At 71.6% G+C, this 56,705-nt stretch carries 56 protein-coding genes (2 of these 56 cut by a window edge); 43 read left to right on the top strand and 13 right to left on the bottom strand.

The features are described 5' to 3' along the window. Together ABIA38_RS33720 and ABIA38_RS33715 are read left to right on the top strand one after the other, a co-directional pair. A protein-coding gene (locus ABIA38_RS33720) for a sensor histidine kinase (protein WP_424642717.1) crosses the window boundary here: on the top strand, positions 1-108 show its 3' portion. Its footprint begins 1,116 nt before the window's first position; only the last 108 of its 1,224 coding nucleotides appear in the window; its start codon lies beyond the left edge, outside the window; the stop codon is at positions 106-108. Next, positions 105-803, top strand: a complete 699-nt coding sequence (locus ABIA38_RS33715; protein WP_424642716.1) for a response regulator — start codon at positions 105-107, stop codon at positions 801-803. Before ABIA38_RS33720 ends, ABIA38_RS33715 begins: the two co-directional genes overlap by 4 nt. A gap of 47 nt (positions 804-850) precedes the next feature. On the opposite strand, the gene ABIA38_RS33710 is transcribed toward ABIA38_RS33715, so the two are convergent. After that, the gene (locus tag ABIA38_RS33710; protein WP_424642715.1) at positions 851-1,660 is read right to left on the bottom strand and encodes an SDR family NAD(P)-dependent oxidoreductase; all 810 of its coding nucleotides are present in this window, start codon (positions 1,658-1,660) and stop codon (positions 851-853) included. Between the two features lie 145 nt (positions 1,661-1,805). Here ABIA38_RS33710 and ABIA38_RS33705 point away from each other — a divergent pair, with 145 nt between their 5' ends. The 12 genes from ABIA38_RS33705 (at position 1,806) to ABIA38_RS33650 (ending at position 13,403) form a co-directional block, all read left to right on the top strand. Continuing rightward, positions 1,806-2,264, top strand: a complete 459-nt coding sequence (locus ABIA38_RS33705) for a 2,4'-dihydroxyacetophenone dioxygenase family protein (protein ID WP_424642714.1) — start codon at positions 1,806-1,808, stop codon at positions 2,262-2,264. A gap of 33 nt (positions 2,265-2,297) precedes the next feature. Then, positions 2,298-3,479 carry a cytochrome P450 gene (locus ABIA38_RS33700; RefSeq protein ID WP_424642713.1) on the top strand — a complete coding sequence of 394 codons (1,182 nt, stop codon included), beginning with the start codon at positions 2,298-2,300 and terminating at the stop codon, positions 3,477-3,479. 284 nt (positions 3,480-3,763) lie between these two features. Further along, positions 3,764-4,201, top strand: a complete 438-nt coding sequence (locus ABIA38_RS33695) for a hypothetical protein (RefSeq protein ID WP_424642712.1) — start codon at positions 3,764-3,766, stop codon at positions 4,199-4,201. Between the two features lie 64 nt (positions 4,202-4,265). Continuing rightward, positions 4,266-5,204 carry a Rossmann-like and DUF2520 domain-containing protein gene (locus ABIA38_RS33690; protein WP_424642711.1) on the top strand — a complete coding sequence of 313 codons (939 nt, stop codon included), beginning with the start codon at positions 4,266-4,268 and terminating at the stop codon, positions 5,202-5,204. Then, complete coding sequence (gene panC, locus ABIA38_RS33685; RefSeq protein ID WP_424642710.1) at positions 5,201-6,061, top strand: pantoate--beta-alanine ligase; 861 nt, start codon at positions 5,201-5,203, stop codon at positions 6,059-6,061. Before ABIA38_RS33690 ends, panC begins: the two co-directional genes overlap by 4 nt. Then, positions 6,058-6,504, top strand: a complete 447-nt coding sequence (panD, locus tag ABIA38_RS33680) for an aspartate 1-decarboxylase (protein WP_424642709.1) — start codon at positions 6,058-6,060, stop codon at positions 6,502-6,504. The genes panC and panD overlap by 4 nt, the downstream gene beginning before the upstream one ends. Then, complete coding sequence (locus tag ABIA38_RS33675) at positions 6,501-8,150, top strand: L-aspartate oxidase (protein WP_424642708.1); 1,650 nt, start codon at positions 6,501-6,503, stop codon at positions 8,148-8,150. Before panD ends, ABIA38_RS33675 begins: the two co-directional genes overlap by 4 nt. After that, positions 8,147-9,037, top strand: a complete 891-nt coding sequence (nadC, locus tag ABIA38_RS33670; RefSeq protein WP_424642707.1) for a carboxylating nicotinate-nucleotide diphosphorylase — start codon at positions 8,147-8,149, stop codon at positions 9,035-9,037. The genes ABIA38_RS33675 and nadC overlap by 4 nt, the downstream gene beginning before the upstream one ends. A 103-nt stretch (positions 9,038-9,140) precedes the next feature. After that, positions 9,141-9,929 carry a type III pantothenate kinase gene (locus ABIA38_RS33665; RefSeq protein WP_380033046.1) on the top strand — a complete coding sequence of 263 codons (789 nt, stop codon included), beginning with the start codon at positions 9,141-9,143 and terminating at the stop codon, positions 9,927-9,929. A gap of 76 nt (positions 9,930-10,005) precedes the next feature. Beyond that, positions 10,006-11,025, top strand: a complete 1,020-nt coding sequence (locus ABIA38_RS33660) for a hypothetical protein (protein ID WP_424642706.1) — start codon at positions 10,006-10,008, stop codon at positions 11,023-11,025. A 133-nt stretch (positions 11,026-11,158) separates the two neighbouring features. Beyond that, positions 11,159-12,667, top strand: a complete 1,509-nt coding sequence (gene lysX, locus ABIA38_RS33655) for a bifunctional lysylphosphatidylglycerol synthetase/lysine--tRNA ligase LysX (protein WP_424642705.1) — start codon at positions 11,159-11,161, stop codon at positions 12,665-12,667. A gap of 109 nt (positions 12,668-12,776) precedes the next feature. Then, positions 12,777-13,403 (top strand): GDSL-type esterase/lipase family protein, encoded by a 627-nt coding sequence (locus ABIA38_RS33650; protein ID WP_424642704.1) that lies wholly within the window; start codon positions 12,777-12,779, stop codon positions 13,401-13,403. On the opposite strand, the gene ABIA38_RS33645 is transcribed toward ABIA38_RS33650, so the two are convergent. Continuing rightward, positions 13,393-14,160 carry a M23 family metallopeptidase gene (locus ABIA38_RS33645; RefSeq protein ID WP_424642703.1) on the bottom strand — a complete coding sequence of 256 codons (768 nt, stop codon included), beginning with the start codon at positions 14,158-14,160 and terminating at the stop codon, positions 13,393-13,395. The two genes, ABIA38_RS33650 and ABIA38_RS33645, sit on opposite strands and share 11 nt — an antisense overlap. 286 nt (positions 14,161-14,446) lie before the next feature. On the opposite strand from ABIA38_RS33645, the gene ABIA38_RS33640 reads away from it, so the two are divergent. From ABIA38_RS33640 to ABIA38_RS33630, 3 genes are all read left to right on the top strand, one after another. Next, entirely contained in the window at positions 14,447-14,815 is a 369-nt protein-coding gene (locus ABIA38_RS33640) for a BlaI/MecI/CopY family transcriptional regulator (protein WP_424642702.1), read from the top strand. Positions 14,816-15,629: 814 nt separating this feature from the next. Next, complete coding sequence (locus ABIA38_RS33635; RefSeq protein WP_424642701.1) at positions 15,630-16,139, top strand: amino-acid N-acetyltransferase; 510 nt, start codon at positions 15,630-15,632, stop codon at positions 16,137-16,139. A gap of 231 nt (positions 16,140-16,370) precedes the next feature. Continuing rightward, complete coding sequence (locus ABIA38_RS33630) at positions 16,371-16,712, top strand: histone-like nucleoid-structuring protein Lsr2 (RefSeq protein WP_424642700.1); 342 nt, start codon at positions 16,371-16,373, stop codon at positions 16,710-16,712. Between the two features lie 106 nt (positions 16,713-16,818). Here the strand turns inward: ABIA38_RS33630 and ABIA38_RS33625 are convergent, their stop codons facing one another. After that, positions 16,819-17,532, bottom strand: coding sequence for an SCO3374 family protein (locus ABIA38_RS33625; protein WP_424642699.1), 714 nt, complete (start codon positions 17,530-17,532; stop codon positions 16,819-16,821). 478 nt (positions 17,533-18,010) lie between these two features. Between ABIA38_RS33625 and ABIA38_RS33620 the strand changes: the two genes are divergently transcribed. After that, the gene (locus tag ABIA38_RS33620) at positions 18,011-20,533 is read left to right on the top strand and encodes an ATP-dependent Clp protease ATP-binding subunit (RefSeq protein ID WP_424642698.1); all 2,523 of its coding nucleotides are present in this window, start codon (positions 18,011-18,013) and stop codon (positions 20,531-20,533) included. Positions 20,534-20,650: 117 nt separating this feature from the next. On the opposite strand, the gene ABIA38_RS33615 is transcribed toward ABIA38_RS33620, so the two are convergent. Next, complete coding sequence (locus ABIA38_RS33615) at positions 20,651-22,837, bottom strand: MMPL family transporter (protein ID WP_424642697.1); 2,187 nt, start codon at positions 22,835-22,837, stop codon at positions 20,651-20,653. 144 nt (positions 22,838-22,981) lie between these two features. Here ABIA38_RS33615 and ABIA38_RS33610 point away from each other — a divergent pair, with 144 nt between their 5' ends. The 4 genes from ABIA38_RS33610 to ABIA38_RS33595 all read left to right on the top strand — a co-directional run bounded on the left by ABIA38_RS33610 (position 22,982) and on the right by ABIA38_RS33595 (position 26,149). Next, positions 22,982-23,680 carry a TetR/AcrR family transcriptional regulator gene (locus ABIA38_RS33610; RefSeq protein ID WP_424642696.1) on the top strand — a complete coding sequence of 233 codons (699 nt, stop codon included), beginning with the start codon at positions 22,982-22,984 and terminating at the stop codon, positions 23,678-23,680. A gap of 89 nt (positions 23,681-23,769) precedes the next feature. After that, on the top strand, positions 23,770-24,522 hold the full coding sequence (locus ABIA38_RS33605; RefSeq protein WP_424642695.1) for an SDR family NAD(P)-dependent oxidoreductase: 753 nt from the start codon (positions 23,770-23,772) through the stop codon (positions 24,520-24,522). A 143-nt stretch (positions 24,523-24,665) separates the two neighbouring features. Next, positions 24,666-25,706 carry an NAD(P)-dependent alcohol dehydrogenase gene (locus tag ABIA38_RS33600; protein WP_424642694.1) on the top strand — a complete coding sequence of 347 codons (1,041 nt, stop codon included), beginning with the start codon at positions 24,666-24,668 and terminating at the stop codon, positions 25,704-25,706. Between the two features lie 92 nt (positions 25,707-25,798). Further along, positions 25,799-26,149 (top strand): tetratricopeptide repeat protein, encoded by a 351-nt coding sequence (locus ABIA38_RS33595; RefSeq protein ID WP_424642693.1) that lies wholly within the window; start codon positions 25,799-25,801, stop codon positions 26,147-26,149. A gap of 3 nt (positions 26,150-26,152) precedes the next feature. Here ABIA38_RS33595 and ABIA38_RS33590 read toward each other — a convergent pair whose 3' ends face one another. From ABIA38_RS33590 to ABIA38_RS33580, 3 genes are all read right to left on the bottom strand, one after another. Further along, positions 26,153-26,833 (bottom strand): lysoplasmalogenase, encoded by a 681-nt coding sequence (locus ABIA38_RS33590; protein WP_424642692.1) that lies wholly within the window; start codon positions 26,831-26,833, stop codon positions 26,153-26,155. Continuing rightward, positions 26,830-27,687, bottom strand: coding sequence for a sterol desaturase family protein (locus ABIA38_RS33585; protein WP_424642691.1), 858 nt, complete (start codon positions 27,685-27,687; stop codon positions 26,830-26,832). Before ABIA38_RS33585 ends, ABIA38_RS33590 begins: the two co-directional genes overlap by 4 nt. Positions 27,688-27,842: 155 nt before the next feature. After that, on the bottom strand, positions 27,843-28,946 hold the full coding sequence (locus ABIA38_RS33580; protein WP_424642690.1) for a DUF2382 domain-containing protein: 1,104 nt from the start codon (positions 28,944-28,946) through the stop codon (positions 27,843-27,845). 279 nt (positions 28,947-29,225) lie between these two features. On the opposite strand from ABIA38_RS33580, the gene ABIA38_RS33575 reads away from it, so the two are divergent. Beyond that, the gene (locus ABIA38_RS33575) at positions 29,226-30,020 is read left to right on the top strand and encodes a GNAT family N-acetyltransferase (protein WP_424642689.1); all 795 of its coding nucleotides are present in this window, start codon (positions 29,226-29,228) and stop codon (positions 30,018-30,020) included. Between the two features lie 9 nt (positions 30,021-30,029). Further along, a complete protein-coding gene (locus ABIA38_RS33570) occupies positions 30,030-30,482 on the top strand; it encodes an N-acetyltransferase family protein (protein ID WP_424642688.1) in 453 nt (150 codons plus the stop codon). A 22-nt stretch (positions 30,483-30,504) separates the two neighbouring features. Here ABIA38_RS33570 and ABIA38_RS33565 read toward each other — a convergent pair whose 3' ends face one another. Continuing rightward, the gene (locus ABIA38_RS33565) at positions 30,505-30,741 is read right to left on the bottom strand and encodes a hypothetical protein (RefSeq protein WP_424642687.1); all 237 of its coding nucleotides are present in this window, start codon (positions 30,739-30,741) and stop codon (positions 30,505-30,507) included. Between the two features lie 491 nt (positions 30,742-31,232). On the opposite strand from ABIA38_RS33565, the gene ABIA38_RS33560 reads away from it, so the two are divergent. Beyond that, positions 31,233-32,972: a hypothetical protein gene (locus ABIA38_RS33560; protein WP_424642686.1), complete on the top strand. Its 1,740-nt coding sequence runs from the start codon at positions 31,233-31,235 to the stop codon at positions 32,970-32,972. Here ABIA38_RS33560 and ABIA38_RS33555 read toward each other — a convergent pair. Beyond that, positions 32,896-33,849: an A/G-specific adenine glycosylase gene (locus ABIA38_RS33555; protein ID WP_424642685.1), complete on the bottom strand. Its 954-nt coding sequence runs from the start codon at positions 33,847-33,849 to the stop codon at positions 32,896-32,898. The two genes, ABIA38_RS33560 and ABIA38_RS33555, sit on opposite strands and share 77 nt — an antisense overlap. A 182-nt stretch (positions 33,850-34,031) precedes the next feature. Between ABIA38_RS33555 and ABIA38_RS33550 the strand changes: the two genes are divergently transcribed. Further along, positions 34,032-34,871: a hypothetical protein gene (locus tag ABIA38_RS33550; protein ID WP_424642684.1), complete on the top strand. Its 840-nt coding sequence runs from the start codon at positions 34,032-34,034 to the stop codon at positions 34,869-34,871. 76 nt (positions 34,872-34,947) lie between these two features. Here ABIA38_RS33550 and disA read toward each other — a convergent pair whose 3' ends face one another. Both disA and radA read right to left on the bottom strand, forming a co-directional pair. Then, positions 34,948-36,057, bottom strand: a complete 1,110-nt coding sequence (gene disA / locus ABIA38_RS33545; RefSeq protein WP_424642683.1) for a DNA integrity scanning diadenylate cyclase DisA — start codon at positions 36,055-36,057, stop codon at positions 34,948-34,950. A gap of 349 nt (positions 36,058-36,406) precedes the next feature. After that, positions 36,407-37,798, bottom strand: coding sequence for a DNA repair protein RadA (gene radA / locus ABIA38_RS33540; RefSeq protein ID WP_424642682.1), 1,392 nt, complete (start codon positions 37,796-37,798; stop codon positions 36,407-36,409). A 146-nt stretch (positions 37,799-37,944) separates the two neighbouring features. Between radA and ABIA38_RS33535 the strand changes: the two genes are divergently transcribed. Both ABIA38_RS33535 and ABIA38_RS33530 read left to right on the top strand, forming a co-directional pair. Next, positions 37,945-39,441 carry a BACON domain-containing protein gene (locus tag ABIA38_RS33535; protein ID WP_424642681.1) on the top strand — a complete coding sequence of 499 codons (1,497 nt, stop codon included), beginning with the start codon at positions 37,945-37,947 and terminating at the stop codon, positions 39,439-39,441. A gap of 117 nt (positions 39,442-39,558) precedes the next feature. Continuing rightward, entirely contained in the window at positions 39,559-41,124 is a 1,566-nt protein-coding gene (locus ABIA38_RS33530) for a hypothetical protein (RefSeq protein WP_424642680.1), read from the top strand. A 197-nt stretch (positions 41,125-41,321) separates the two neighbouring features. On the opposite strand, the gene ABIA38_RS33525 is transcribed toward ABIA38_RS33530, so the two are convergent. Continuing rightward, positions 41,322-42,062 (bottom strand): hypothetical protein, encoded by a 741-nt coding sequence (locus ABIA38_RS33525; RefSeq protein ID WP_424642679.1) that lies wholly within the window; start codon positions 42,060-42,062, stop codon positions 41,322-41,324. An 84-nt stretch (positions 42,063-42,146) separates the two neighbouring features. On the opposite strand from ABIA38_RS33525, the gene ABIA38_RS33520 reads away from it, so the two are divergent. From ABIA38_RS33520 to ABIA38_RS33450, 15 genes are all read left to right on the top strand, one after another. Continuing rightward, the gene (locus ABIA38_RS33520) at positions 42,147-43,073 is read left to right on the top strand and encodes a Ppx/GppA family phosphatase (RefSeq protein WP_424642678.1); all 927 of its coding nucleotides are present in this window, start codon (positions 42,147-42,149) and stop codon (positions 43,071-43,073) included. 115 nt (positions 43,074-43,188) lie between these two features. Beyond that, positions 43,189-44,046, top strand: coding sequence for a sugar phosphate isomerase/epimerase family protein (locus ABIA38_RS33515; protein ID WP_424642677.1), 858 nt, complete (start codon positions 43,189-43,191; stop codon positions 44,044-44,046). After that, on the top strand, positions 44,039-44,683 hold the full coding sequence (locus ABIA38_RS33510; protein ID WP_424642676.1) for a TetR family transcriptional regulator: 645 nt from the start codon (positions 44,039-44,041) through the stop codon (positions 44,681-44,683). Before ABIA38_RS33515 ends, ABIA38_RS33510 begins: the two co-directional genes overlap by 8 nt. 86 nt (positions 44,684-44,769) lie before the next feature. Beyond that, positions 44,770-46,623 carry a dihydroxy-acid dehydratase gene (gene ilvD, locus ABIA38_RS33505; RefSeq protein WP_424642675.1) on the top strand — a complete coding sequence of 618 codons (1,854 nt, stop codon included), beginning with the start codon at positions 44,770-44,772 and terminating at the stop codon, positions 46,621-46,623. 130 nt (positions 46,624-46,753) lie between these two features. After that, entirely contained in the window at positions 46,754-47,518 is a 765-nt protein-coding gene (locus ABIA38_RS33500; protein ID WP_424642674.1) for an ABC transporter ATP-binding protein, read from the top strand. Next, complete coding sequence (locus ABIA38_RS33495; RefSeq protein ID WP_424642673.1) at positions 47,515-48,252, top strand: ABC transporter permease; 738 nt, start codon at positions 47,515-47,517, stop codon at positions 48,250-48,252. Before ABIA38_RS33500 ends, ABIA38_RS33495 begins: the two co-directional genes overlap by 4 nt. A gap of 82 nt (positions 48,253-48,334) precedes the next feature. Then, positions 48,335-49,144 (top strand): pyrroline-5-carboxylate reductase, encoded by an 810-nt coding sequence (gene proC / locus ABIA38_RS33490; protein WP_424642672.1) that lies wholly within the window; start codon positions 48,335-48,337, stop codon positions 49,142-49,144. Continuing rightward, positions 49,141-49,803 carry an HAD family hydrolase gene (locus ABIA38_RS33485; protein ID WP_424642671.1) on the top strand — a complete coding sequence of 221 codons (663 nt, stop codon included), beginning with the start codon at positions 49,141-49,143 and terminating at the stop codon, positions 49,801-49,803. Before proC ends, ABIA38_RS33485 begins: the two co-directional genes overlap by 4 nt. A gap of 88 nt (positions 49,804-49,891) precedes the next feature. Beyond that, positions 49,892-51,133, top strand: coding sequence for an MFS transporter (locus tag ABIA38_RS33480; protein ID WP_424642670.1), 1,242 nt, complete (start codon positions 49,892-49,894; stop codon positions 51,131-51,133). Next, a complete protein-coding gene (locus ABIA38_RS33475) occupies positions 51,130-52,332 on the top strand; it encodes an acetoin utilization protein AcuC (protein ID WP_424642669.1) in 1,203 nt (400 codons plus the stop codon). The genes ABIA38_RS33480 and ABIA38_RS33475 overlap by 4 nt, the downstream gene beginning before the upstream one ends. Positions 52,333-52,383: 51 nt before the next feature. Next, entirely contained in the window at positions 52,384-53,202 is an 819-nt protein-coding gene (locus tag ABIA38_RS33470; protein WP_424642668.1) for a phosphatase, read from the top strand. 146 nt (positions 53,203-53,348) lie between these two features. Next, entirely contained in the window at positions 53,349-53,552 is a 204-nt protein-coding gene (locus ABIA38_RS33465; RefSeq protein ID WP_020549639.1) for a helix-turn-helix domain-containing protein, read from the top strand. Positions 53,553-53,671: 119 nt separating this feature from the next. After that, positions 53,672-53,770 (top strand): 30S ribosomal protein bS22, encoded by a 99-nt coding sequence (locus ABIA38_RS33460; protein WP_012854759.1) that lies wholly within the window; start codon positions 53,672-53,674, stop codon positions 53,768-53,770. A 359-nt stretch (positions 53,771-54,129) separates the two neighbouring features. Further along, on the top strand, positions 54,130-55,164 hold the full coding sequence (locus ABIA38_RS33455; RefSeq protein ID WP_424642667.1) for an NAD-dependent epimerase/dehydratase family protein: 1,035 nt from the start codon (positions 54,130-54,132) through the stop codon (positions 55,162-55,164). Further along, positions 55,157-56,356 carry a lysophospholipid acyltransferase family protein gene (locus tag ABIA38_RS33450; protein WP_424642666.1) on the top strand — a complete coding sequence of 400 codons (1,200 nt, stop codon included), beginning with the start codon at positions 55,157-55,159 and terminating at the stop codon, positions 56,354-56,356. Before ABIA38_RS33455 ends, ABIA38_RS33450 begins: the two co-directional genes overlap by 8 nt. 98 nt (positions 56,357-56,454) lie before the next feature. Here ABIA38_RS33450 and ABIA38_RS33445 read toward each other — a convergent pair whose 3' ends face one another. Beyond that, positions 56,455-56,705, bottom strand: partial view of a DUF5667 domain-containing protein gene (locus ABIA38_RS33445; protein WP_424642665.1) — the 3' portion only. It continues 970 nt past the right edge of the window; 251 of the gene's 1,221 nt are visible here — the last part of the coding sequence; its start codon lies off the right edge, out of view; the stop codon is at positions 56,455-56,457.

The following is a 56,705-nucleotide window of genomic DNA, read 5'->3' as shown; positions in this document are numbered from 1 at the left end:
ATCGGCGGCGGTTGGTCGGTCAGCGCGATGTTGCCCTACGCCGGTCGGCCGGATTCCTCGTCCCTCTCCACCGGCACGCCCAGGACCACTCTTCAAGGAGCCCAGTGAGCATCAAGGTGATGCTGGTCGACGACCAGGAATTGCTACGGACCGGTTTCACCATGGTGTTGCAGGCCCAGCCGGACATGAGCGTGGTGGCCGAGGCCGGCGACGGCGTCGAGGCGATCGACAAGCTTCGGCACGTGGACGTGGACGTGGTCCTGATGGACGTACGGATGCCGCGGATGGACGGCGTCGAGGCGTGCCGGCGGATCTGCGCGGACGGCGGCGAGGGCGCGCTCGTACTGCCCGAGGGCCGGGTGCGGCCCAAGGTGCTGATGCTGACCACGTTCGACCTGGACGAGTACGCGTTCGCCGCGCTCAAGGCCGGCGCGAGCGGCTTCCTGCTCAAGGACGTCCCGCCGCCGGAGCTGCTCTCCGGGATCCGCGCGGTGGCCTCGGGTGACGCGGTGGTGGCGCCGAGCACCACCAAGCGGCTCCTGGACCGGTTCGCGCCGATCCTGCCCAGCGACCACGAGCCCCGGCCGGACGTGGTGGACGCGCTCACCGAGCGTGAGCTGGAGGTGATGATGCTGGTCGCCCAGGGCCTGTCCAACGCGGAGATCGCACAGCGGTTGTTCCTGTCCGAGGCCACCATCAAGACCCACGTCGGCCGGATCCTGATGAAGCTCGGGCTGCGGGATCGGGTCCAGGTGGTGGTGCTCGCCTACGAGACGGGCCTGGTCAAGGCTCGGGGCCGGTAGCCGGCACCCGCTTTCGGGGCGCGGGCCGAGGCCCGGCCCGCGCCCGATCAGTCCGTGTAGAAGCCGCCGTCCGGGTGCAACATCTCGCCGGTGAAATAGGACGACTGGTCGCTCGCCAGGAACAGCGCCGCGTTGGCCACCTCGCGGGCGCTGCCGAGTCGGCCGAGCGCCACGCTGCCGAGCAGTTGTTGCTCCAGCTCGGGCATCCCGCGCAGGACCGCGGTCATATTGCTCTCGATGAAGCCGGGGCCGATCGCGTTGACCCGGATCCCGGCCGGGCCCAGGGCCAGCGCGGCCTGCTTGGTCAACATCCACACGCCCGCCTTGGACACCGAATACGCGGGCCCGCCCGCCTCGGGGTGTTTCGCGGCGATCGAGGCGATGGTGATGATCGAGCCGCGCCGGCCGAGCGCGACCATCCAGCGCGCGGCGGCCTGCACCGCGAGCAGCGTGCCGGTCAGATTCACGTCGAGCACCCGCTGCCACTCGGCGAGCGGACTGTCGGTGAACCGGCGGATCGGGTCCCGCTCGATCGGGGCCGGCGGACCGGGCCGACCGCCGGCATGGTCGGCGGTGGCGATGCCCGCGGCGGTGACCAGCACGTCGATCGCGCCGAACGTGTCGATCGCGTGTTGCATCACCGTCCCGGTGTCGGTGGGGCTGCTCGCGTCGGTGCGCATGTAGGTGGCCCGCCGGCCGCGCTTCTCGACCGCCTCGATGGTGTCCATCGCGGCCTCGTCGAACAGATCGGCGACCACGATGTCGGCGCCCTCCTCGGCGAACCGCTCGCAACACGCGCGCCCGATGCCGCCCGCGCCCCCGGTGACCACGGCCACCTTTCCCTCGAGCTGACCCATCTCCCGCTCCCCGTCCACTGTCCTCATGCGTTCGCGCGTGCGATCGATGGTGTTGCCCAGGTCGCGTGGCCCTCGAAACCCGCCGCCGTTCGAGGCATGCTGTTACACCGTTACAGGAGCAGTGCTCGCCTTCGGGAGGAACCGCATGACCACCACCGCAGCCGGACGCCCCGCCGTGCACATCGGCGCCGAGGACCTGCCGTTCGTCGAGATCGGCGGCGGCAACAAGCTCAAGGTGCTGTGCGTCAAGGAGGACGAGGGCCTCTGGATCGTGGAGAACATCTTCCAGCCCGGCTTCGCCGTCGAGACGCACCGGCACACCGGCCCGGTGTACGGCTACACCAGTTCCGGTGCGTGGAAGTACGTCGAGTACGACTACGTCAACCGGGCCGGCTCGTTCCTGTACGAGCCCGCCGGTTCGATACACACCCTCACCTGCGTCGAGCCGGACACCCGGGTGGTCTTCCAGATGTACGGCGCCAATCTCAACCTGGACGCCGACGGCGACGTCACCTCGGTCACCGACGGCGCGGGCACGCTGCGCGCGTACGAAGCCCTGTGCCAGGCCCAGGGCTTCGGCCGCCCGAACGTGCTCGTGGGCTGACCACCGTCCGATCCGAGGCCCCGAGGGAGCACCATGACCACCACGCTCGACCCGACCGAACCCGACCTCTACCGCCCGGAGCGATACCTGGCCGGCCCGCCGCACACGCTGTTCGCCGAGCTGCGCGCGACCCGGCCGGTCTACTGGCAGGACATCCCCGGACAGCCGGGCTACTGGGCCGTGCTCAAGCACGCCGACGTCGAGTACGTCTCGCAACACCCCGAGCTGTTCTCCGCCGAGGCGGGCGGGATCATCGTGGAGGATCTCGACCCGGAGCGGCTCGACGCGCTGCGCGGCACGCTGCTGTCGATGGACCCGCCGCGCCATCGTGCCTATCGCAAGCCGCTGGTGAAGTCGTTCACCGCCAAGGTGGTCGGCGGCATGGAGGAGCGGATCCGGACCATCTGCCGGGAGATCTTCGCGCGGGTGGGCACCGGTGAGGTCGAGTTCGTGCACGACGTCACGTCCAGCCTGCCGACCCAGGTGATCGGCGAGCTGATGGGCCTGCCGGAGCGGGACTGGGACCACATCCACGCGCTCGCCGAGCGGAACACGGCGGGGGAGGGCGGTGTGGCGGCGATCGAGATGGCCCGCTACGCGATCGGCTTCGCGGCCCGGCGGCGGACCGAGGAGCCGCGCGAGGACCTCACGTCGCTGATCCTGGCGTCCGAGTTCGGCGGCCGGATGATGAGCGACGCGGATTTCGGCCGATTCTTCGTACAACTGGTGACGGCGGGCAACGACACCACCAAGACCATGTTGTCCGCCGGGCTGCATGCGCTGCTCACCCACCCGGACCAGTTGGCCGTGGTGCGCGCGGATCGTGCGCTGGTGCCGGGGGCGGTCGAGGAGATCCTGCGCTGGGCCAACCCGCTGCACTACTTCCGGCGCACCGCGACCCGGGACACCGAGCTGCGCGGCGTCCCGATCAGGGCGGGCGACAAGGTGGCGATGTACTACACGTCGGCGAACCGCGACGAGGACGTCTTCGCCGACCCACAGCGCTTCGACATCACCCGCCGACCCAACCCGCACCTGTCCTTCGGCTTCGCCGAGCACTTCTGCCTGGGCGTACACATCGCCCGCCTGGAGGGCCGGGTCTTCTTCGAGGAACTGCTCGCGACCTACCCCGTCATCGAGCCCACCGGCCCCCCGAAACGCCTCCCCTCGAACCTCAACAACGCCCTGACCCACCTACCGATCCGACTCGGCTAGGGCCGCTTCGGGGGCCCGACCCGCCGCCCGCCCCCGGCGCCCCGCGACGTTCGGTCGACCGCCGTGCTCCGGCCCCGGTACCCCCGGCGCGGCGGCGCCCGGTCGGCGGCGGCCCGTCGGCTCTGTTCCGGCCACGCGCGGCCCCACGTGGCTGTTTCCCGGGGTTTTTCGGGGGTGAGGCATGCGAACGGGGGCGAAAGGGGACACATAAGCGATCGACTCGGGGAAGGAGAGGCCGAACCCTCGCACCTGGTCCATCGTCACCGGTCACCGGGAGGCTCCCCGTGGGAAGCCGTCAACTGGTCATCCGCGCGGGTCGACGCTGCGCGCTCGCGGTCGCCGCGGTGGGCATCGTCGCGGCGGCCGGCACCCTGGACGTCGGCCCGGCCCACCCCACGTCACCCGAGCGCAGTAGCGCCGTCGCGACAGTGCAACCGACCGCCGACGGGGGCCGCCCGGCCTCCTCCGCCTACTCGCTCCAGACCCAGGGCGGCCCGCGCAGCGTCCGCGTCGCGCGGGTGGTCACCGGCACCATGCTGCTCACCGGCCTGGTGCTGACCGCGCTCGGCGCGATCGGCATGCGCGGACCCGAGCTGATCCGCCGCAAGGTCGTCCAGCGTGCCTCGTACCTGGCCGGCTCCTCCCGCTATCGGTGGCCGCCGCCGGCCCCGCGTCCGACCGACCCGCCGAGCAACCCGGGGATCGGCCCGCCCGGCGCGTGAGTACCCTGATCGGGCCAGTACTCGTCCGGTACCCGCCGCGGACTGGAACGGAAGGCTCGCTCGCGTGAACAACGACATCACCGCACCCCCGTATCCGCACGGCCGCTCGCCCGACCCCGCCCACCGCCCCGCGCGGCTGCGCGTCGGCGTCGTCGGCACCGGCCGCGTCGGCCCCGCCCTCGCCGCCGCCCTCGCCCTCGCCGGGCACTCGGTGGTGGCCGCCTCCGGCGTCTCCGAGGCGTCCCGGCGCCGCGCCGAGGACCTCCTCCCGGGCGTCCCGCTGGTCACCCCGCAGGAGGTGCTCGCGGTCTCCGACCTGGCCCTGCTGACCGTCCCGGACGACGCGCTCGACGCGCTCGTGCGCGGCCTGGCCGAGACCGGCGCGATCCGGACCGGCCAACTCCTCGTGCACGCGTCCGGCCGCTACGGCGTGGACATCCTGGAGCCCGCCACCCGCGCCGGCGCGCTGCCCCTCGCGCTGCACCCGGTGATGACCTTCACCGGGAGCACGATCGACCTGGAACGACTGGCCGGCTGCTCGTTCGGCGTCACCTCGCCCGAGGTGCTGCGCCCGGTCGCCGAGGCGCTCGTCGTGGAGATGGGCGGCGAGCCCGAATGGATCGAGGAGCACGACCGCGCGCTCTACCACGTGGCCCTGGCCAACGGCGCGAACCACCTGGTCACCCTGGTCGCGCAGTCGATCGAACTGCTCGGCCTGGCCGGCGTGCGGGCCCCCGGCCGGATGCTCGGACCACTCCTCGGCGCCGCCCTGGACAACGCGCTGCGGGCCGGCGACCACGCGCTCACCGGCCCGGTGGCGCGCGGCGACGCGGGCACCGTGGCCGCGCACGTGGCCGAGCTGCGCCGGGTCTCGCCCGAGGCGCTCGCCGCCTACGTCGCGATGGCCCGACTGACCGCCGACCGGGCGCTGAACGCGGGCCTGCTCAAGGCCGAGGCGGCCGAGGCGCTGCTCGACGTACTGGCCGAGGGAGGCCGACCGTGACCGACGTGCGACTTGCGCGGACCGCCGCCGAACTCGTCGAGGACACCCGGCCGTACGGGCTGCGCGCGGTGGTGATGACCATGGGCGCCCTGCACGAGGGCCACGCCGCGCTGATCCGCGCGGCGCGCGAGTTCGTCGGCCCGACCGGCCACGTCGTGGTCACCGTGTTCGTCAACCCGCTCCAGTTCGGCGCGGGCGAGGACCTGGACCGCTACCCGCGCACCCTCGACGCCGACCTGCAACTGAGCGAGCAGGCGGGCGCCGACGTGGTGTTCGCGCCCTCGGTCGAGGAGGTCTACCCGGGCGGCGAGCCGCGCGTACGGATCAGCGCCGGACCCACCGGCGCGGTGCTCGAAGGCGCCTCCCGGCCCGGCCACTTCGACGGCATGCTCACCGTGGTCGCCAAGCTGCTGCACCTGACCGCGCCGAAGGTCGCCTTCTTCGGCGAGAAGGACGCCCAGCAACTCGCGCTGATCCGGCGCATGGTGCGCGACCTGAACTTCCCCGTCGAGATCGTGGGCGTGCCCACCGTCCGCGAACCCGACGGGCTGGCCCGGTCCAGCCGCAACCGCTATCTCTCCGCTGCCGAGCGGGAGATCGCGCTCTCGCTGAGCCGCGCGCTCGACGCGGGCGCTCGGCACGCCGGCCATGGTGCCTACGCGGTTCGGGCCGCCGCCGACGACGTGCTGCGGGCCGTACTGACGCCCGACTACCTGGAGTTGGTCGACCCCGACGACTTCACCGCGGTGGCCGCGGACCACGCCGGCCCGGCGATCCTGGCGATCGCGGCCCGGGTCGGCAGCACCCGGCTCATCGACAACGCCCGCCTGACGATCACGGGAGTCCCCCGGTCATGATGCGCACGATGTTCAAGTCCAAGATCCACCGCGCGACGATCACGCAGGCGGACCTCCACTACGTCGGATCCATCACCATCGACGAGGATCTGCTCGAAGCCGCCGACATCCTGCCCGGCGAACTGGTGCACGTGGTCGACATCGACAACGGCGCGCGCCTGGAGACCTACACGATCGCAGGCCCCCGTGGCACCGGTGTGATCGGGATCAACGGCGCCGCGGCCCGCCTGGTGCACACCGGCGATCTGGTGATCATCATCGCCTACGCGCAGGTCACCGACGCCGAGGCGCGGGCGATGCGGCCGCGTGTGGTGTTCGTCGACGCGACCAACACGATCACCGGGACCGGGCACGACCCGGCCGAGCCGCTGCCCGGCGGCGAGACCGTCCGCGGGGATCGTGTGGCCGGGGATCGTGTGGTCGGCGCCCGGACCGCGTCGTGAACGCACCCGTACAGCCCGCGCGCCTGGCCGCACCCGATCCCGGGTGGACCGTACGCGCGGACGTCATCGTGGTCGGCTCCGGGGTGGCGGGCCTGACCGTCGCGCTGCGCGCGCGCCGTGCGGGCCGGGTGCTCCTGGTGACCAAGGCCCAGTTGGACGAGGGCTCCACGCGCTGGGCGCAGGGCGGGATAGCCGCCGCGCTCGGCGAGGGCGACACCCCCGAACAGCACCTGCGGGACACCCTCGTCGCGGGCGCCGGGTTGTGCGCCGAGGACGCGGTCCGGGTCCTGGTCGGCGAGGGCCCGGACGCGGTACGCCGACTGATCGCCACCGGCGCCGAGTTCGACCGCGGCCCGGACGGCGACGTGCTGCTCACCCGCGAGGGCGGGCACCTGCGCAATCGGATCGCGCACGCGGGCGGGGACGCGACGGGCGCGGAGATATCGCGGGCGCTGGTCGCGGCGGTGCGGGCCACGCCCGACATCGAGGTGATCGAGAACGCGCTCGTGCTCGACCTGCTCAAGGACGCGTCGGGGCGTGCCTGCGGAGTCACGCTGCACGTGATGGGCGAGGGCGCGCGGGACGGGGTCGGCGCCGCGGTGGGGCGCGCCGTCGTGCTCGCCACCGGCGGCATGGGCCAGGTGTTCTCCTCCACCACGAACCCCTCGGTGTCCACGGGCGACGGGGTCGCGCTCGCGCTGCGCGGCGGGGCCGAGGTCACCGACCTGGAGTTCGTCCAGTTCCATCCGACCGTGTTGTGGCTGGGCGCGGGCGCCGAGGGGCAACAACCGCTGGTCTCCGAGGCGGTCCGCGGCGAGGGCGCGCATCTCGTGGACGCGGCGGGGGTCCGGTTCATGACGGACCGTCATCCGCTCGGCGAGCTGGCCCCGCGCGACATCGTGGCCAAGGGCATCGTGCGCCGGATGGCCGAGACCGGCGCCGAGCACATGTACCTGGACGGTCGGCACTTCGGCGCGGAGATGTGGAAGCACCGCTTCCCGACCATCCTGGCCGCGTGCCGCGCGCACGGCATCGACCCGGTGACCGAGCCGATCCCGGTCGCGCCCGCCGCGCACCACGCCAGTGGCGGGGTGCGTACCGACCTGCACGGCCGGACCAGCGTGCCGGGGTTGTACGCGTGCGGGGAGGTGGCCTGCACCGGCGTGCACGGCGCCAACCGGCTCGCGTCCAATTCGCTTCTGGAGGGCCTGGTCTTCGCCGAGCGGATCGCCGCCGATCTGGCCCGGGACATGCCGCCGTTCGCCGAGCCGGTCGCGCCGAAGGGACCTGCCGGGCTGATCGGCGAGGCGGTCCGGCTGCCGCTGCAACGCGCGATGAGCGCGGGCGCCGGCGTACTGCGCCACGCCGGCGGACTGGCCGCCACCGAGGCCGAGTTGACCACGTTGGCCGGTCGTACCAGTACCGATCCGTGCACGCAGACCTGGGAGACCACCAACCTGCACCTGGTCGCGAGCGTGCTCACCCGCGCCGCGCTGCTTCGCGAGGAGACGCGCGGCTGCCACTGGCGCGAGGACCGTCCGGACCTCGACGACGCCCGGTGGCGCGGCAACCTCGTCACGTCCCTGCGCGACGGCGCCGTCCAGGTCGCCTACCAGGCCCACGAACCCAAGGAGTCGACCGCGTGAGCACCGTCCAGCTGTCCGCCGATCTCACCGCGCGCCTGGCCGAGGCCGGGCTCGACCCGCTTGCCGTCGCGGCGCTCGCGAGCGCCGCCGTGGCCGAGGACCTCGACGGGGGTGTGGACGTCACCTCGGTGGCCACCGTCCCCGACCACGCCCGCGGGTACGCCGAGTACACCGCGCGCGCGGCGGGCGTGGTGGCCGGTGTCCCGGTCGCCGAGGCCGTCCTGGAACTGGTCTGCGGCGCCGACCTGGTGGTCACCCGACACGTGCCCGACGGCGCCGCGGTGCCGCCGGGCACGGTGTTGTTCGGCGCCGAGGCGAGCACCCGCGCGCTGCTCACCGCCGAGCGGGTGTCGCTCAATCTGCTGTCCCGGCTCTCCGGCGTGGCCACCTTGACCCGGGCCTGGGTCGACACGATCGAGGGCACCGGCGCCTCGGTGCGCGACACCCGCAAGACCACGCCGGGGCTGCGCGCCCTGGAGAAGTACGCGGTGCGCTGCGGCGGCGGGGTCAACCACCGGATGTCGCTGTCCGACGCGGCGATGGTCAAGGACAACCACGTGGTGGCGGCGGGCGGCGTCGCGGCGGCGTTCAAGGCGGTCCGGGCAGCCTTCCCGGACGTGCCGGTCGAGGTCGAGGTGGACCACCTCGAACAGATCCCGCCGGTCCTGGAGGCGGGCGCCGACCTGATCCTGCTGGACAACATGACTCCCCGTCAGCTGCGCGAGGCGGTCGTCCTGGTGGCCGGTCGGGCCCGGTTGGAGGCCAGCGGTGGCCTCACCCTGGAGAGCGCCCGCGAGGTCGCCGAGACCGGCGTCGACTACCTCGCGGTCGGCGCGCTCACCCACTCCGCGCCGATTCTGGACATCGGCGTGGATCTGCGCGCCTGAGCGACCGGTACCGTTCACCGGATCAGCCCGCCACGTCCCGCCACCCTCCCGAAGCCGCGCTCCGTCCCCCACGGCCCGAGCCAGAACACCAAGGACGCCCACGATGTTGCTCACCATCGACGTCGGTAACTCGCATACCGTGCTCGGCCTGTTCGACGGTGACGAGATCGTCGAGCACTGGCGCATCTCGACCGAGGCCCGGCGGACCGCCGACGAACTCGCGGTCGTCCTCGCGGGGTTGCTCGGCCAACACCCGCTGATCGGTGCCGAGGGCATCGACGGCATCGCGATCTGTTCCACGGTGCCGTCCGTGCTGCACGAGATGCGCGACATGGTGCGGCGCTACTACGGGGACATCCCCACGGTCGTGGTCGAACCCGGGGTCAAGACCGGGGTGCCGGTGCTGATGGACAACCCCAAGGAGGTCGGCACCGACCGGATCATCAACGCGCTCGCGGCGGTCAAGCTCTACGGCGGGCCGTGCGTGGTGGTCGACTTCGGCACCGCGACCACGTTCGACGCGGTCAGCACGAAGGGCGAGTACGTCGGCGGCGCGATCGCCCCCGGCATCGAGATCTCGGTGGACGCGCTCGGCGCGCGCGGCGCGCAGCTGCGCAAGATCGAGCTGATGCGTCCGCGCAGCGTGATCGGCAAGAGCACGGTCGAGGCGATGCAGGCCGGGATCCTGTACGGCTTCGCCGGGCAGGTGGACGGCGTGGTCAAGCGGATGGCGGCCGAACTGTCCCCGGACGACCCGGACGCGGTCACCGTGGTGGCCACCGGCGGACTCGCCACGCTGGTCCTGGGGGAGGCGTCGGTGATCGACGTACACGAGCCGTGGTTGACCCTGATCGGACTGCGGATGGTCTACGAGCGCAACGCGGCGGTCTGATCGCGGCCGGCTCGGGTCGGAAAACACAAGTAACAAATAAGCCGGATTGTCCGGCTCGCGGCATACAGTGCGTGGTATGCCGACGCCACATGGTGACCAGGGGATGGCCTTCAGCGCGCACGAGGTGCGGGTGCTGCGTCGGGCGCTGACCGTCGCGCTGCGCGGCGGCCCCGACTCGGTCGACTTCTGGCTGCTCGGCCGGGCGATCGCCGAGGCACACGACGAGCGGGAGCGGCTGCGCACCTTCATGGCGGCCGAACTACGGCGCTATCGCGCCGCGTTGCCCGGGAGCGCGGCCGGTTTCCTGTCCTGCCTGCGCACCGCGGTGGACGAGGCCGCGCACATCCCCTCGGCCGAGGACCTGGCCGCCCTGCGCACGGCCGTCGACCTCCCCTGCGGCGCCCGGGAGCGAGCAAGCCGCGCCGCACTGCTGCGCCGCTGCACCCGGCTGGCGGAGGCGGCCCTCGAACAACGCCTGACCGCAAGAGCCCACCACCGAGCCACCAGGGCATCCGGACCCGACCCCCTGGACATCCTCATCCCGGGCCGCCCGCGCATCGCCCGCACCCCCCAACCCCGCCCAACCCAGCCCGAGTTCACCCCGAACCCCACCACCCGCACACCCGCGCTCACGCCCGGGTCCACCCGCACGCCGCCCGCGACCAGGCCGGACCCGCAACACACCACCCACCACAAGCACCAGGCCCCCACCCCCCTGGAGCCCGCCAAAGCCCTCACACCCGCCGTCCCCAAGGCTCCCGAGCCCAGGACCCCCGAAGCCCTCGAACCCGAAGTCGCCGAACCCGAGGTCCGCGCGGCCCCCAAGTCGGAGACCCTCAAGCCCAAGACCCTCGCCCCCGAGGCGCCCGAAGCCCCCGAGCCCAAGCCCGCCGATCCCGCAGCGAAAGCCCCCGACCCCGAAGCCCCCCGAATCGATTCCGCACCCCACGAACAAGAACCCACATCCGCCGACGCCACACCCCCCGACGCGAGCCCGTCGCCGGAACCCCTCTCCCCGGTAATCCCCCACCGCCGCCAAGGCCGCGCCCTGGGCCAACTCCCCACCCCGGAAATCCTCCAGACCGGCACCGGCTGACCCCGAGCACGCCCCGATACCTCACGGCGGCGCCGACCGTGCCCGAGCAGGCGTCCGCGCCGCCGGTGTCGAGCCCGGACGCCTCGATGGATTCCGGTTCGAGGCGCGGAGACGGGATGGGTAGCCTTGTGCCGTGACCGAGCAGAGCGCAGCGCAGCCGCAGATCGACGACCTTCCCGAGCAGATGCGGGTTCGCCGCGACAAGCTCGATCGGCTTCGGGCCGAGGGGACCGACCCGTATCCGGTCGGATTCCCTCGCAGTACCACGGTCGGTGCCCTGCGCGCCGAGTTCGACGGTCTCGACGCCGATGTGGAGACCGGGCGGCGGGTCGGCATCACCGGCCGGGTCGTGCTCTACCGCACCGGCGGCAAGTTGTGCTTCGCCACGCTGCGCGACGGCGACGGCGACATCCAGGTGATGGTCTCGCTGGACGGGGTCGGCGCCGAGTCGCTGGCCGCCTGGAAGAGTGATGTCGACCTGGGCGACCATGTCGGCGTCGAGGGCCAGGTGATCACCTCCCGCCGCGGCGAGCTGTCGATCATGGTCGACTCGTGGGCGATCACCTCCAAGTGCCTGCGGCCGCTGCCGGACAAGCACAAGGGCCTGACCGACCCCGAGGCCCGGGTCCGCCAGCGCTACGTCGACCTGATCGTCAACGACGAGTCGCGCGCGATGTTGCGCACCCGCAGCCGGATCGTCCGCGCCATCCGCGAATGGTTCGACGCCAGGGACTTCCTGGAGGTCGAGACGCCGATGTTGCAGCCGGTGCACGGCGGCGCCACCGCGCGGCCGTTCGTCACCCACATCAATGCGTACGACATGGACCTCTACCTGCGCATCGCGCCCGAGCTCTACCTCAAGCGCCTGGTCGTCGGCGGTGCCGAGAAGGTCTTCGAGATCAACCGCAACTTCCGCAACGAGGGCGCGGACTCGACGCACAACCCCGAGTTCACCATGCTCGAGGCCTACGAGGCGTACGGCGACTACAACACCGTGGCCACCCTCACCCGCGAGGTCTACCAGCACGTCGCGCAGACCGTGTTCGGCTCGCAGATCTTCCGGCACGGCGACCGCGAGGTGGACATCTCCGGCGACTGGCGCGAGATCACCGTCTACGGCTCGGTCTCCGAGGCCGTCGGCGAGGAGGTCACCCCCGAGACCCCGCTCGAGACCGTACGCAAGCTCGCCGACGCCCGCGAGATCGAGTACGACAAGGCCTGGGGTCAGGGCAAGCTGGTCCAGGAGATCTTCGAGGCGCTGGTCGAGCACACGCTGATCGAGCCGACCTTCGTCCGCGACTATCCGATCGAGACGTCGCCGCTGACCCGCCAGCACCGCAGCGCGTCGGGCGTCGCGGAGAAGTGGGACCTGATCGGCTTCGGCATGGAACTGGGCACCGGCTACTCGGAGTTGGTCGACCCGGTCGAGCAGCGCCGGCGGCTCACCGAGCAGTCCTTGCTCGCGGCCGGCGGTGACGTCGAGGCCATGCGGATCGACGAGGACTTCCTGCGCGCGCTGGAGTTCGCGATGCCGCCGAGCGGCGGCGTGGGCATGGGCATCGACCGGATGATCATGGCCTTCACCGGGCGCGGCATCCGCGAGACGATCCTGTTCCCGCTGGTGAAGCCGACCACCGACTGACCCGCCGAACGCAGTACGGGAGCCCCCTCGGTGACGGATCGTCGCCCCCGAGGGGGCTCCTGCCGCATTTCCGGGCGCGTCACCCGTTCGTACGCATAAGGTCGGCCGCATGGAAGCAGCCCCCGATCTGCGGATCTGCGTCGCCGGCGATTCGTTCGTCCAAGGCGTCGGCGACCTCTCCGGCGGCGGATGGGTCGGCCGTCTGGCGGCCGAGTCCCGTCGCCGGGGCCGGCAGTTGACCGCGTACAACCTGGGCGTGCGGCTGGAGACCTCGGCCGACGTCGCCGAGCGCTGGTACGGCGAGGCCGTCCCGCGCCTGCGGCACGCCGACGGCACCGGCATGGTCTTCGCGTTCGGCGTCAACGACCTCGCGCTCGACCACGGCCGGCCGCGGGTACGGCTCGCGGACAGTGTGGCCAACCTCGACGCGATACTGGACACCGCCACCGGCGCCCGCTGGACCTGCCTGGTCGTCGGCCCGCCGCCGGTACCCGATGCGGCGAGCGCGGAGGACGCGCTGACGCTGGAGGAGGCGTACGCCAAGACGTGCGCCGCACGGGGCGTCCCGTTCGTACCCGTCCAGCGCGCACTGAGCGAGGATCCCGAGTGGTGGGCGGCGATCGAGGCGTACGGCGACGGAGCGCACTGCGACCCGGTCGGCTACGCCAAGCTCGCCGCGCTGATCGCCGAGGGCGGCTGGTGGGACTGGCTGGACTCGCTGACCGTCAGGGCGTGACGCCCTTGCCGACCAGCCACGTGTTCGGGTCGGTGGCCGCGCCGCCGCCGGGGTGTACCTCGAAGTGCAGGTGCGGGCCGGTCGAGTTGCCGGTCGTACCGACGTAGCCGATCACCTCGCCGGCCGCGACCGCGCCGCCGGTCCGGGCGAACCGCGACTGGTGGCAGTACCAGGTCTGGGTGCCGTCGGAGTGGGTGATCACGATCCGGTTGCCGAACGCGCCCGCCGGGCCGGCCGAGGTTATCGTGCCCGCCGCTGCGGCCTTGATCGGCGTACCGGAGCCGGTCGCGAAGTCCAGGCCGGTGTGCGTGCTCGCCCAGCGCGCGCCGCTGTTGCCGAACCGGCCGGTCAGCGTGTAGTCGGAGGTCGGCAACACCCAACTCGCGGCGGCCCGGGCCGCCGCGGCCTGCCGCTCGGCCTCCTGCGCCTCCCGGGCCTGCTCGGCCGCCCGGACCCGCTCCGCCTCCCGCGCGGCGTCCGCCTCCCGCGCCGCCTGCCCGGCGTCGAGCACCGCCCGCTCGTGCGAACGAGCGGCCACATCCGCACCACGGTCGGCGAGCCGCGCCGCGTCCGCCGGATCCGCGCTCGCCGCCCGGTCCAGCGTCGACTCCGCTCCCGAGACCTGGACGCCGGCGGTGACCGCGACGGCGAGCAGCGCGAGGCCCGAGACCACGGTGACCGGCCGGCTCGGGCGCAGCTTGCGCAGCCGCGAGCGGCGGTCGGTGGGCGTGGGCGGAACTGCGGGGGAGTGCGGCACGAATACCTCGGGGTGTCGACGACGGGGCCGTGCTCAGTGGTAACAATCCGCCGTGAATCGACCAAGTCGTGACGGATCGGACACTACGTCCCCGCGTAGTAGTCGATCCCGGCCCCGATCCGGCCCCGCGCCTCGGACCGACCCGCGGCCCACCGTCGACAGGGTCGAAGGACCCGGTTTCCGGGACGACAAAATCGGACGAAACTACATCTACGATGCCGCGTAGGAGATGGTCCGGCCGACGTGACGCAGCTCACGGCACGACGAGGTTTTGCGAGGGTCCGACATGAAACGGCTCGGCGAGCTCGAAGCCCAGGTGATGCTCCGCGTCTGGCAGCGCAACAGCCCGTCCTCGGTACGCGACGTGCAGGCGGCGCTGCGGCCGGATCGGGAGCCCGCGTATACGACCGTGATGACCGTGCTCGACAAACTCTTCCGCAAGGGCCTGCTGCGCCGACGGATGGTCGGACGGGCCTATCTCTACGAAGCGGTGCGCTCGCGCGACGCCTATACCGCGGAGTTGATGCGCGCCGACTGGGCGGCCGGCGACAGTCGGGCCGGTGCTCTCGTGCACTTCGTCGAGGGCATGACGCCCGAACAACTCGACGCGTTGCGCGACGCACTGCGCGTCGCGCTGCCCGAAGCCACGACCTAGCCGGCGCCGCGCATGAACGCTTCGCCAATTCGTTCGGTGCGCCCCGAAGCACTCCGAAGCACTCCGCAGCGCGACTCTGCGTAATCGCATTAATGATCTACGTAAGAAAAGCGGACTTCCGCGCCGTGGAACGGAAAGCGGGCCGACGCGATGCGAGCGAAAACCCGGGTGGGCCGTGTCGTCGCGGTGGCCACCGTCGGGCCGACCGCACCTCGTCCGTCCCGCCTCCCACCAGGCGGCTCCGCTCGCCTCGCCGCCCGCCACACCTTCGACGCCGAGGCGAAGTCCGCGGTCGTGCGAAACACCGTGCCCGCCGGCGGGAAATCGCCGGCCGCGAAGCCGGCGCAGGGGGAATTCGACACCACGACCGGACCGTGGAAGACCGGCCGGATCACAAGGCCGGAACCGAGGTCACCCCGATTCTGCCGCTCCGGGTGCCGCGGGATGCCGCCGGATCCGAGATGACCGCCCGGTCGAGTTTCCTCGGCACGCCGGGCGCGAAGCCGGTGATCGGCAACGTATGTACCGATGTACCGACGATGCCGAGGTGGCGTGCGCGAGCACGCGGGTGGCCGAATCCGGGACCCGGGAATGACCGGGGGAATCCGTCCATATCAGACCCGATCACTCCACAACACACGGCCGCGACCAGCGGTATCCGGGTCGGATGTATGAAGAACGTCCGGTCCGGGCGACGGGAAACCGCACCCGGGACCATGCTCGTCGAGCCGGCTGTTTCCACGGCCCACAGGGCAGATCGGTGGTAAACGGGGCGGAGCGGCGACGGCTATCGTGATCGCGATAGCGTCAGCGCATGGAAGTGACGATCCGACGTGCCAGAACGTCCGATGTGCGGGCCATTCGACGCCTTGTGGACGGGTACGTGGGGCTGCGTATCCTGCTCGACAAACCCACGGTCACCCTCTTCGAGGATGTACAGGAGTTTTGGGTCGCCGAGCGGGACACCGACAGCGAGGTGGTCGCCTGCGGCGCGCTGCACGTGATGTGGGAAGACCTCGCCGAGGTGCGCACTCTCGCGGTGGATCCGGCGTGTCGCGGACACGGACTGGGCCGGTTGTTGCTCGGCAAACTCCTGGAGACCGCGCGTTGGCTCGGCGTTCGACGGATATTCTGCCTGACCTTCGAGGTCGACTTCTTCGCGAAGCACGGCTTCGTCGAGATCGAGGAGACCCCGATCGACGGCGATGTCTACAGTGAACTGATGCGTTCGTACGACGAGGGCGTCGCCGAGTTTTTGGATCTGGAACGCGTCAAACCCAACACCCTTGGCAACACGCGGATGCTGCTCCATCTCTGGCAGTGATCTCCATCCGCGTAGACCGACCCCGGTGTGGCGGAGATCGCGCCCCGCGCCGGGGAACCTCTTGACCCTTGTTGCCCATGACGGTGTGGTGTGCGGTGAAGTCGCAACCACAAACCCGGTAACGTATTGCCGACTCGACGGGTTCCGCGCGGGCGGGTTTGTATTTTCCCGCAGAAAGCGGTTTCCTTTTCTTGAGCTGGTTGTGAACCCTCCCGATGAAAGGGAATCCTGGTGGCACAGAAGGTCCAGATTCTTCTCGTTGACGACCTCGACGGCGGCAAGGCCGATGAGACGGTGACGTTCGCGCTCGACGGTGTCTCCTACGAGATCGACCTGAGCGCCACGCACGCAGAGCAGCTCCGCACGGCCCTGACGGCCTACGTCGAGGCCGGCCGCAAGACCGGTGGCCGGGTCGCCGCACGTCGCGGTGTCCGTCAGGTGGTCAAGGGTGGTGCCGCCGCCGGCGACACCGCCAAGATCCGCGCCTGGGCCAAGGAGAACGGCTACGACGTGAGCGAGCGCGGTCGCGTTCCGGGCAACATTCGCGACGCCTACGAGAAGGCCCACGCCTGATCGTCGACGCATCCGACGAGCGGCGCCCTCCCCCGAACGAACCGGGAGAGGGCGCCGCTCGTGTCGTTTCGCCGGTCGCGCGCGGCCCCGGCGGCCCGGTCGCGGGTCAGGCCGGCGCGGGCCGGTGGTGGGTCAGCGGCCGCGGCCGAGTCGCCCGGGGTGCGGGGAACAGCCGCACATGCTGGCACGCGTGCGCCAGCGTGCTCAGCAGCCGGGTGACGTCCGGGAAGCGCACGTCCACGTGCAGCACCGCGCCCAGGGCGGCGAGATCCCCGACCGGGCACACCCGCCCCGGGTCGACCGGGGGCCGCAGCCAGCGGGCGTGCTCCCACGAGCGCGGCCACGGCGCCCGCCACGTGGCCGGCCACGGGGACGGCGCGGCCACCGTGTCCCCCTCGCCGTACGCCCGCAGGTCCAGGTCCAGATCGGCCCAGTCCAGCCAGTCGAGCAGCGCGGGCAGGTCGCCGGCCACCCCGGGGGCGACCAGGAACTGGATCCGCCCCGTGCCGGTCGCGGCCACCGGACCGACCGGGAGCCCGAGCCGCTCGGCCCGGTCCAGGGCCCGCACCCCGGCCGCCCCGGGCACGTCCAGCACGTCGAACCGCACCCCCGCGGCCAGCCGCACCGAGGCGCCCGGGGTGTCCGCCCAATACGCCGACAACACCCGCGGCTCGGTGGTCGCGGCCCCGCTCGTGCCGGCCGCGGCGACCGGTCCCGGAACCACCGGCCAGCCCAGGGCCCGCGCGTACCAGAGGGCCTCGTCCAGCGGACCGGGTACGACGGGCGCCGATCGGGACGCGAAAACAAGCGTGGCTGCCATACCGTGTTCAACTCCGGGACGACAGCGAGGTTACGAAAGGTGACATGGCGAACGCGATGGGTGATCGAGCGCGAGGGTGGACCGGATCGGGCCGCCCCGGACCTCGACACGGTCGCCCGCACGCCGGTCGTGACCTGCCGGTATACAGAAGGTGTCGTCCGGGGTATGACCCGAACATGGAGGGGAGACGGGGAAGCGGGGGCGTCGGCGGTGACCGCGCCGGGTCCCATCGAGGCCGAAACCGGCGGTGGAAAATGCCGCGTTCGCTTCTGGCGTACTCGGAATCGGCCTCAGTACGTGGCCGGCGGGAACATCGTCTCGCACCATCGGGTTTGACTAGTTGTCCAATGCGGTCCACAACACGTGGGTCGCACGTCTTCACGGACGAATCGAGCGGTCCTGCGTGCAGGACTAGCATGCGGAAGGACAGGGAGGGGACCGTCCCCGATCTGCACGACCGCTCTGAGGAGCGATAACGATGTTCGAGAGGTTCACCGACCGCGCGCGGCGGGTTGTCGTCCTGGCTCAGGAGGAGGCCCGGATGCTCAACCACAACTACATCGGTACTGAGCACATCCTCCTCGGCCTCATCCACGAGGGTGAGGGCGTCGCTGCGAAGGCCCTGGAGAGCCTCGGCATCTCGCTTGAGGCAGTGCGTCAGCAGGTTGAGGAGATCATCGGGCAGGGTCAGCAGGCCCCGTCCGGTCACATCCCCTTCACGCCCCGTGCGAAGAAGGTCCTCGAGCTGTCGCTTCGCGAGGCGCTTCAGCTCGGCCACAACTACATCGGCACGGAGCACATCCTCCTGGGCCTGATCCGCGAGGGCGAGGGCGTCGCCGCCCAGGTCCTCGTGAAGCTCGGCGCCGACCTCAACCGGGTCCGCCAGCAGGTCATCCAGCTGCTCTCCGGCTACTCGAGCGGCAAGGAGTCCGCCACTCCGGGCGGCAGTGGCCAGGAAGGCACTCCGTCCACGTCCCTGGTGCTCGACCAGTTCGGGCGCAACCTGACCCAGGCGGCGCGCGAGGGCAAGCTCGACCCGGTGATCGGGCGCGAGAAGGAAATCGAGCGGGTCATGCAGGTGCTGTCCCGCCGCACCAAGAACAACCCCGTCCTGATCGGCGAGCCCGGCGTCGGCAAGACCGCCGTCGTCGAGGGCCTGGCCCAGGCGATCGTCAAGGGCGAGGTGCCCGAGACGCTCAAGGACAAGCAGCTCTACACGCTCGACCTCGGCGCGCTGGTCGCGGGTTCCCGCTACCGCGGCGACTTCGAGGAGCGGCTGAAGAAGGTGCTCAAGGAGATCCGCACCCGCGGCGACATCATCCTGTTCATCGACGAGCTGCACACGCTCGTCGGCGCGGGTGCCGCCGAGGGCGCGATCGACGCGGCGAGCATCCTCAAGCCGATGCTGGCGCGTGGTGAGCTGCAGACCATCGGTGCGACCACGCTCGACGAATACCGCAAGCACCTGGAGAAGGACGCGGCGCTCGAGCGCCGGTTCCAGCCCATCCAGGTCGCGGAACCGTCTCTGCCGCACACGATCGAGATCCTCAAGGGGTTGCGCGACCGCTACGAGGCGCACCACCGCGTGTCGATCACCGACCAGGCCCTGGTGGCCGCGGCGACGCTCGCGGACCGGTACATCTCCGACCGGTTCCTGCCGGACAAGGCGATCGACCTGATCGACGAGGCCGGTTCGCGGATGCGCATCCGCCGGATGACCGCGCCGCCGGACCTGCGCGAATTCGACGAGAAGATCGCCAACGTGCGTCGGGACAAGGAGTCCGCGATCGACGCGCAGGACTTCGAGAAGGCCGCGTCCCTGCGCGACAGCGAGAAGAAGCTGCTCGCCGACAAGGCGAAGCGGGAGAAGGAGTGGAAGGCCGGCGACATGGACGTCGTGGCCGAGGTGGACGAGGAACTGATCGCAGAGGTCCTGTCCACGGCCACGGGCATCCCGGTCTTCAAGCTGACCGAGGAGGAGTCGGCTCGGCTGCTCCGCATGGAGGACGAGCTGCACAAGCGGGTCATCGGCCAGAAGGACGCCATCAAGGCGCTCTCCCAGGCCATCCGGCGCACCCGCGCCGGGCTCAAGGACCCGAAGCGTCCCGGTGGTTCGTTCATCTTCGCCGGCCCGTCCGGCGTCGGTAAGACCGAGCTGTCGAAGACGCTCGCCGAGTTCCTCTTCGGCGACGAGGACGCGCTCATCCAACTGGACATGAGCGAGTTCTCGGAGAAGCACACGGTCTCCCGGCTGTTCGGTTCCCCGCCCGGATATGTGGGTTACGAAGAGGGTGGCCAGCTCACCGAGAAGGTGCGCCGCAAGCCTTTCTCGGTCGTGCTGTTCGACGAGGTCGAGAAGGCCCACCCGGACATCTTCAACTCGCTGCTGCAGATTCTGGAGGACGGTCGACTGACCGATTCCCAGGGTCGGGTGGTGGACTTCAAGAACACCGTCATCATCATGACGACCAACCTCGGCACGCGGGACATCTCGAAGGGCTTCGGCCTCGGTTTCTCCGGTTCGTCCGACGTCAAGACCGGTTACGACCGGATGAAGGCGAAGGTCAACGAAGAGCTGAAGCAGCACTTCCGGCCCGAGTTCCTCAACCGTGTCGACGACACGATCGTCTTCCACCAGCTTTCCGAGGAAGACATCATCCAGATCGTCGACCTGATGATCGCCAAGGTGGACGAGCGGCTGCGCGACCGGGACATGGGCATCGAGCTCCGGCCGGCCGCCAAGGCCCTGCTCGCCAAGCGGGGCTACGACCCGCTGCTCGGCGCCCGTCCGCTGCGGCGGACGATCCAGCGTCAGATCGAGGACAACCTCTCCGAGAAGATCCTCTACGGCGAGCTGCGCTCCGGGTCGATCATCGTGGTCGACACCGAGGGTGAGGGCAAGGAAGAGAACTTCACCTTCGAGGGCATGGAGAAGGCCCCGCTGCCGGACGCACCGCCGATCGAGGCGACCGGCTCGGGCCCGAACCTGAGCAAGGAGTAGTCGAGTCCGCAGGACCCGACAAGGGGCCGCCCCCGGGAGACACTTCCCGGGGGCGGCCCCTTTTTCGCTTGGCCCGGCCTTCGGCCGGCCTCGTCACGGCCGGCCCGGCGGGCGGGCTCAGTGCACGCCGTCGTGCACCTGTCGACCGGCCGCGCTCGCGTCGCCGGTCCGGGCGGGCCCCGACCCGGCGGGCTCCGGGGCCGACTCGCGCAGGCCCACCCGCTCGTGCAGGCGGCGCAACGGACCCGGGGCGTACCACGCATGCCGGCCCAGGACGCGCATCGCGGCGGGAACCAGGACGCCGCGGACCAGGGTCGCGTCCAGGAGGATCGCCAGCGCGGCGCCGAAGCCGAACAGTTGGAGGAAGCTCACGGTGCTGGTCAGGAACGCCACGAAGGTCACCGCGAGCAGCGCGGCGGCGGTGGTGACGATCCGCCCGGTGCGCCCCAACCCCTGCCGGACCGCGTCCGCGTCGGACGCGCCGGCGTCGTGCAGCTCCTTGATCCGACTGGTCACGAACACCTCGTAGTCCATGGACAGGGCGAACGCGATGCAGAACAGCAGCACGGTCATCGAGGTGTCCATCGGCAGCGGGGTGAAGCCCAGCAGGCTCGACAGATGCCCGTCCTGGAAGACCCACACGGTGATGCCGACCGCGGCCGTGATGCTGATCCCGTTCAGGAGCAGTGCGCGCAGCGGTTGCAGGACGCTCCCGGTGAACAGGAACAGCAGGACGAACGTACTGAGCACGATCAGCCCGAAGGCCAACGGCAGCCGGTCGCCGATCGAGGTCTTGGTGTCCACGAGCCGGGCGTCGGTGCCGCCGACCAGGGCCTCGGTCCGATCCGGCGCGGGGACTGCGCGGACGTCGTGGACCAGGTTCTGGGCGGCGTCCGACTTGGCGGGCAGCGTGGTGATCACCGACAGCAGGCGCGCGTTCGGCCGGATCCGGTCGGGGCCGGCGGTGTCCACCCGGGTCACCCCGGGCAGTGCGGCGAGCCGGGCGGCGTACGCGTCCGGTTGGACCTGGGCGCCGGCGCCGAGCAGCACCACGTCCAGCGAGCGGGTGTCGTCGAGGCTGTAGTCCGCGCGCAGCGTGTCGCCGACCTGGCGGGCCTCGGTACTGGTCGGCAGGACCCGCTCGTCGGGGGTGCCGAACGTGACCCCGAGCAGCGGCGACGCGGCCAGCAACAGCACCGCGACCACGGGCAGCGCGGTGAGCGCGGGCCGGCGGGTGACGAAGCCGGCGAGCCGGGACCAGACCGGCGCCTCGGCGCCCTGGACACCCTTGACGCCGCGGATGCGCAGCGACTCGACGCGCGGGCCGAGCACGGTCAGCAGCGCGGGCGCGATGATCAGCGCGGCGAGCGCGGAAACGAGCACCACGCCGATGCCCGCGTAGGCGAACGAGCGCAGGAAGTACTGCGGGAACACCAGCAGCACGGCGAGCGCGGCGGCCACCGTCGCGGCGGAGAACAGGATCGTGCGCCCGGCGGTACGCAGGGTGCCGACCACCGCGTCGTGCAGGTCGTGCCCGGCGTGCAGCAGCTCGCGATGGCGGGCCACGATCAGCAGCGCGTAGTCGATCGCCAGGCCCAGACCGAGCGCGGTGGTCAGGTTGATCGAGAAGATCGACACGTCGGTGAGGCTGCCCAGGACGAACAGTTCGGCGAAGGTGCCCATGATCGCGATGAAGCCGATCACCAGCGGGACCAGGGCGGCGATCAGGCTGCCGAACGCGAGCACGAGCAGCAGCAGGGTCAGCGGTACGGCGATGGCCTCGGCGATCGCCAGACTCTTGCCGACCTGGCCGGTGATCGCCGGGCCGATCGAGGCGTCGCCGCCGATCCGTACCTTCAGCGGGCTGTCCGCGGGCAACTTCGCCCCCCGCGGCAGTTCGCTGATGTCGTCCTTGACCGAATGGGCCACGAGCAGCGCGCCGCGCCCGCCGTCCGCCTTCAGCCCGGGCGCGTCGGTGGTCCAGTAGGAGGCGACCTGGTCGAAGCCCGGTGCGGCCGCGAGGGCCGCGGTCAACCGGCGTCCGGCGTCCGCGATCGCCGGGGTGTCGACGTTCGAGCCGTCCTTGGCCCGGATCTCGATCACCAGGTTGGGGCGGCCTCCGAAGGTGTGCTTGAGCTGGTCCTGGGCCCGGCTCGAGGCCGAATTCGGTGCGTCGAAACCACCCGACTGGAGCTTGCCGAAGGCTCCGAGGCCCACCCCGGCCGAGCCGAGCAACAACAACACGCCGACCACGAGCACGGTGCGCGCCCGGCGGAATACGAGATCCCCCAGTCGTTCGAGCATGATCATCGACCTTCCGAGCGGTCCGTGGGGAACGGAGATGGCGGAGCCGAACACACGATGTTGACGCCGATAACAATGTTGGCATTGATAACTTGGCATCCAATGTGCGCAGTGTCAACATGGGCCTGTACCGAACGGAGAACCATGGCGAGCGAACAACCCGCCGGCCCCTCGGGCCGCCGCGGATACCACCACGGCGACCTGCGCAACGCGCTCATCCAGGCCGCGGTGGAGCGGGCCCGGGCGGGCGGACCGCAGGCGATCGTGCTGCGCGAGGTCGCGCGCGCGACGGGGGTGTCCTCCACCGCCGCCTACCGGCACTTCGCCAATCACCACGAGCTGGTCGAGGCGGTCAAGGAGCACGGCCTGTCCCTGATGGCCGCCGCGATGCGGGCCGAGATCGCCGCGGGTGAGCCCTGTCCGGATCCGGGCGACGAGGCGCTGCGCAGGCTGCGCGCCTCGGGGATCGGCTACGTGCGCTTCGCGTTCGCCGAGCCCGGCCTGTTCCGGACCGCCTTTTGCATCGGTGCCGACGCGGCGGAGGGCGAACCGATGTTGATCGGCCGACGGCAGGCGGCAGCCGCGATCGGCGAGGAGGAGCGGCTGCCCGGCGTGCCGGGCGACTCCGAGGAGTCGTACGCGATGATGTCCCGCTCGCTGGACGACCTGGTGGCGTGCGGCCGGCTGCCCGCCGAGCGGCGCAAGTACTCGGACGTGGTGATGTGGTCCGCCGTACACGGCCTCAGCGTGCTGCTGCTGGATACCGACCTGGCCCGACTCCCGGACGAGATCAAGGCCGACATCGTCCACCGCGGCCTCGACGTGGCGCTGCGCGGCCTGTAGCACTCACCGCGGCGACGGCCCCGGGACGACGTCCCCCATTAGGTCCCGTCGACGGGCGTCGAGGGGTCGGTGCTCACAGGATCGAAGGCATGAGTGCCGACTTCGCAGCCAGGACCGCCATCGTCACCGGCGCCGCCTCCGGCATCGGCGCGGCCATCGCCAGGCGGCTCGCGGCCGACGGCGCCCATGTGGTGGTCGCCGACCTCGACGACGTCGGCGCGTCCCGGGTGGCCGCCGAGATCACCGAGGCCGGCGGCAGTGCGCGGGGGATGCGGGTGGACGTGGCCGAGCCGGAATCCTGCGCGGCGCTGGTGCGCGCGGCGGTCGAGGCGTTCGGCGGCCTGCACCTCGCGGTGAACAACGCGGGCATCACCGGCCCGCACGCGCACACCGGCGACTACCCGACGGACGGCTGGCGCCGGGTCATCGACATCAACCTCAGCGGTGTCTTCTACGGGATGCGCCACCAGATCCCGGCGATGCTGGCGGCCGGCGGCGGCGCGATCGTCAACATCGCCTCGATCCTGGGCTCGGTCGGCTTCCCGAACGCGGTCGGCTACGTCGCCGCCAAGCACGGCGTGCTGGGCCTGACCAAGACCGCCGCGATCGAGTACGCCCGGCACGGGATCCGGATCAACGCGGTCGGTCCGGGCTTCATCGAGACCCCGCTGCTCGCCGCATCCGACGCCGAGGCGCACGCCGCGCTGGCCCGGCTGCACCCGATGGGTCGGCTCGGCACCGTCGACGAGGTGGCCGACCCGGTGGCCTTCCTGCTCTCCGACCGGGCCTCGTTCATCACCGGCAGCTACCACCTGGTGGACGGCGGCTACACCGCGCCGTAGCCTCCCGCGTGGGATACCCCGGCCCGGTAATCCATCCGGTTGGCGAGTAATAGTCTGGCAAACGACGTCGCCGGCCCACCGTGCCACCCGAGCACCACCCATGTACCCACGTGGGGGCCGGTACGCCGGAAAGGGAGAAACCCATGAAGGCCGTCCAATACGTCGAGTTCGGCAAGCCGGTCGAGGTGCGGGAGATCCCCGCGCCCGAACCGGGTCCCGGCCAGGTGCTGCTGAAGGTCACCGCGGCCGGCGTCTGTCACTCCGACATCTTCGTGATGAGCCACCCGGTCGGCACGTTCGGTCCGGATGCCCCGCTCACCCTCGGCCACGAGGGCGCCGGTACGGTGGCTGCGCTCGGCGAGGGGGTCACCGGGCTCGAACTCGGCGACGCGGTCGTCGTCTACGGGCCGTGGGGCTGCGGCACCTGCCACGCCTGCGCGCAGGGCAAGGAGAACTACTGCGCCCGCGCCGCCGAACTGGGCATCCGCCCACCCGGCCTGGGCGCCCCCGGCGCGCTCGCCGACTACGTGCTCGTCGACGACCCGCGCCACCTGGTCCCGATCGGCGACCTGGACCCGGTGCGCACCGTCCCGCTCACCGACGCCGGGCTGACCCCGTATCACGCGATCAAGCGCTCCCTGGACAAGCTCCCCGCGGGCAGCACCGCCGTGGTCCTGGGCGTCGGCGGCCTCGGCCACATCGGCGTACAACTGCTGCGCGCGCTCTCCGCCGCGCAGGTGATCGCCCTCGACGTGAGCGAGGACAAGCTGGAGCTGGCCCGCGCCTCCGGTGCCCATCTGGCGATCAAGTCGGACGCCAAGGCCGCCGACATCGTCCGCGAGGCCACCGACGGCCTCGGCGCCCAGCTCGTACTGGACTTCGCCGGCGTGCAACCCACCGTCGAACTGGCCGCGAAGTGCGCGGCCGTGGAGAGCGACCTGACCATCGTCGGCATCGGCGGCGGCACCCTCCCGGTCGGCTTCGGCCTGATCCCCTACGAGTGCTCGGTCAGCACGCCCTACTGGGGCTCGCGCGCCGAGCTGATCGAACTGATCGAACTGGCCCGACGCGGCGCGGTGAGCGCGCACGTCGAGCAGTTCCCGCTCGACCAGGCCCCGGACGTCTACGACCGGCTGCACCACGGCCGGATCAGCGGCCGCGCGGTACTCGTCCCGGGCGCCTGACCGGGCGCCCGAGGGCTCACGGAATACCTCGCCGGGGTATGCGGTTCTGCTGTTCGTCCGATGCCGCCCCGAGCATCGCGAAGGGAGCCACCGTGAAGCTGACCCTGGAGAACTACCGAGTGGCCGAGGCCCTGGTCGAATGGCGCGACCCACTGGGCGCACTGCGCCTGCTCGAACCGGCGCTGGAGGACGAGCGGGACAACGTGGCCGTCCAGCAACTCGCGGGCCGGGCGTACTACCTCTCGCTGCAACTGCGCCGGGCCGAGGCGACGCTGCGCCGGGTCGTCGAACTCGACCCGTGTGACGCGTGGGCCACCCACGCGCTCGGCCGCACCCTGGAGCGGGCCGGTCGCGGCGCCGAGGCGGCACCGTATCTGCGACTCGCCGCGGCGATGAACCCGGAGCCGGAATACGCCGCGGCGGCCGCGAGGTACGCCGACTGACGCTCACCCCGACGGGGCGGCGGACCGACGGTCCGCCGCCCCGTTCGGTTTCGCCCGGCCGAACGGCCAACTCGCCCAGGTCAGCGCGAGCAACAACTGGGCGGCCACATAGGTGGGCATCACCACCGCGTCCTGGCCCGGCAGCACGTGTACGTCCGCGATGCCCAGTGCGATCACCGCGTCCGAGCCCAGGAACAGCACACCGCCGAGCCCGGTGCGCCGACTCACCCCCGCCGCGCACACCGCCATCGCGGTCAGCAGCAGGCTGTACCCGAGCACCGGTACCAGCAGGCCGCCCAGGCCGCGCCACACCAGCACGATCAGCGCGCCCCACGCGAGCAGGTACGCCGCGGGCAGTCGCCGGGACAGGGCGATCCCCGCGCGCCGAAAGGCCAGCAGATAGCACACGTGCCCGACCCCGAACCCGGCCATCCCCACCATGAACGCCGCCCGGCTGTCCACGAGCAGCCCCACGTCGCCGACGAACCCGCCCACCAACGCGCCGATCGGCAGCCGCAGGTCGGCCGCGGCCTCGGGACGAACGGCCTGGTACACGAAGGCGATCAGCACCGGCATCAGCAGACTCTTGGTGACCCACCGGGGGCCGGCCACGTCGGTCGCGGCGAGCACCGTGTCCACGACGCCCAGGGTCAGATACGCGGTGAGCAGGGCCCGCGAACTCACCCGGCGGCCCGCACCGCGACCGGCTCGACCGCCGCCGGCCCCGGCTGCCAGCCGGGCCCGCGCAGCACTCGGCCGAACCGCTCCCGCCACGCGTGTGCGGCCCGGACGTCGCGGGCGATCGCCGCGTATTCGTGCAAGGCCACCCGCAGCGGGTTGTACGTCTCGATGTTCTTGGTGAGCCCGTAGTCCACCGGCTCGCTCTCCGGTTCGAAGCTGCGGAAGAGCCGGTCCCACAGGATCAGGATCCCGCCGTAGTTGCGGTCCAGGTAGCGCGGGTTCGAGCCGTGGTGGACGCGGTGGTGCGACGGTGTGTTGAAGACGTACTCGATCGGCGGCCAGAGCCTGTCGATCCGCTCGGTGTGGATCCAGAACTGGTAGAGCAGATTGATCGAGAAGGACGTGACCACCATCGTGAGTGGGAAACCGAGCAGCAACATCGGCCCGATGAAGACGATGTGGTGTGCCCCGGTCCAGGTCTGCCGCAGCGCGGTGGAGAGGTTGTAGTGCCGGCTGGAGTGGTGCACGACATGGCTGGCCCACAACAGCCGGACCTCGTGCCCGGCCCGATGCTCCCAGTAGTAGAAGAAGTCGACCCCGACGATCACCAGGACCCATGCCCACCACGTGTGGCCGAGTCGCAGCGGGGTCAGCTCGTGCAGCCCGTCCCAGGCCCACACGGTCAGCAGCCCCCAGCCGAGCCCGGCCGCGATGCTGCCCAGGCCCATGGCCAGGCTCGTCGCGGTGTCCTTCACCGCGTACCCGCGCTCGCCGTCGTCGGGGGCGAATCGATACGACACCCACTCGACGACCAGGAGGAGGGTGAAGGCCGGAATGGCGAACACCGTGAGGTCCATGCCCCGGACCCTACTGGCGGGTAACGCCGGGTGGAAGGGGTGTTTTCCCGCGAATTCGCCGGGCGCCGGGCAAAGCACGGGCGAAGCCCCCGACCGCCGCCGGAGGAACGCGCCGGGGGCGATCGGGGGCTTCGCGGGACGTGCGGCGAACGGGCCTACTTGTGCTTGTCCAGCCGTTCGCCCTTGCCGTCGAGGACCTGGACCCGGTCCCCCTCGTGCAGTTCGATCCGTTCGCGCCGGACCTCCTCGGTCACCCGCTGCTCCGCCTGCACCTTCTTGGCGACCAGCCGGATCCGCTCGACCGGGACGACCTCCTTGTGCACCACGACCCGTTCCGCGTGCAGCACGATCTCGTGCGCGTTCTCGCGCATGTCCGGGCCGTTGAGCGCGGCCTGCCGGTTGTTGTTGTCGATCGGCTCGCGGACGATCTCCCACTCCTCGTGCATCACCGGGACGACCTGGTCCACCCGCTCGGTCTCGATCACCTTGCGCAGCGCCGCGCGCCCGGCCTCGATCGTCTCCACGTGCACGTCGAGCCGCTCCTCGGAACGGGTCATCGCCTGGTCGGTGTCGGCCTCGGCGGCCATCCCCGCGGCCCGGGTGGTGCCCGAGCCGGCCGCGGCCGGGCGGATCGTGGTCGCGGACGCCATCCCGGCCCCGGTGTCCGTCGCCATGCTCGGCCGGGCCGGCCGGTCGGTCATGGTGCCTGCGGCCGGCGGCACGTCGCGCAACTCGGCACGGACCGGCGGGTCGTTGGTGCGCACCGACGGGTCGTGCTTGCCGGTCAGCTCCTCGAAGCCGTTGTCCGAGCCCGCGAGCTGGGACTTGGACAGGTCGCGGTGGCTGGTGCCGGCCGCCGCGCCGGCGGCGGCCGTACCGGCGAGCCCGGCGGCGGTGCCGCTCGTGGTGCCGGTCCCGGTGGTCTCGGTGCGGGTCATGCCGGTCGACGGCGTGACGCTGTAGTGGCGGTAGAGCCGGGCCTCCTCCTCCGGCGACAGGTGCTCGTCGGTGCCCAGACTCGGCGCCTCCTTGACCAGCTCCTTGTCGAACGGCACACGCAGGTCGTCGCCCTGCATGTCGGCCGGGCCCAGCGGCACGAAGCTCTCGCGCCCGCCGAACATGCCGGTCTTGACGGTGACCCACTCCGGCTCGCCGGTGCGGTCGTCCAGGTAGACCTGGCCGATGGTCCCGATCTTGCTGCCTTCGGAATCGACGACCTTGCGGCCGATCAGTTCCTGCGGGGTGACATTCGTCTTCACGAGCCAACGCTCCTGTTCCCGGCGTCGAGGCAGAGGTGCCGCGACATGGCGGTCGTCGTGTGGGAGCTCCGACCACCAGCAGACGGCGAATCGGCCGATGCGACAACCGGAGACGCTCGGGGCGGTGTCGGTCGGTTACCCGTCGCGGCGCTGTCAGCAGCGGGAATACGACCGGTGGTGGATTGTCCGCGGGCGCCGGGGATTCACCCGAGTGGGTGAGTGTGCGTCGGGTCGGCCCCGGCGTCGGCGGGGTGGGGGCGATCCGGCAGGATTTTTGCCGTGTGGGAGATAACCGAGCACGAGGAACTGGTGCGCCGCTGCGCCGGTGACCCGATGTGCGTATGGGCCGCGCAGGGGTTGCGCGGCGGGCGGCGGGCGTGGGCGAGTGCGGATCGGCGGGCCGCGGTGGTGGCCGGGGCGGACCTCTCCCGGCACGACCGGCTCGCGCTGTATGGGCCGCCGGACGCGTTGGTGCCGCTGGTGCGCGAGGTGTTGGCCGAAGTGGGGCCGAGCTACCGGCCGTTCGGCGCGCCGGAGCGGATCGCGGCGCTGGTGGCGGGGGTGCCGGGGCTGGTCGCGGCCGGTTCGTTCGGGTGGATGGACCTGGTGGCGGCTCGGGAGCCGGATTCGGTGCCGGGCCCGGCCCTGTGGTTGGCCGAGGACGCGGACCACGAGGTGGCGGCCCTGATCGAGGCCGGGTTCCCGTCGTCGTACGCCAAGCCGGGTGTGCCGGGCGTCGAGCGCTGGGCGGGGGTACGCGACGCCGACGGTACGTTGCTCGCGGTCGCGGCGCTGGCCTGGTCGGCGCCGAGCATCGGCTTCCTGGCCGGCGTCGGGGTGGCTCCGGCGGCGCGTGGGCGTGGGCTCGGTCGGGTGGTGTGCGCCTTCGTGCTGGCCGAGGCGCGGGCCCGGCACGGGGGTGCGGCGCTGATGGTCGACGAGTGGAACCACGCCGCGGTGCGGTTGTACGAGCGGCTGGGGATGGTATACCGGCCGGTCGAGGCCGCCGCATGCGAGTCGGCGGCGCGGGCCGGGGTGTCCGTACGGGCCGGTGGGGACGGGCGGCGTTTGTAGGCTCTCGGCATGACCACGACCATCCGCCCGGCCACCGCTCGGGATCTGCCGGGGCTGCTCGCGCTCTACGCCGAGCTCAACCCCGAGGACGGGCCGCTGCCGCTCGAGGACGCGCACCTGATCTGGGCGGACATCGCCACGCAGCGCGGCCGGACGGTGCTGGTCGCGGATCTGGACGGGGTGATCGTGGGCACCGTCGACTGCGCGGTGTTGCCCAATCTCACCCGGGGCGGGCGCTCGATCATGTTCGTGGAGAACGTCGTGGTGGCGGCGGCGCACCGGCGGCGCGGCATCGGTCGGCGACTGTTGGCCGCCGCCGCGACGACCGCGGCCGACGCGGGGTGCTACAAGGTGCAACTGCTCGCCGCGGACTCGACCGAGGCACACGACTTCTACCGGTCCTGCGGCTTCGACGCCCGGGCCGAGGGCTTCCGCCGCTACCTCGGCGCACCTCGGCGGTAGGACGCTTCGCCGGCCGATTGGTTCAGCGGCCGATTCGCCAGGGGCCGCCGGGGGAGCCGGCCGGGGGGTCGGTCGGGCCGTTGTGCAACCAGCCGGTGCCTCGACAGTGGGGGCAGCGGGTGCCCGCCCAGATCGTGGACACCTCGCGATGCCGGCTGCGATATACCCGGCCCGAGGTGTCCAGTCCGGTGCCCTGGCAGCCCATGCACCGGATCGCCTCACCCGGTGTGGGCTCGTCGTGCCGGGAGTCCTCCGTCACCGCGTCCCCCTTCGCTCTCGGTGAACCACGCGCGGCCGACCCGGATCGCGTTGCGTAGCCTCGGCGTGTACACCCAGTATTCGCCGCTCGGCGGCCGGGCGCCGGGATTCCGGGCAGATCGGTCGTCGCGGCGGGGCCGACGGGGTGCCGGCCCCGAGCCGGCTCGGCCCGGGCTCCGGTGGGTACGGCGGTGGGCATTGCAGTGCGTTCGTCCCCGGATTTCGTTACGTTGGAAAAGAATAATTTCGAATGTCGCGATGGTGCCCGTCGGGTCGAAACAGTTTTCGATCGAATTGCCAAGCGTTCGCCAAGGGTAATTCGGGGTGGCATTTCCCGGATAATATTATCGGGTCAATCGAGGTATGGAACGACAAGAGCTCGGGGGTACGACGATGGGCGTAGGAAGCGCCTTGGTAAAGGAAGATACGGTCGCCGAAACGGACGATGTCGATCCGGAAATGTCGCGCGGAAAACCGTGGTATCGGTTGGACGTGCGGACCGGATGGGCCCTCGCCGTCGTACTGCTCCCGGCCCTGCTGGTCGGTGTCGCCGCCTTCCGGCGGCGCTGGATCGGCGACGACGGATTGATCTTCGTCCGCGTCTCGCAGCAGATCCTGGACGGGAACGGGCCCAACTTCAACGTCGGCGAGCGGACCGAGGCGGCCACCTCGACGCTCTGGCCGTGGTTGTTGGCGCTGGTGGACGAGACGACCGGGATCGACCTGGTGACGCTCGCCGTCTACGGCTCGCTGGTCTGCGCGGTCGCGGGCCTGGCGATCGCCACCGCGGGCACTCGCCGGCTCTACGCCGACCTCCCGGGCGGTGGGTGGCCGTTGCCCGCCGGGGCGTTGGTGCTCGCGGCGCTGCCGCCGTTCTGGGACTTCGCCACCTCCGGTCTGGAGATGGGCCTGATCTTCGTCTGGCTGGGCACGAGTTGGTCGCTGCTGGTCCGGCTGGACCGGGACACCTCGTTCCGGCGCCAGGCGTGGACCTCGTTCGCGCTCGGCATGGGCGTGCTGGTGCGGCCCGATCTGGCGCTCGGCACGATCGTGTTCGCGGCGGCCGCGTGGCTGCTGCTGCGGCCCGAGCGCAAGCGGTTGGCCCTGCTCGCGCTGTTCGGCGGCCTGTTGCCGGTGCTCTACCAGATCTTCCGGATGGGCTACTACGGCGTATTGCTGCCCAACACGGCGATCGCCAAGGAGGGCACCAGGACCGACGTCGGCCGCGGCTGGAGCTACTTCGAGGACTACGCGAGTCCGTACAACATCTGGGCGCCGCTGCTGCTCACCGTGGTGGCGGTCGGTCTGCTGGCCGGCGTGGACCGCTCGGTCGGCGACTTCGAGCGCTACCGGATCCGGGTGCTGACCGCGACCGCGTTGGTCGCGGGCACCGTGCTGCTCGGTTATGTGATCGTGGTCGGCGGCGACTTCATGCACGCGCGGCTGTTGTTGCCGGGCACGTTCGCGTTCCTCCTGCCGGTGTTGGTGTTGCCGCGGCAACGGCTGTACGCGAGTACCGCGGCGGCGCTGGCCGTGTGGTCGGTGGTCTGCGCGGCCTCGATGCGGGTGCCGTACCAGGGTTTCGGGCCGAAGGACATCGAGGACACCCGGACCTGGTACGTCGCCTGGACCGGTGAGCCGAACCCGGTGACCGCGGCGTCCTACCGGGCCGCGTTCGTCAAGCGGCTGGAGGGCCTCGGCAGCGAATGGCGCAAGGATCTGGCCACGCCCGGGGCCCAGTTCGTCTACCTGACCTACTATCACGAGCCGGACAAGTTCTGGATGCTGAACTTCGACTTCCGCTCCGCGCCGCTCAAGTACCACGTCCCGGTCACCGACTCGGTCGTCTACGGCGCGCTCGGGCAGCCCGCGGCACTGGTGCCGACCTCGGGTCTGGCGATCGACATCTTCGGTCTGGCCAATCCGCTCGGCGCGCATCTCGAGCTCGACTATCGGACCCGATCGGGGCACGACAAGCTGACCTACATCGAATGGATTCTGGCCGACTTCACCGCTCCGGGCACCCGACTGGACCTGCGCAATGTCGATCCGGCCAAGGTCGAGGCGGCCCGTCGGGCATTGACCTGCGGCGGTATTCGCGAACTTCAGGAAGCGACGCGCCAACCGATGTCGGTATCGCGCTTCTGGAAGAACCTCATCGGCTCGGTGAAACGGAACTCGATGCGGATTCCGACGAATCCGATCGACGCGGAGAAGAAGTACTGCCACTGAGCGGACCGGCGGGCAGTCGGTACACGCCCGCCGCCAACGGCTCGACCAGACCGTCCGCCACCAGACCGTCCAGCGCCCGGGCGCGCTGGACCGGTTCGTCCCACACCGCGTCCAGCGCGGCCTGGTCGACCGGTTCGATGTTGTCCCGCAGGACGGCGAGCAGCCGGCCACGGACCTGGCGGTCGGTGCCCGCGTAGGTCTGGCCGCGCCGCGGCGGGCCCTGGTAGGCGGGCTTGCCCGCCAGGCGCCACGCGCACGACGCGGCGACCGGGCAGTCCGCACACCGGGGCGTCTTGGCAGTGCACACCAGCGCGCCCAGTTCCATGATCGCCACCGCCCAGGTCGCGGCCGTCGCGGCGGTCGCGGGGAGCAGCGTGGTCGCGGTGCGGCGCTCGGCCGGGGTGGTGGCCTGCGGCGGATACTCGACCGCGTCGATCGCCCGGCCGATCACCCGGCGCACATTGGTGTCGAGCACGATGTGCCGTTGGCCGAAGGCGAACGAGGCGATGGCGGCGGCGGTGTACTCGCCGACACCGGGCAGCGCGAGCAACTCCGCGTGGTCCGTGGGGACCTCGCCGTCGTGCCGTTCCACCATCGCGGTCGCCGCGCCGTGCAGGCGCAGCGCGCGGCGCGGGTAGCCGAGCCGGCCCCACATCCGGACCGCCTCGCCCGGTTCGTCGGCGGCCAGTGCGGCGGGCGTGGGCCAGCGCTCGAGCCAGGTCGCGTGCACCGGCAACACCCGGGCCACGGGCGTTTGTTGCAACATGAACTCGCTGACCACCACCGACCACGCGGACGCGTCGGGGGTTCGCCAGGGCAGATCGCGTTGATTGGCCGAGTACCAGTCGAGGATCGGCTCGTGCAGTGCGTGTGACATCTCGCCCAGAATCCTCGCACGTTACGGAAGGTCACTCGGCCGAGTGACGGGGGCTTCTGCCCGCAAATGCCGGAAAAGGCTTGCCACCAGGGCTTCTTCGGTCCCGACACGCCGAGAAAATCCAACGCTTCGGACGGTGTGGCTACACCGGACGGCGTAACGATCTCCCCTAGAGTCTGCACGTGGACTCGATGCGCCGTCCCGTGGGTCACCTGCCGTCAACCGTGTATTGGCGTCGGCGGGTCGTCGTGCTGCTCGCCCTCGCGCTGTTGATCGCGCTGGTGGCCTGGGCATGCACTGCCGGTGGGGACTCCTCCGACGACAAGAAGAACGCTGCGGACAAGAAGCCGATCGCGACCGTTTCGGGCTCGCCCGATCCGAGCGCGATCACGCCGGGCGCCAACCCGACCAACGGCGCCAACCCGCCGGTGTCGGGCGGGAGCACCGGCACGCCCGGCGGCAGCTCCGGTGCCTCGGCGGGCACGTCCGGCCAACCCGGCGGGCAGCCGGGCCAGTCCGGCGGCCAGTCCGCGGGTACGGCCGGCGGCGGTGCGGTTCCGGGCGGCGGCAAACCCGCGCCGAACGGCGGCACCTGGTGCACCTCGGCCATGGTCCGGGTGCAGATCCAGCCGGTCGAGTCGGGCAAGAGCTCGTACAGCGCCGCGCAGAACGTGGCGCTCAAGGTGATCGTCACCAACAACAGCGGGCCGACCTGCTACGTGGACCTGGCGCCGAAGAGCGCCTACATCCAGGTGCACTCCGGCAACGACGCGCTGTGGAGCTCGGCCGACTGCGCCGTCGGCGCCGCCACCGACTATCGCCAGTTGCAGCAGGGCGAGGCGCAGGCGGTCTCGATCACCCGCGACTGGTCCTGGACCCGCTCCAACGCCGCGCAGTGCGCGACCAACGGTGGGCAGAGCAAGGTCGCCCCGACGGACAAGGCCTCCTACCGCGCGAAGGGCGTGCTGGCGGGCCTGGAGCCGTCCGGCGAGTTCATCTTCACCGCCTCGGTGGGCAAGTAGCGGCCCGCTCCACCACGACACACGAGGAGGGCCCCGGCGCACGCGCCGGGGCCCTCCTCGTGTGTCGTCGGGGTCGCTACACGTAGCGTTCCAGGATCGAGGACTCGGCGAGCCTGGACAGGCCCTCGCGCACGCTGCGGGCGCGCGCCTCGCCGACGCCGTCCACGGCCTGGAGGTCGTCGACGCTGGCGGCGAGCAGCTTCTGCAGGCCGCCGAAGTGCTCCACGAGCCGCTCGATCACCACCGGTGGCAGCCGGGGGACCTTGGCCAGCAGTCGGTAGCCGCGCGGGCTGACCGCCGAGTCGAGCACCTCGTGGCCCGAGGTGAAGCCCAGCGCGCGGGCCACCGTCTGCAGGTCGAGCAGATCGGCGTGGGCCAGGCCGTCGAGTTCGGCGAGCACGTCCGCCTCGGTCCGGCCGCGCTTGATCGCGCGCTCGGGCACGTAGTCGCGGGCGACCAGCTTGCGGTCGTCCTCGACGCCCGCGATCAGCTCCTCGAGTTGCAGGGAGAGCAATCGGCCGTCGACGCCCAACTCGGTGACGTAGCCGTCGATCTCGCGGGCGATCAGCCGCACCATCTCCAGCCGCTGGGACACCGCGCACACGTCCCGTACGGTGACCAGGTCCTCGATCTCGAGGGCGGACAGCGTGCCGGAGACCTCGTCGAGCCGGAGCTTGTAGCGCTCCAGGGTGGCCAGCGCCTGGTTGGCCCGGGACAGGATCGCCGCCGAGTCCTCCAGGACGTGTCGCCGGCCGTTGACGTAGAGCGCGATCAGGCGCATCGACTGGCTCACCGAGACCACCGGGTAGCCGGTCTGCTTGTTGACCCGCTCGGCGGTGCGATGCCGGGTGCCGGTCTCCTCCGTCGGAATGGACGGATCCGGGACGAGTTGCACACCCGCCCGGACGATCTTGGTGCACTCGCGGTCGACCACCACGCCGCCGTCGAGCTTGCACAACTCGCGCAGGCGGGTCGCGGAGAACTCGACGTCGAGCACGAAGCCGCCGGTGGACAGGGCCTCCACCGTCTTGTCGAAACCCAGCACGATCAGGCCGCCCGTGTTGCCCCGGAGGATGCGCTCCAGGCCGTCGCGCAGGGCGGTGCCCGGGGCCACGGACTGCAGCGCGGCCCTCACGAGGGCCGCGTCGGCACTCGTGCCCTTGTCGGTCCGGTCATTCGTAGCCACAGAACTCCCCGTGGTCGTTGCCATCCTCGGCCGGCCATCGGCCGTCACCCGGGCATTTGCTCCGGTATGCACGGCCGGGAGCGCCTCAGGACCTGCGGTCGACACAGGTCGGCCGCTACGTCGGAAGATCGGTGGAAAAGTCTAGTGCCTCCCGGCCGCCGACCGGTCGCCTTATCCGGCCCGAAGCCGTGTTTCGGCACAGGCCGCACAAGCCGTTCCGCGTGTCGAGTATCTCCGAGGCGACACATGGTCACTCCTCGGGGCACCCGGAAAGTTGCCGGCCCGCGGCGCGGTCTCCTGCGGGGGTTCGGCGCGCGGGCGTTTCGGGCGGGGCCGGCGGGTCGCTCGCTCACTCGCGGTCGGGCTTGCGCTCGCGGTGCGAGACCAGGTTGAACGCGCGCAACGCCTCGCGGATGTCGGCCACCTCGATCACCTTCATGCCCTTGGGGATCTTGCCCGGATCGGGGGGCACCAGGGCGTGAGTGAAGCCGAGCCGGAAGGCCTCGGCGAGCCGGCGCTGCACGCCGGTGGCCCGGCGGATCTCGCCCGCGAGGCCGACCTCGCCGATCGCCACCAGTTTGGCCGGCAGCGGATGATCGGCGGCGGCGCCGGCCAAAGCCAGCGCGGCGGCCAGGTCGGCGGCCGGTTCGGTGAGCTTCACGCCGCCGACGGTGGCGGTGTAGATCTCGGTCTTCTCCAGGCGCACCCCGCCGCGCCGCTCGAGCACCGCGAGCACCATGCCCATCCGGGCCGAGTCCAGGCCCGAGGTGGCCCGGCGCGGGGTGGGGATCTGGGACGGCGCCACCAGCGCCTGCACCTCGACCACCAGCGGGCGTTTGCCCTCCAGAGTGACCGTGACGCAGGTCCCGGAGACCGGCTCCTGGCGCTGGGTCAGGAACAGGCCGCTGGGGTCGGTCAGGCCGGTGATGCCCTCGTCGTGCAGTTCGAAGCAGCCGACCTCGTCGGCGGTGCCGTAGCGGTTCTTGATCGCCCGGACCAGGCGCAGTCGGGCGTGTCGGTCGCCCTCGAAGTGCAGCACCACGTCGACCAGATGCTCGAGCAGGCGCGGGCCGGCGATCGAGCCGTCCTTGGTGACGTGGCCGACCAGGACGGTGGCGATGTTGCGTTCCTTGGCGATCCGGATCAGCGCGCCGGTGACCTCGCGGATCTGCGACACCCCGCCGGGCGCGCCGTCGATCGCGGGCGAGGCGACGGTCTGCACCGAGTCGACCACCAGGAGGGCGGGCTTGACCGCGTCGACATGGCTGATCAGCGCGGCCAGGTCGGTCTCGGCGGCGAGATAGAGCTCCTCGGCGAGCGCGCCGATCCGGCCCGCGCGCAGTCGGACCTGGGCGGCGGACTCCTCGCCGGTGATGTAGAGGGTGCGGGCGGTGGGCGAGGCGGACTTGGCGGCCACGTCGAGCAGCAGGGTGGACTTGCCGACGCCCGGCTCGCCGGCGAGCAGCACCACCGCGCCCGGGACCAGGCCGCCGCCGAGCACCCGGTCCAGCTCCTCGACGCCGGTCGAACGGAACTTGGCGGTCTGTACGTCGATCCGGCCGATCGGCAGCGCGGCGGTGGTGACCGGGCCGGCCACGATCGAGCGGGCCTTGGGCGCGCCGAACTCCTCGACCGTGCCCCACGCGTGGCACTCGTTGCAGCGACCCAGCCATTTCGGCCCGGTCCAGCCGCATTCGGTGCAGCGATACGACGGGCGATCCTTCGTGGTGGTCCTGGCCATGCCAGGAACGGTAACGGCCCGCACCGACAGCCGCGCCGGCCCGTGGTCGATCGGGGCGGAATGTCGCGATGGCGAATGTCTTGATCCGGTCACCGAGCGGCCGAAGCGATGGTGGCGAGGGGATGTTCTCCCTACCGTGTGGCGGCATGGCGGGTGGGGACGGTGCGGTGCGGGGACCGGGGACGACGGACGTGACGGGTGCGGTGCCGGACGCCGTCGCGCTCTACGACGCCTACGGCGATGCCCTGTTCGGGTTTTGTCTCGGGCTCGTGCACGACTCCCGGGTCGCCGCGCGGGCGGTGCGCGACACGCTGGCGGCGGCACCGGCGCGGATCCGGGCGGTGCGCGAGCCGAGCCGGACCCGGGCCCTGCTGTACGCGCTCGCGCGCGCCGAGTGTGCGCGGGCGGCGGGGGCGCGGTCCTCGCCCGGGGTGGTCGAGGAGATGTTGGCCGCGGGTGGCGCGGGCCGGACCGGGCCGGATCGACATCGGCTGCCGCCGCTGGTGCCCTACGCGCTGTGGGCGGTGGACGAGGTGGAGCGGATCGCGCTCGACCTGTCCGCGCGGCATCGGCTCGGGGGTGCGGAACTGGCCGATGTACTGGCGCTGTCCGAGCGGCGGGTGGCGCGGGTGCTCGGGCGTGGCCGCGAGCAGTTCGAGCAGGCGCTGGCGATCTACGCGGTGGCCACGCACGCGCGGCGGGACTGTCCCGAGCTCGCGCTGTTGTTGCCGGACGCGGGCGCGGCGGTGGAGCCGGGTCTGCGGCAGCCGCTGCACCTGCACGTCGACTCGTGTCCGGACTGCGTGCTGTTGCGTCCGGGGCCGGTGGACGGGCGGGAGTTGTTGGCGGCCCGGGTGTTGCCGGTGGCGCCGGACACGATTCGGACCGGGCTGCTCGCGGGGTCGCCCGGGGTGTCGGGCGAGTTCGTGGGTCGGGACGGTTTTCCGCCGGGGGCGGGGCGGGCGCGTTCGCGGGTGCCGGTGGTGGTGGCCTGCACGGTCGGCGCGGCGTTGGTGGTCGGGCCGGCGGTGGTGCTGCGCTCGGGTGGGGCGGACGGCGGCGCCTCGGTCGCGATCGGTTCGGCGCGGCCGCCGGATCAGCCGGTGGCCGGGTGGCCGCCTCCCACGCCTTCGACGCCGGCGAGCAGTGCTTCCGCTGCTGCTGCTGCTTCGGCCACGGCTTCGAGCCTGCCGTCCTCGGTGCCGAGTTCGCGGACGACCACGCCGAAGCCGACCGCGCGGACCGGCAAGAGCGCGCGGCCGTCGTCGGCGACCGGGCCGGCCGCGGCGTCCACGGGGAGCCGGCCGCGCTCGGGTGGCTTGGTCCTGGACGACGCGGCGACGCCGGGCACGTTGGGTTGGTCGCGGACGTCGGTCGATCTCGCGGCGGGCGGCGGTGCGCGGACGATTCGGCTCTCCGCGACCGGTGGGCCGGTCACCTGGTCGTTGGGGATGTCGGAAAATGACTGGCTCACGGTGAGCCCGAGTTCGGGGACCCTGGCCAATGGCCAGTCGATATCGATCACGATCTCGGCGAATGTGGACAGGGCACCGGCCGCGACGTGGGCAGTGACCGTTTCCGCGAATCCGGGCGGAATTCCCGTCGAGGTGCGCGGCGGCGGGCGTCGTGTGGATGTTCGATGAAAGAATTCGGCCAAAGGTGACGGATATTCACTCGAAAGTATGATTGTCGACCTCGAAAGGCGTATGAAAGTGCAAATCGCCTGAGTCGGCGGCTCTGCGACGCCTACGTTCACGAACGTGACGGACTCGGTAACCGGCCCGGCAGCCGCTCCCGGAGGGGCTGCCCGCTTCGCTCCTCCCGCCGCGGTGCTCTCGTGGGGGCGTGCCGCCTACGACGCCTATGCCGAAGGGCTCTACACCTACTGCCTGTCGGTGCTTCGCGATCACCGGGCGGCGGCGGAATCGTTGCGCAGCACCTTCGTGCTCGCCGATCGTCACATCGGCCGACTGCCGGATCTGGATCTGCTCAAACCGTGGCTCTACGCGCTCGCCCGGTACGAGTGCCTGGTCCGTTTGGATGCGCACGTGCGGATGGGCCCGGGGCCGGCCGGGCCCGAGGACGGCCGGGTGGTGTGGGCGCACGAGCGCAGCCTGCCGCCGCTGGCTTCGGGCGCCGACGAGTGCACCGATCCGGTCCCCGGCACCGAGGTGGGCCGGCCGCCCGGTCGGCGCGGCGACCTCGACGAACTCGCCTGGCCGGAGGCGGTGGGGTTGACCCCGGAGCGGCGCGAGGCGCTCGAACTGTCGGTCCGACACGGGCTCGATCCGCGCGGCCTGGCCGCGGTGCTCGGTTGTGCGGAGCAGCATGCCCGCAGCGTGCTGCTGGCGGCCGGCCGCGAGGTGGACCGCACCCGGGCGGCGGTCGCGGGCGCCGGGGCCCCACACGGGTGCCCCGAAGGCCGGGAGTTGGCCACCGGGCGGCTCACCGCTCCACTGCGCGCCCGGTTGATCGCGCACGTCGAGACGTGTCGGCGGTGTGGCCCGCGGGTGCGTCGCGCGGCGACGTGTCTGGCGCCGACCACGGGCGCGGCGGCGGCACCGGTGGGTCTGGCCCTGATCGCGCCGCCGCCGGCGTTGCGGATCGAGGTGCTGGCCGAGGTGGGCAAGGGGCGCTCGGCGCAGCGGCCACCGGAGATCGCGCGCCGGGTCGCCGAGTTCGACCGGGCCGGCTTCCCGGTCTTTCGCACGCAGGTGGTCCAGCGCGGCAATCGACGTCGGGCCACGGTGATCGCGGCGGTCGTGGTGGCCGCGGTGGTGGCCGCGCCGGCGCTGGCGTTGTGGCAGGCGTCCGGCGGATCGGCGAGTGGCTCGAGCGGGTCGGCCGGCAGGGTGGTCACCATCGCGTCGGCGCACGTGGAGGGCGGGGCGGACACCGTCCCGGGCCGGCCGGCCGATGCGTCGACGGCGCCGGTGGTCGGCCCGGTACCGCCGCACGCGCACGGATACGCCCCGGCCTCCTCGGCCGCGGTCCTCGCGCCGCCGGTGCCCGGGTCGCCGGTCCCCGCGCTGCCGCTGGTCACGGTCACCCACACCGGCGATCGCACCGTGGTCACGCTGGGCAACCCCGGCGCGGAGCCGATCGACTGGCGGGCGTGGACCGCGGCGACCTGGCTGCACCCGAGCCACACCCACGGCACGCTCGCCCCGGGCCGACAGGACACGGTGGTGATCACCGTCGACGTGTCCCGAGCTCCGCGCGGCTCCTGGACGGCCACGGTGCGGGTGGATCCGGGTGCGGTGGTGATCACGATCGAGGGCAGCACGGGGGACGCGACGCGCACTGGCCTGCGGCCGACCGGCTGAGCACCTCCGGAGGCGGCGACGGGCCGGCTCGATCACGGCTGCGGGAGCGTTTTGGTCGGGTTGGGTTGTGTACCCACCCGCTCCACCCGTTGCGAATGGTTCGGAGGTTGGGGTTCAAAGGCTCCTACGCGGCCTGGTCTGGCCCCGTGGCCCCCCGGGGTGGCTGATCGGGATTTGGTGGGCGGAGCCGCCCGATGTCAAGCCGGGTCGGCCGGGTGGGGGGCGATCGGGTGGCCGGTCGACAGGCGGGCTTCGCAGGCTTGGGTCAGGACCGCGTAGGCGGGTTCGCCCATGAGTTCGCGCAGTTCGGGGGCGTAGGACACGTAGACCGGGTCGCCGGCGCCGTGTGCCTCGGTGCTGCCCGTGCACCACCAGTGCAGGTCGTGGCCGCCCGGGCCCCAGCCCCGGCGGTCGTATTCGCCGATCGTGACCATCAGGACCCGGGTCTCGTCGGGCCGGTCGATCCAGTCGTAGGTACGCCGGATCGGGAGTTGCCAGCAGACGTCCGGCTTGGTTTCGAGCGGGTGTACGTCCGCGCGAAGAGCCAGCGCGTGCAGCGAGCAGCCGGTGCCGCCCGCGAAGCCGGGGCGGTTGAGGAAGACGCACGCGCCGTCCACCAGGCGGGTGCGCTTGTCGCCGTCCTCGAACTCGCTCACGCCCTGTGCCTTGGCCAGGTCGTGGAACTGCCAGGTGTCCGGAGTCAGCCGTTCGGCCCAGGCCAGGACACGCTTCTCGTCGTCCTCGTCCGACCAGTGCGCGCCCAGCGAGCAGCACCCGTCGGGCGCTCGGCCGGCCACCACGCCGTGGCAGCCGGCTCCGAAGATGCATTGCCAACGCGAGGTCAGCCAGGTCAGGTCGCAGCGGAACAGCTGATCGGCGTCCTCGGGGTCGGGGAATTCGAACCAGGCGCGCGGAAAATCAAGGTCTACCTCAGGCACGCCCACCAGGGTAGGGCTCCGGGCCGGACAACCGAGGGAACGCCCCCGCTCGCGCGCCGGGGTCGACGGATTACCTTCGACACCATGCGACTCGGTGTTCTCGACGTGGGCTCCAATACGGTCCACCTGCTCGTGGTCGACGCCCATCAGGGTGCTCGACCCCTTCCCGCGTACTCGCACAAGCGCGAACTGCGCCTGGCCGAGCTGTTGGAGCCGGACGGGAGCATCGCCCCGCACGGGATAGATCTGCTGGTCCGCACGATGGCCGCGGCCCTGGAGATCGCCGAGGACAAGGGCGTCGAGGACCTGTTGCCGTTCGCCACGTCGGCGGTGCGCGAGGCGGCCAACTCGGAGGCGGTGCTCGAGCGTGTCCGGCGCGAGACCGGGGTGGACCTCCAGGTGCTCACCGGCGCGGACGAGGCCCGGCTGACCTTCCTGGCGGTGCGCCGCTGGTTCGGCTGGTCCTCCGGGCGGCTTCTGGTGCTCGACATCGGCGGCGGCTCCCTTGAGATCGCGGCCGGCGTCGACGAGGAGCCGGACGCGGCGGCCTCGCTGCCGCTGGGCGCGGGCCGGCTGACCCGCGCCTGGTTGCCCAGTGATCCGCCCGGCGCGGACGAGATCCGCGTACTGCGCAAGCATGTGCGGGCCGAGATCGCCCGTACGGTCGCCGAGTTCAGCCGACTGGGCCGGCCGGACCATGTGGTGGCCACGTCCAAGACGTTCAAACAACTGGCCCGGATCGCCGGCGCGCCGTCCTCCGGGGAGGGCCCCTACGTCAAGCGCTCGCTCAGCCGGGCCGGCCTGGCCGACTGGCTGCCGCGACTGGCCGCGATGACCGCGACCGAGCGGGCCGCGCTGCCGGGCGTGTCGGTGGGTCGCGCACCCCAGCTGGTGGCCGGGGCGATAGTGGCCGACGCCGCGTTGGACCTGTTCAACGTCAACGCGCTGGAAGTGTGTCCGTGGGCGCTGCGCGAGGGGATCATCCTGCGCCGGTTGGACTGGATGAACTGACCGAGCGCACCGGGCCGCCCGGAGTGTCGGCCGCGCCGATCGGCCCGGACCGGCTGCTTCGGCGGGCGATCGTTCTACTCTGGGCGACATGGCCGACCACGACATACTCACGGGTATGGGGTCCGAACCGGCGCCGGCCCGGGTGCCGGACGCGGTGTTGCGCGTGCCCGACGCGAAGATCGCCCTGTCCACCGCCTCCGTCTACCCCGAGTCCACCGCCGACGGTTTCGAGCTCGCCGCCCGGCTCGGCTACGACGGCGTCGAGGTGATGGTCTCCACCGATCCGGTCAGCCAGGACATCGAGGCGCTGCGCCGGTTGTCCGACCATCACGGCGTGCCGATCCTGTCCGTGCACGCGCCCTGCCTGCTGATCACCCAGCGGGTATGGGGGACCGACCCGTGGGGCAAGTTGGTGCGCGCGCAGAACGCCGCCGAGCGGCTCGGCGCGGGGACCGTCGTGGTGCATCCGCCGTTTCGCTGGCAGCGCGGCTACGCGCGCGACTTCGTGCGCGGCATCGACCGGATGGCCGGCGAGACCGATGTGCTGTTCGCCGTGGAGAACATGTTCCCGCTGCGCTACCGGGACAAGGAGGTCGCCGCCTACGCGCCGGACTGGGACCCCTCCGACGAGGACTACCGGCACTTCACCCTCGATCTGTCGCACACCGCGACCTCGCGCTCGGACGCGCTGGACATGCTGGCCCGGATGGGCGACCGGCTCGGCCACGTACACCTGGCCGACGGCAGCGGATCGCTCAAGGACGAGCACCTGGTTCCCGGACGGGGCACCCAGCCGTGCGCGGAGCTGCTCGAACACCTGGCCCGTACCTCGTTCACCGGGGCGATCGTGCTCGAGGTCAACACCCGCCGGTGCGGCTCGCGCGCCGATCGGGAGGCCGACCTGGCCGAGGCGCTCGCCTACACCCGCCTGCACCTGGCCGCGGCGGCCGAGGTGGAGCCGCGCCATGGCTGAGTCGAAGCCGGCCGAGTCGACCGGCGCACGGCGCGGTCCGGGCCGGCCGCCGGGTCGGCGCGGGGACACCGGGCGGACCCGCGAGAGCATCCTGGCCGCCGCCCGCACCGAGTTCGCCGCGCGCGGCTACGCGGGCACGTCGGTGCGGGCGATCGCCCGCGGCGCGGGGGTGGATCCGGCCCTGGTGCACCACTACTTCGGGCCCAAGGACCGGGTGTTCATCGCCGCCATGGACCTGCCGCTGGACCCGGAGACGCTGGTCGCGGGCGCCTTCGCGCAGGGCGTCGAGCACGCCGGCGCCCGGCTGGCCGAGTCGTTCGTGACGTTGTGGGAGCACCCCGACACCGGCACCCGGCTGCTGGCGATCCTGCGCACGGCGGTGCCGGCCGAGGGCAATCCGGCGTTTCGCGAGTTCGTCGGCGCCGAGCTGACCACACGCCTGGCCGAGGGGATCGGCGGTACGGACGCGGCGCTGCGCGCGAATCTGTGCGTCAGCCAACTGCTCGGGGTCGCGCTGACCCGCTACGTGTTGCGCCTGGAGCCGATCGCATCCACACCGGGGACCGAGCTGGCCCGCCGGCTGGCGCCGATCCTGCAACGCCACCTCACCGGCGCACCCCCGCCACCGGTCGCATAGTGGACGCTCACGCCGTCGAGCGTGGTCGCGGACGTAAGCTCGAAAGCACCCGGATCCACCGGTGAATTGCTGAGAGGGTGTGTGCAGTGCCGCAACTCAGGTCTCGGACGGTCACCCACGGTCGCGAAATGGCGGGCGCCCGGGCGCTCCTCATGGCCGCAGGCGTCAAGCGTGAAGACTTCGGCAAGCCGATCATCGCGGTCGCCAACAGCTTCACCGAGTTCGTACCTGGGCACACCCACCTCCAGCCGGTCGGGCGCATCGTGTCCGAGGCGATCTCCGCCGCCGGCGGCATCCCGCGCGAGTTCAACACCATCGCCGTCGACGACGGCATCGCGATGGGCCACTCCGGGATGCTCTACTCGCTGCCCTCGCGCGAGCTGATCGCCGACGCGGTCGAGTACATGGTCAACGCGCACCAGGCCGACGCCATGGTGTGCGTGTCCAACTGCGACAAGATCACCCCCGGCATGCTGATGGCCGCCCTGCGGCTGAACATCCCGGCCGTGTTCGTCTCCGGCGGCCCGATGGAGGCCGGCACCGCGGTCATGGTCGACGGCCGGGTGCGCCCGCACCTGGACCTGATCACCGCGATCGCCGACTCCGCCTCCGACCAGGTCTCCGACGAGGACCTGGAGCGGATCGAGAACGCCGCGTGTCCGACCTGCGGTTCGTGTGCGGGCATGTTCACCGCCAACTCGATGAACTTCCTGGTCGAGGCGATGGGCCTGGCGCTGCCGGGCAACGGCTCGGTGCTGGCCACGCACACCTCGCGCAAGGCGCTGTACGAGGACGCCGGCCGTACCGTCGTCGAGATCACCAAGCGCTACTACGAGCAGGACGACGAGAGCGTGCTGCCGCGCAATGTGGCCACTCGGCAGGCGTTCGACAACGCGATGTCGATGGACATCGCGATGGGCGGCTCGACCAACACGATCCTGCACCTGCTCGCGGCGGCGCAGGAAGCCGAGATGGACTTCACCATGGCCGACATCGACGCGCTCTCGCGACGTGTGCCGTGTTTGGCCAAGGTGGCGCCGAACAACGCGCCCTACCACGTCGAGGACGTGCACCGCGCGGGCGGCGTGCCGGCGCTGCTCGGTGAGCTGTACCGGGCCGGGCTGCTGCACGAGGACGTGCACGCGGTGCACGCCGACTCGCTCGCCGAATGGCTCAAGACCTGGGACGTGCGCGGCGGTTCGCCCTCGGCCGAGGCGGTCGAGCTGTTCCACGCGGCGCCCGGCTGCGTGCGCTCGGCGACCGCGTTCAGCCAGTCCGAGCGCTGGGACACGCTGGACCTGGACGTGGCCTCGGGCTGCATCCGCGACGTCGAGCACGCGTACAGCAAGGACGGCGGGCTCGGCATCCTCTACGGCAACCTCGCCGAGGCGGGTTGTGTGGTCAAGACCGCCGGGGTGGACCCGTCGATCTGGACCTTCTCCGGCCCGGCCGTGGTGGTCGAGTCCCAGGAGGCGGCCGTCGACGCGATCCTGACCAAGCGGGTCAAGGAGGGCGACGTCGTGGTGGTGCGCTACGAGGGCCCGCGCGGCGGTCCGGGCATGCAGGAGATGCTCTACCCGACGTCCTTCCTCAAGGGCCGCGGCCTCGGCGCGAAGTGCGCGCTGATCACCGACGGGCGCTTCTCCGGCGGCACCTCGGGCCTGTCCATCGGGCACGTCTCGCCCGAGGCGGCGGCCGGCGGCACGATCGCGCTGGTCCAGGACGGCGACACGATCACCATCGACATCCCCAACCGGCGGATCGAGCTCGAGGTCTCCTTCGAGGAATTGGCCGAGCGTCGCGAGCGGCTCCTGCACGACCTGGGCAAGTACCGCCCGGTCGACCGCGACCGGGTGGTCAGCACCGCGCTGAAGGCGTACGCGGCGATGGCCACCAGTGCGGACAAGGGCGCGGTGCGCGACGTGTCGATGTTCGACTGAGGCATTCTGCATCGCGTTGCGAGAGGGCGTTCCGGCTGCGGCCGGGGCGCCCTTTCGCCGTCTGGTGCCGGGCGGCGCGCCCGCCTGTGGGTGCTTGACGGGGGTGGGCCGGCGAGCACATATTCAACACATGATGAATTATGACGGGGGTGCGATCCGGGCCGAGGGGCTGCGGGTTGTGCGTGGCGGGCGTGTGGTGCTCGACGACGTCTCGTTCGTCGTACCGCGCGGGAGTGTCACCGGACTGCTCGGGCCCAGCGGGTGCGGCAAGAGCACGCTGATGCGGGCGATCGTCGGGGTGCAGGCGCACGTGAGCGGGCGCCTGGACGTGCTCGGCCGGCCCGCCGGACACCGGCTGCTGCGCGGCTCGATCGGCTACGTGACCCAGGCGCCGTCGGTCTACGCGGATCTGACCGTGCGGGAGAACCTGCGCTACTTCGGCGGCATCCTGGGCGCCCCCGCCGCCGAGTTGGACCGGGTGCTCCGCGAGGTGGACCTGGTCGATCGGCAACACTCGGGCGTGGCCCGGCTGTCCGGCGGCCAGCGGGCCCGGGTGTCGTTGGCCGCCGCGCTGCTCGGCGGGCCGGATCTGCTGATCCTGGACGAACCCACGGTCGGCCTGGACCCGGTGTTGCGCCGCGATCTGTGGGGGCTGTTCCACCGGCTCGCGGCCGGCGGCGCCACGCTCCTCGTGTCCAGCCACGTGATGGACGAGGCCGAGCGCTGCGAGCGGCTGTTGTTGCTGCGGGACGGCGTGCTGCTCGCCGACGACACCCCCGCCGCGTTGCTCGCGCGCACCGGGACCCGGAACGCGGAGTCGGCCTTCCTGGCGCTGGTCGACGCGGCGGCCGAGCCGAATCCCGGCCCGACTCCGACCTCCGGGAGTGCGTCATGACCGGCTCCGCCACCACGGCCACCGCGCGTCGGGTGCTCGGCCAACTGCGGCACGATCCCCGCACGATCGCGCTCATGCTGCTGGTGCCGTGTGTGCTGCTCACCCTGCTCTACTGGCTCTACGACGGCCGGCCCGCGCAGTTCGACCACATCGGCGGGCCGCTGCTCGGGATCTTCCCGTTCGTGGTGATGTTCCTGGTCACCTCGGTGGCCACGCTGCGCGAGCGGTCCACCGGCACGCTGGAGCGGCTGCTCACCCTGCCGATCGGCAAGATGCAGCTGATCGGCGGCTACGCGCTGGCCTTCGGGCTGGTCGCGGTGGTCCAGGCCGTGGTGGCCACCGGCCTTGCCGTCGGCCTGCTCGGCCTCGACGTGGCCGGGCCGACCTGGCTGATGTTGTGCGTCGCGGTCCTGGACGCGCTGCTCGGCCTGGCCCTGGGACTGCTGGTGAGCGCGTTCGCGAACACCGAGTTCCAGGCCGTGCAGTTCCTGCCCGCGGTGATCCTGCCGCAGTTCCTGCTGTGCGGATTGTTCGTGCCCAGGAATCAAATGCAGCCGGTGCTCGAGGTGGTCTCCGATGTGTTCCCGCTGTCCTACGCGGTGGACGCGATGATGCGGCTGACCACCGAGCACGAGGTCTCCGGCCTGCTGGTGCGCGACATCGCGGTGATCGCCGGTTGTGTGCTCGCCGCCCTGGCGCTGGGCGCGCTGACCCTGCGTCGACGCACGCCGTAGCCGGCGGTACGTACCGTAGGTTGGCCACGGGGGCACCCCGCGTGCCTCCGGTGGAGCTACGTACGCGAGAAAGTGTGGGGCCATGGCTCAGCGGGTCGCCGTCGTCGGCACCGGGAAAATCGGGGAAGCGTTGTTGTCCGGCATGATCCGGGCCGGCAAGAGCCCGGACGATCTGCTGGTCACCACCCGGCGGGCCGAGCGGGCCGAGGACCTGCGGCGCCGCTACGGCGTGGAGGCGGTCACCAACGCCGAGGCGGCCAAGGCCGCCGACATCCTGATCCTGGCCGTCAAGCCGCAGGACATGGGCGCGCTGATGGACGAGTTGGCCCCGCACGTGCCCGCCGATCGACTGGTGGTCAGCGGCGCGGCGGGCATCACCACGAAGTTTCTGGAGGCGCGCCTCGCGGCCGGCACTCCGGTGGTGCGGGTGATGACCAATACCCCGGTCCTGGTGGACGAGGGGATGAGCGCGATCTCCGGCGGCGCGCACGCCACCGAGGCGCATCTGGCGCGGGTCGAGGAGATCTTCGACTCGGTCGGCAAGACCATCCGGGTCCCGGAGAAGCAACAGGACGCGGTCACCGCGCTGTCCGGTTCGGGGCCGGCCTATTTCTACTTCCTGGTCGAGGCGATGACCGACGCCGGCATCCTGCTCGGCCTGCCGCGCGCCGCCGCGCACGACCTGATCGTGCAGGCCGCGATCGGCGCGTCGGTGATGTTGCGCGACTCCGGCGAACACCCCACGCTGCTGCGCGAGGCGGTGACCTCGCCGGCGGGCACCACGATCGCCGCCATCCGCGAACTGGAGAACCACGGCGTGCGGGCCGCACTGCTGGCCGCGCTCGAAGCCGCGAGCAACCGGTCGCAGGAGATCGCGGAGGGGCTGAAGTGAGGCCGGAGCTGGTCCTGTTCGACAACGACGGTGTGCTGGTGGACAGCGAGCCGATCGCCAATCGGGTGCTGGCCGGGCTGCTCACCGAGTCGGGTGTGCCGACGAGTTACCAGGACTCGTTGCGCGACTATCTCGGCGGCACGATGGCCCGGGTGCATGCGATGGTGCGGGGGCGGGACGGGGTCACCTTGCCCGCCGACTTCGACGAGGTCTATCACGAGCGGGTGTTCGCCGGGTTCCGGGCCGAGCTCGAACCGGTGGTCGGGGTCGCCGACGTGTTGGCCGCGCTCGACCTGGCGGAACTGCCGTACTGCCTGGCCTCGTCCGGGACGCATGAGCGAATCCGGCTCGCGTTGACCCGGACCGGGCTGATCGACCGCTTTCCGGACGCGGTTCGCTTCAGCGGGCAGGACGTCGCGCACGGGAAGCCCGCGCCCGACCTGTTTCTGCATGCCGCCGCGACGCTCGGCGTGGACCCGGCGCGGTGTGTGGTGGTCGAGGACAGCCCGCTGGGTGTGCGGGCCGCGCGGGCGGCCGGGATGACCGTGTACGGCTACGCCGCGATGACCCCGGCGGAGCGACTGGCCGACGCCGACACGCTGTTCAAGGACATGACCGAACTGCCGGAGTTGCTCGGGCTCCGGGCGACCGTCGGGTGATCCGGGCGCCCGGCGGATCTGACGGTTAATCAAAAAGTGCTTCCCGACCCCTGTCCGTCGAAGTGACCCGTCGGTAGCGTGCACCCCCATGCAGGTGACGGAACCGGCGGCCGGGCCGGCCGAGGACGAGACGTTGCGCCGCGCGCGGTTCAGTCTGCTCGCGTGCTTCCTGATCCAGGGCGCGTCCTTTGCTCTGCTGGTCACCCGGATCCCGGCGATCCAGCGCCGCTACGACCTGGGCGACGGCACGTTGACCGCGATCCTTTCGGTGGTGCCGATCGTCGCGGGCGTGGGCAGTGTCCTGGCCGGCGCGCTGGCCCGGCGGCACGGCAGCCGGCTCGTGTTGCGGGTGGCCCAGCCGATCGTCTGCGCGATCCTGATCGGCGTCGGGACGGGCGATCGGCTGTGGCAACTGGCCGTCGTGCTCCTCGTCTTCGGACTGTCCCTGGGCGCGGTGGACGCGACGATGAACATGCAGGGCGTGGCGATCCAGGCCCGTGCGGGTCGCAACATCATGCTCGGTTTCCACGCCTCCTACAGCCTGGGCGGCCTGGCCGGCGCGGGGGTGGCCGGGTTGTGCGCGTGGGGCGAGGTGGGGCTCGGCCGGATGTACGCCGGCGCCGCCGTGCTCACGGTGCCCGCACTGCTCGTGATCGGCCCCGGCTACCTGCGCGCGGACCCCGAACCGGCGGCGACCGCCGCCGACTTTGACCGGCCTCGGCGGGCGCTGCCCTGGCGGCCCTTGATCCCGTTGTGCCTGGTGATGACGTTCGCCTACATCGGCGATTCGACCGTGGCCAACTGGAGCGCGGTCTACCTGGAGAAAGTGCTCGACAGCTCCGAGGCGTTCGCGGTCGTCCCCTACATCGCGTACATGATCACCACCCTGATCGGCCGCAGTGTCGGCGACCTGGGGGTGCGCCGCTGGGGCATGGTCGACGTGGTCCGCGGCGGCGCCGTGGTCGCGGCGGCCGGCTTCGCGGTGGTGCTGGCCGCGCCGCATGCCGCGGTCGGCCTGCTCGGCTTCGTGATCCTGGGCGTGGGGTTGTGCGTACTGGTCCCCCAGACCTTCGTCGCCGGCGGCCGGCAGTCGCCGAGGGACGCGGACGCGGCGGTGGCCCGGCTGAACATCTTCAACTACGTCGGATTCCTGGTCGGCACCCCGCTCGTGGGCGGGATCGCCGGCGTCTCCTCGTTCCGGGTCGCGATGCTCGTACCGCTGATCCTGGTGCTCGCGGTGGTGCCGCTGGCGCGCGCCTTCGCCCCGCACGGTGAACCCGCTCACGACGATGATCGCGGCGCGGGCCCGGGCGGTAGCGTGACCGCATGAGTCGAGCGGTGCAGGTGATGTGGGACGACCGGATGACCGGTTACGACTTCGGCCCGTGGCACCCGATGAAGCCGGTCCGCCTGCGCCTGACCATCGACCTGATTCGCGCGTTCGGGCTGCACACGCTGCCGGAAGTACGGGTGACCGCGCCGAAGATCGCCACCGACGAGCAGTTGGCGACGGTGCACACCGAGGCCTACCTCGCCGCCGTGCACGCCGCCTCCGCCGACCCGGCCGGGGCCGATCCGGCGTTCGGGATCGGTACCGAGGACACCCCCGCGTTCGCCGCCATGCACGAGGTGTCCGCGCTGATCGCGGGTGCCTCGATCGCTGCGGCCGACGCGGTCTGGCTGGGCCCCGAGCACCCGGACGGGGCCGACCACGCGATCAACTTCGCGGGTGGCCTGCATCACGCGATGCCGGGCAACGCGGCCGGATTCTGCGTCTACAACGACCCGGCGCTCGCCATCGCGCGCCTGCTCGAGCTGGGTGCCGAGCGGGTCGCCTACGTGGACGTGGACGTGCACCACGGCGACGGCGTGCAGCGGGCGTTCTGGAACGACCCGCGCGTGCTGACGATCAGCCTGCACGAGAGTCCGCGCTTCCTGTTCCCGGGCACCGGCTTCGCGACCGAGACCGGCGGGCCCGACGCCGAGGGCTGCGCGGTCAACGTGGCCCTGCCGCCGGGGATCGCCGACGCCGGCTGGCTGCGCGCGTTCGATGCCGTGGTGCCGCCGCTGCTCGCCCGGTTCCGGCCGGACGTACTGGTCAGCCAACACGGCGCGGACACCCACGTGGAGGACCCGCTGGCGCACCTGGCGCTGACCGTGGACGCGCAGCGCACGACGCACGCCGCGCTGCACGCGCTCGCCCACGAACACGCCGGCGGGCGCTGGATCGCCACCGGCGGCGGGGGCTACGCCGCGGTGGACGTGGTCCCGCGCAGCTGGACGCACCTGGTGGCGGAGGCGGCCGGACATGCGATCGAACCCACCCGGGACGTGCCCCTCGACTGGCGCGAGGAGGTGCGGATGTTGACGCGCGAGGCCGGACCGCAGCGGATGACCGATGGCGGGACCGGCGATTTCCGGCCGTTCCACACCGGCTACGACCCGGCCGACCGCATCGACCAGTCGATTCTGGCCACCCGGCGGGCGGTCTTCCCGGCACACGGCCTCGACCCGATGTTCGACCTGTGACGTGGTCCCGACGTGTGCGGTGACCTCGACCCGTGACCCAAGGAGCTGTGCGTGACCGTTGCGGTTCCCACCCCCTCGGAGCTTCGCTCCCATCTCGTGCGCGGCCGGATCGCCGGTGACGTGGCGACCACGAGGGAGAACAACCTCCGGCACTACCGACTGATGAGCGAGCGTCATCCGCGCGATCTGTTCGGCCTCGAACCGGACGGCCGGTGGACCGCGGACGACGTGCTGGCGCTGATGGTGCGCCGTTGCGGGGTGATCGCCGATCCCGCGCACCGCAACGGCCCGGACACCATCGACCCCGACCTGACCATCGCCGCGCTCGACGCGTACGCGGACCGTCTCGCGCTCGCCGCCAAGCGCCGCGAGCGGGTGATCGTGGCCACCGGCCACCCGAAGGGGCTGGCCGACTGGTACCGCACACTGGCGCGCGTGCTGCGCGAGGCCGGGTGTACGCTCCTGCGCCCCGCCGCCGGGTGGACCTATCGCACGCCCACCGCCGAGGGCGCGGAGGCGCGGACGATCCGGTATCGCGGCGATGTGGCGATGGTGGTCGACGACGCCGGCGAATTCCGGCACACCCACTCCGCGCGCGGCATCCGGGCCATGCTGGCCGAGCTCGCGGCCCGCGGCGAACCGCTGCCGGAACTGCTGATCGGCGACCACGGCTGGGCCGGCGGCGCGGGTCAGGCGGGGGTGCCCGCGATCGGTTTCGCCGACTGCAACGATCCCGCGCTGTTCGTGGCGGCCGAGGAGGGTCGGGTCGAGGTGGTCGTCCCACTCGACGACAACGTGGCACCACACCTGTACAAACCGCTCATGGCGTACGTGCTCGATCGGTCCGGACTGTCCGGAATCGATCGGTAAAACCGCCTGATGGGCGATTCAGGTGGGATAACTACTCCTCTTCCCCACTGGTACCACACGCCACTACTCTGGAGGGACGCACGTGCGTGTGGCAGTCGCCGGAGGGGAAGCCGGCGCCCGACGCGTGCTGAATGGTTCGGTGCGTCATGGCTTCTGGAGAGAGGCCTCTCAACGAGGTCAACTTCTTGACTGTGGCCGAGGTGGCCGCGGTGATGCGGGTGTCCAAGATGACGGTGTATCGCCTGGTCCACAGTGGCGAGATGCCGGCCATCAGGGTTGGTCGGTCCTTCCGAGTTCCGGAACAGGCCGTCCACGACTACCTGCGAGACTCCTACGTGGAAACAGCGTAGGGGGGCATTACGGACCGCCTCGTTTCGAGGTGGGCCGGGGCGGCGAGTAGGCTGACCCCCAGTTGTGCGGGCTGATCCGGCTCCGCGCGGTAAGAACGTCACGTGAGCGAGGGTTGTCGGTGGGCTCTGTCATCAAGAAGCGTCGCAAGCGCATGGCGAAGAAGAAGCACCGCAAGCTTCTCAAGAAGACGCGTGTGCAGCGTCGCAACAAGAAGTAGGCATCCCACCGGCGTATGCCGCTGAAGCCTTGGGCGACCGCCCGTCGCGTTCCCTCCGGGGACACGACGGGCGGTCGTCGTGCGTTTGCCGCTGTCGCGGCGGTTGTGGGCGTCGCGGGGATCGTGTGCATCGAGCGGGTCGTGGGTTTCGCGGGTGCCGCGGGGGTTGCCGGAGTGTGTTCTTTGGTGTGCCGGCGCCCGACCTGCGTGGATCCGGTGTGAACGGGCGTCCCGCGGGTGCTCGGGGCGGGTACGTTGGATCTCGTCGCCTCGGGTGTGCGTCGCGTAGTTGATCGACCGCATGGTGCAACGGTCGTGCGCACGCGGCGAATCCGAACTTGGCGCGGGGAGGCCGCAGCATGGGACGTGTCGTCATGGTCACCGGGGTCGCCGGTGATCCGGGGGCGGATTTCGTCCGGATGATCCGCGACGAGCCGGACGTCGACCGGGTGATCGGGGTCGACCTGGTCGAACCGGCCGTGCCGGTGTCCGGTGTGGACTTCGTGCTCGCCGACATCCGCAACCCGATGATCGCCAAGGTGGTCGCGTCGGCCGCGGTGGACACCGTCGTGCACCTGAGCCCCAGCGAACTGCCGCCGGGCCGGGGCGGCGCGGTCTCGATCAAGGAGAGCAACGTCATCGGCACGATGCAGTTGCTCGCCGCGTGCCAGAAGGCACCCTCGATCCGCCGCCTGGTGGTGCGCTCGACCACCGCCGTCTACGGTGGCTCGCCGCGCGATCCGGCGCTGTTCGCCGAGGACACCGAATCGCGCGTGCAGCCCGCCGCCGGGTGGGCCAAGGATGCCGTGGAGATAGAGGGCTACGTGCGCGGCTTCGCCCGGCGCCGGCCCGATGTCGCGGTCACGGTGTTGCGGTTCGCGCCGCTGCTCGGGCCGCGCACCGATTCGCCGATGGGGTCCTACTTCGCGCTGCCGGTGTTGCCGACGCTGCTCGGCTACGACCCGCGCCTGCAATTCCTGCACGAGGACGACGTGTTGGCGGCGCTGCGGATCGCGGTGCTCGCCGATCGGCCCGGCACCTACAACATCGCCGCCGAGGGTGTGTTGTTCCTGTCCCAGGCGGCACGCCGACTGGGCCGACCGGTGTTGCCCTTCCCGGCGCCGGCGGTCGGTCTGGTCAATCAGGGTTTGCGGCGCGCGGGTTCGGTGCACCTGTCCGCCGAGCAGGTGCGGCTGCTCACCCACGGGCGCGTGGTGGATCCCGCGCGGGCCCGGGAGAAACTGGGCTTCGTCGCGGCCAGAAGCACGGCCGAGACGTTCGCCGACTATGCCAGGGGTCGTCATTCGGCCGGCCTGCTCGACCCCAGGCGCCTGGCAGAGGTGCCCGACCGACTGGCCACATTGCTGCTCACCAGGAGGAACCCGAATGGGTGACGCCCGGATCATCCCCTTCGACGGCGCCGCCTCCGGGGCGCGCCCACCCGCGCCCCGATCGGGGCGGCGCCCCACCGCCCGACCCGGGCGCGCGGTCCGGGTGCCCGAGCCGGCCGAGGGTGAGGTGCCGGTGCGCTCGATCGAGGGGGGACGGCCGGTCCGGGAGCCGCAGGAGCCGGCGGGCGCGGAGTCCGCAGCGACGGAGGCGGCAGCGGAGTCCACGGCGGCGGAGGCGGCCGAGGCCGGGCCCAGGCGGGCGCCGGCGGCCGGGCGCTCGCTGCTCGGCTCGTTGGCGGGCGCGATCGGCGGGGTGGTGGGCGGTGCCGCGGCCGGGCTCCTGGACGGGGTGGCCGGACCGGGCTGGGAGGACCGGGCCGCGGACGGCCTGGCCTTTCTGCGCCGGCGGATCACCGGCGAGTACGAGGTGGACGAGTTCGGCTTCGACCCCGAGCTCAACGACCGGCTGATGGCCGTGCTGCGTCCGGTGTACGAGCAGTACTTCCGGGTCGAGGTCAGCGGCCTGGAGCAGATCCCGGCCGAGGGCGGCGCGCTGATCGTGGCCAACCACTCCGGCACCCTGCCGGTGGACGCGCTGATGACGCAGGTGGCGGTGCACGACCACCACCCGGATCGGCGCAATCTGCGGCTGCTCGCCGCCGACCTGGTCTTCCAGTTGCCGGTGGTGGGCTCGGTGGCGCGCAAGAGCGGACACACCCTGGCCTGCCACGCGGATGCGGAACGGCTGCTGGGCAAGGGCGAGTTGGTCGGCGTGTGGCCCGAGGGCTACAAGGGTCTGGGCAAGCCGTTCGGCGAGCGGTACAAGCTCCAGCGGTTCGGGCGCGGCGGGTTCGTCTCGGCGGCGCTGCGCACCCGGGTGCCGATCGTGCCGTGCTCGATCGTCGGGGCCGAGGAGATCTATCCGATGGTGGGCAACGTGCGCACCCTGGCCCGGTTGCTGAACCTGCCCTACTTCCCGGTCACCCCGACCTTCCCGCTGCTCGGCCCGCTCGGCCTGGTGCCGCTGCCGACCCGGTGGCGGATCGAGTTCGGCGCGCCGATCCACACCGACGTCTATCCGGAAGAGGCGGCGGACGACCCGATGGTCGTGTTCAACCTGACCGACGAGGTACGCGAGACCATCCAACACACCATCTACCGGCTGCTGATGCAGCGGCGGTCGGTCTTCTTCTGATCGATCTTCCGCTGATCGATTCCGCCGCTCGGTGCTGCGAAGGGGGGTGGCCCGTGGACATCGTCCACGGGCCACCCCCCTCTCGGTGTCGCGCCGGCTCAGCCGCTCGAATCGCCGTCCGGCGGGGCGAGCAGGTTGAGCCCGATGCCCGGCAGCCCGGGCAGCAGCGGCGGGATGATCTGGCCCTTGGGCGTCTTCGCCGGGGCCGGGGCGTTGCCCGTGCCGTCGGACTGGGCCGGGGTGCTCTCCGCCGGGGCGCCGCCGAGCAGCGGGATGTTGAGCCCCGGGAGCAGGCCGCCGCTCTGCTGCGGCGGCTGCTGCCTGGGGGCGGAACCGCCCGGTGTCGTCG

Origin of the sequence: Embleya sp. AB8, assembly GCF_049739465.1 — a bacterium.
Taxonomy (GTDB): Bacteria; Actinomycetota; Actinomycetes; order Streptomycetales; family Streptomycetaceae; genus Embleya.
This window is presented reverse-complemented; position numbering and strand designations above follow the sequence as displayed.

What these genes read in the sequence shown, in the direction of transcription:
- ABIA38_RS33660 (WP_424642706.1), top strand. Translation starts at nt 10,006, where the DNA reads ATGCCGACGCCACATGGTGACCAGGGGATGGCCTTCAGCGCGCACGAG.
- panD (WP_424642709.1), top strand. Translation starts at nt 6,058, where the DNA reads ATGATGCGCACGATGTTCAAGTCCAAGATCCACCGCGCGACGATCACG.
- ABIA38_RS33455 (WP_424642667.1), top strand. Translation starts at nt 54,130, where the DNA reads ATGGGACGTGTCGTCATGGTCACCGGGGTCGCCGGTGATCCGGGGGCG.
- ABIA38_RS33605 (WP_424642695.1), top strand. Translation starts at nt 23,770, where the DNA reads ATGAGTGCCGACTTCGCAGCCAGGACCGCCATCGTCACCGGCGCCGCC.
- ABIA38_RS33480 (WP_424642670.1), top strand. Translation starts at nt 49,892, where the DNA reads ATGCAGGTGACGGAACCGGCGGCCGGGCCGGCCGAGGACGAGACGTTG.
- ABIA38_RS33450 (WP_424642666.1), top strand. Translation starts at nt 55,157, where the DNA reads ATGGGTGACGCCCGGATCATCCCCTTCGACGGCGCCGCCTCCGGGGCG.
- ABIA38_RS33475 (WP_424642669.1), top strand. Translation starts at nt 51,130, where the DNA reads ATGAGTCGAGCGGTGCAGGTGATGTGGGACGACCGGATGACCGGTTAC.
- ABIA38_RS33700 (WP_424642713.1), top strand. Translation starts at nt 2,298, where the DNA reads ATGACCACCACGCTCGACCCGACCGAACCCGACCTCTACCGCCCGGAG.
- ABIA38_RS33500 (WP_424642674.1), top strand. Translation starts at nt 46,754, where the DNA reads ATGATGAATTATGACGGGGGTGCGATCCGGGCCGAGGGGCTGCGGGTT.
- ABIA38_RS33600 (WP_424642694.1), top strand. Translation starts at nt 24,666, where the DNA reads ATGAAGGCCGTCCAATACGTCGAGTTCGGCAAGCCGGTCGAGGTGCGG.
- ABIA38_RS33650 (WP_424642704.1), top strand. Translation starts at nt 12,777, where the DNA reads ATGGAAGCAGCCCCCGATCTGCGGATCTGCGTCGCCGGCGATTCGTTC.
- ABIA38_RS33535 (WP_424642681.1), top strand. Translation starts at nt 37,945, where the DNA reads ATGGCGGGTGGGGACGGTGCGGTGCGGGGACCGGGGACGACGGACGTG.
- ABIA38_RS33710 (WP_424642715.1), bottom strand. Translation starts at nt 1,660, where the DNA reads ATGGGTCAGCTCGAGGGAAAGGTGGCCGTGGTCACCGGGGGCGCGGGC.
- ABIA38_RS33465 (WP_020549639.1), top strand. Translation starts at nt 53,349, where the DNA reads ATGGCTTCTGGAGAGAGGCCTCTCAACGAGGTCAACTTCTTGACTGTG.
- ABIA38_RS33620 (WP_424642698.1), top strand. Translation starts at nt 18,011, where the DNA reads ATGTTCGAGAGGTTCACCGACCGCGCGCGGCGGGTTGTCGTCCTGGCT.
- ABIA38_RS33625 (WP_424642699.1), bottom strand. Translation starts at nt 17,532, where the DNA reads ATGGCAGCCACGCTTGTTTTCGCGTCCCGATCGGCGCCCGTCGTACCC.
- ABIA38_RS33585 (WP_424642691.1), bottom strand. Translation starts at nt 27,687, where the DNA reads ATGGACCTCACGGTGTTCGCCATTCCGGCCTTCACCCTCCTCCTGGTC.
- ABIA38_RS33510 (WP_424642676.1), top strand. Translation starts at nt 44,039, where the DNA reads ATGGCTGAGTCGAAGCCGGCCGAGTCGACCGGCGCACGGCGCGGTCCG.
- ABIA38_RS33570 (WP_424642688.1), top strand. Translation starts at nt 30,030, where the DNA reads ATGACCACGACCATCCGCCCGGCCACCGCTCGGGATCTGCCGGGGCTG.
- ABIA38_RS33635 (WP_424642701.1), top strand. Translation starts at nt 15,630, where the DNA reads ATGGAAGTGACGATCCGACGTGCCAGAACGTCCGATGTGCGGGCCATT.
- ABIA38_RS33520 (WP_424642678.1), top strand. Translation starts at nt 42,147, where the DNA reads ATGCGACTCGGTGTTCTCGACGTGGGCTCCAATACGGTCCACCTGCTC.
- ABIA38_RS33555 (WP_424642685.1), bottom strand. Translation starts at nt 33,849, where the DNA reads ATGTCACACGCACTGCACGAGCCGATCCTCGACTGGTACTCGGCCAAT.
- ABIA38_RS33665 (WP_380033046.1), top strand. Translation starts at nt 9,141, where the DNA reads ATGTTGCTCACCATCGACGTCGGTAACTCGCATACCGTGCTCGGCCTG.
- ABIA38_RS33640 (WP_424642702.1), top strand. Translation starts at nt 14,447, where the DNA reads ATGAAACGGCTCGGCGAGCTCGAAGCCCAGGTGATGCTCCGCGTCTGG.
- ABIA38_RS33515 (WP_424642677.1), top strand. Translation starts at nt 43,189, where the DNA reads ATGGGGTCCGAACCGGCGCCGGCCCGGGTGCCGGACGCGGTGTTGCGC.
- radA (WP_424642682.1), bottom strand. Translation starts at nt 37,798, where the DNA reads ATGGCCAGGACCACCACGAAGGATCGCCCGTCGTATCGCTGCACCGAA.
- ABIA38_RS33705 (WP_424642714.1), top strand. Translation starts at nt 1,806, where the DNA reads ATGACCACCACCGCAGCCGGACGCCCCGCCGTGCACATCGGCGCCGAG.
- ABIA38_RS33495 (WP_424642673.1), top strand. Translation starts at nt 47,515, where the DNA reads ATGACCGGCTCCGCCACCACGGCCACCGCGCGTCGGGTGCTCGGCCAA.
- ABIA38_RS33615 (WP_424642697.1), bottom strand. Translation starts at nt 22,837, where the DNA reads ATGCTCGAACGACTGGGGGATCTCGTATTCCGCCGGGCGCGCACCGTG.
- proC (WP_424642672.1), top strand. Translation starts at nt 48,335, where the DNA reads ATGGCTCAGCGGGTCGCCGTCGTCGGCACCGGGAAAATCGGGGAAGCG.
- ABIA38_RS33610 (WP_424642696.1), top strand. Translation starts at nt 22,982, where the DNA reads ATGGCGAGCGAACAACCCGCCGGCCCCTCGGGCCGCCGCGGATACCAC.